This is a genomic window from Devosia sp. XK-2, from assembly GCF_037113415.1.
GTDB lineage: Bacteria > Pseudomonadota > Alphaproteobacteria > Rhizobiales > Devosiaceae > Devosia.
The window spans coordinates 57,672-111,900 of sequence record NZ_CP146608.1 but is presented as its reverse complement, the minus strand read 5'-3'; the positions used below and the strand labels follow the sequence as shown (position 1 = coordinate 111,900).

Below are 54,229 nucleotides of genomic sequence, written 5' to 3'. Positions count from 1 at the left end.
GCGCAGGATGTAGGTCAGCATATTGGGTCTTTCGCCCTGAGGATGGCGATCCGCCGCCAGACGCGGCGGATCGGCCGGTCCCATTTCCTGATTTGGCCGTTCCTTACGGGCATTGCGATGCCTCGCGGAATGGCTCTTCGTTTGAAAAGCGAGCCCCGTTCCGTCGAAGCGGATCGGGGCTCCTGTTTGAGGGACGAGGTCCGGATTATTCCTGGATGTCCACGCCCTTGAAGATGTGGGTGCCAAGCGGGCTCATCTTGTAGTTGATGACCTTGTTGTTCATGGGCATGAACACGCGGCTATGGGCCAGGGTGATGGCAGGTTCTTCGGCCTTGAAGATTTCCTGGGCCTTGGTGTAGAGCGCGGCGCGCTCGGCCTGGTCCGAAGTCTGCTTGGCTGCCTGGATGGCCGCCTCGAACTCTTCATTGCACCAGCTCGAATAATTGCTGACACCAATGGCCGAGCAGGAGAACAGGGTGGCAAAGAAGTTGTCCGGATCGCCATTGTCGCCGGTCCAACCGATCATGAACGGGCCCATGCGGTCCTCGAGCTTGCCGCGGGTACGGTACTCGGTCCATTCATAGGTCACGATATTGGCGGTGACGCCAACCTTGGCCCAGTCGGACTGGATCAGTTCGGCAACGCGCTGGCCATTCGGGTTGTAGGGACGGGAAACCGGAATGGCCCAGAGGTCGGTGGTCAGGTCGGTGACACCGGCCGCCTCGAGCATTTCCTTGGCCTTTTCCGGATCGTAGACGTCGGCGGCGATGGAATCGTCATAGGACCACATGGTGGGCGGGATCAGGTTCTTGGCGTCCTGGCCGGCACCCTGATAGACGGCGTCGATAATGGCCTGCTTGTCGATGGCCATGGTCAGCGCCTTGCGCACATCGGCATTGTCGAAGGGCGCTTCGGTGGTGTTGTAGGAGATATAGCCGATATTGAGGCCTTCCTGCTCCATCACCGTGATGTTTTCGTCGGCCTTGAGCACCTCGATATCGGCGGGCGCGGGATAGGGCATGATATCGCATTCGCCGGCCATGAGGCGCTGGGCGCGCACCGATGCGTCGGTGGTGATGGCGAAGATCAGGTCGTCGATCGGCTGCTTGCCATCCCAATAGTCGGCAAAGGCCTGGTAGCGGATGACGGTATCGAGCTGGTAGTCGACCAGCTGGAACGGACCGGTGCCGACCGGCTGGGTCGAGAAGGCCGCCATATCGCCCGAAGCTTCGAGCTGATCGGCATATTCCTTGGAGACGATCGAGGCAAAGTCCATGGCCAGGTTGGCGATCATGGGCGAATTGGGCTCGGTCAGGGTGAACTTGACGGTCAGATCGTCAATCTTTTCGATCGAAGCGATATATTTGGGCATGTCCATGCCCTGGAAATAGTCCCAGCTCATGCCTTCGAGATAGTTGAACCAGGGATTGTCTTCCTTGTACTGGCGCTCGAAGGAGAAGATCACGTCATCGGCGTTGAGATCGCGCGTCGGGGTGAAATAGGAGGTGGTGTGGAATTTGACGCCGGGACGCAGGTGGAACGTATATTCCAGACCGTCCTCGGAGATTTCCCAGCTTTCGGCCAGGGCGGGAGCGACTTCGGTCGTGCCGGTGACGAATTCGACAAGGCGGTTATAGAGCGGCTGCGAGGAGGCATCGAAATCATTGCCACCGGTCAGCGGGCCGGGATCGAAGTGGGCGGGCGAGGCTTCCGAGCAATAGACCAGCTGCTTTGCCTGCGCTGCACCAGCAGCCAAAGCCAGCATGGCGGTCGCCGCCATCAAGGTTTTCATCAATTTCATGATTGTTGTCTCCCGAGACATTTTATTGCGCACCCGGCGTTCCTTCCGAGGCTTGGATGCTACAAAAGCCCAGAAATTGCGGGAGCGCAATGGGCAGAGTTGACCAATTGGTCAAGACAAATATCGCCAATGGGCATTTCAACAGAAATGGACGGTTCCCCATCGATCCGTTCGGCTGGATCGGGGCGCCCTTGACGCCCGCCCCCCTGGCGTCGTCAGCTTTGCCCATGAATCAGTTAATTGCCACCATCGCCCTTGTCGTTGCCGATTATGACGAGGCCATCGCCTTTTACCGCGACGCGCTTGGCTTTTCGCTGCTGGAGGACACACAATTGGCGCCCGGCAAACGCTGGGTGCTGGTGTCGCCGCCCGGGCGCGTGGGCGGCGCGCGGCTTTTGCTGGCAAAGGCGGATGGCCCCGAACAGCAGGCGGTGATTGGCCGACAGGCCGGCGGGCGGGTCATGCTGTTTCTTGAAACGGACAATTTTGTCCGCGATCATAGGCAGATGCGTGACAGGGGCGTGCGGTTTCTCGAGGAACCGCGGCACGAGCCCTATGGCATTGTGGCGGTCTTCGCCGACCTTTACGGGAATAAATGGGACCTTATCGAGCCGCAGCGCTGATTGCCCTTGCCCTGAACGGGACATTGCCGGCAGCGGGCCAGCAGCCGGGCTGGCACTATTCGCCGCTGCCGGGTGAGGGCGACCGGGCCAGCATGGGCTGCGCCCGCGGCTCGGACCTTGACGACTTCACCTGTCTTGCGGTGCGCTGCGAGCAGGACTTTACCACCGGCATTCACGTCTATTCGAGCCGCCCGCAGGGCGATCGCGGCAGCTGGGAGATGACGCTGGATCGGGAGACCCGCACCCTCAGCGCCACGCCTGACGAAACGCCTTATGGCGCGCGGCTCGACGATGTGGACGGCTGGCTTCTGGATGGATTGCGTCACGGCACATTTGTTTATCTGCGCCACAGTGACGATATGGAAGGGGCATTCGCCTTTATCGATCTTTCCGGGTCCTTCCGATCCATAGCCGAAGCCCTGCAATGGTGCGCCCCGCGCGTGCCGCGAAGCGATAAGGCCGGTGCGGAACCGGCAAGCAACAATGGAGACATACAATGAACCGTCGGCCCCTTGGACGCAGTGAACTGGTGATCGAGCCCCTGGTGCTGGGCGGCAATGTCTTTGGCTGGACTGTGGACGAAACGAATGGTTTTGCCATTCTCGATGCCTATGCAGCCGCCGGTTTTACCGCCATCGACACGGCCGAGGGCTATCCCAATTGGGTGCCGGGCAATCCTGCGGGCATGAGCGAGACCATTATCGGCAAATGGCTCAAGGCCCGCGGCAATCGCGACCGGATGCATATTTTCACCAAGGTCAATTCCGGCAAGAAGCCGGGGGGCCTCAAACCGGACGCCATCAAGGCCGGTATCGAAGCCTCGCTCAAGCGGCTGCAGACTGACTATGTCGATCTCTATTTCAGCCATTGGCCGGACCCGGAGGCGAGCCATGAGGAAACGCTCGAGGCCTATGACGGGCTGATCCGGGCGGGCAAGGTGCGCGCCATCGGCGCTTCCAATTATAGCGCGCAGATGATGGCCGATGCCCAACAGACCGCGGTGGTCAAATCGCTGCAGCGCTATGAGGTGACCCAGCCGCGCTACAATCTTTATGACCGGGCCGAATTCGATGCGCTCAGGCCCTATTTGCTCGAAAATGAGGTGGGCGCCATCGTCTATTATAGCCTCGCCTCAGGCTTCCTGACCGGCAAATATCGCAGCCAGGACGATCTGGGGCAGTCGCCGCGCGGGGGCGGTGTGGGGCAATATCTCAATGCCAAAGGGCTGAGCATTCTGGGCGCCTTGGATCAGGTTGCGGCCGAGCTGGGCGCGACACCGGCCGAGGTGGCGCTGGCCTGGCTCGTGGCGCAGACCAGGGTCAGCGCCCCCATCGCCTCGGCCAGCTCGGTCGAACAGGTCGGGAGCCTGGCCCGCGGCGTTCGGCTGACCCTGAGTGCAGAGGCGCTGGACCTGCTGACGGATAGCGGCAAATAGGCGCATTATCCGCCGGCCCCGCGAGGGCGGGCCTGACAAAATGTCAACCTTGACATATGTTTCATCGACAAGGCCCCTATCCCTTTGGCCCGTCGGGCCGCGGGGCGGGAGTGCCGGAAAAAAAATGAGACGAGTCCGTCACTTGACGACAGATCGCACTTGCTGGCATTGCGCTGCGGCGTGATCGCTATGGCACCGACCGCCTTCTGGCCGGTGTCCTTACATCCATGAACCAAAACCCTTGTCGCCGGCCCGTTCTGACCGGCAGGAGATGATTGCCATGCTCAGTGGCCGGGAGCCGACGGGCAATGTGTTCGAGTCCGGGCGACGCGGCGTCCGCCATGCCGGTGTCCGCCACACCAATAAAAAAACCGTGCTGACGGTGGTGGCCTTCAATGCCGGGGCATCGAATGCAGAGATTTCGCGCCTGACGGGGCTGGCGCCGCAAACTGTGTCGGCCATTCTGGTCGATCTGGAGCAGGAAGGACTGATCGTACGCGGGCCGGTTTTGCGCGGCCGGCGAGGACAACCGGCAACGCCGATCCTGCTGAACCAGAACGGCGGCTTTGCCATTGGTATCGAGATCGGCTGGCGACACCTGGATATCGTGCTGATCGACATGCATGTTCAGGTGCTGCGCCACCACCATGAGAGCCACGACTATCCCGATGCCGAAACCCTGTTCGACCGCATCGGTGCGATTATCGACCAGTTTTCAGCCACGCTGACACCCGAACAGCGCTTGCGGCTGCTCGATGTGGGCATTGCCATGCCCGGGTCGCTGGCCGCCGATCTGGACCTGATCGGGGCGCCGCCGGCGCAGGTCGCGGCCTGGCGCCAGCTCGACATCATGGCCGAACTGGCCAAGCGCACCTGCCTCAACCCGGTGCTGATCAATGATGGCAATGCCGGCTGCTGGGCCGAATTGATCGCCTTGGAAGCGCCGCGCCCGGCCAATGTGATTGTGCTTTTGGTGTCGCATCTGCTGCTTGCCGGCATTGTGGGCGACGGCGCGCTTTGGGAAGGTTCGACCGGTCATGCCGTGGATCTGGGGTCCACCCTGGTCAGCGTAGGGCCGGAAGGACCGCAATTGGTCCACCAGATTGCCTCGCTTTTTGCGCTGCGGGCGCGCCTGGCCGCGGCCGGCCATCCCAGTGCCGACCAGCCGATCGAAAGCTGGGACCTGGAGGCCATGGCCGAGCCGATCGAGAGCTGGCTCGGCGACGCCGCCAAGGCGCTGGCCCAGATGGTGCACAATACGAGCATGATCGTCGAGCACCCGCTGATCGTTCTGGATACGGCCCTGGATGGGACGATCAGCGCGCGGTTGCTGGCGCGCCTTGAAGCCGAGATGGCGTGTCTGGCTACGCGGGGCTTTGTCATGCCGCGGGTTATCGGCGGCCGGTTGGGCCGGCTGGCACCCGCAATCGGGGCCGCCGAAATGCCGCTTTACCGCCGCTACTTCTGAGCCTTCGGCTTCCCGGCGGGCAGCAATTCGAGCGCCTCACGCAGACGGGCGCTGGGGATCAGCACAACCGTGTGATGGGGCGCGATGCGATGCTCCTGGCCGGTCCGGGGATTGCGTCCGACACGCTCGGCCCTGGAGCGCACATCGAGCGTACCAAAGCCGCTGAGCTTGACCGATTCGCCGCGCTTGAGCGCGTCGCCGATCAGTTCGAACATGCGTTCGCCAATCTGGGTGGTGTCGTGACGCGACAGGCCGGTCGCATCGGCGGCACCTTCTCCTAACATGGCGCGAGTAACCGTTTTCTCCACACCAAATCTCCTCCTGCCCCCATTAAATTCATAGGTAGAAGTTAAGACCCTGTCCAGTCCTGCGCGCAATCACAAATTAACATGACCATACCCATCAAGATTAATTGACATTTTTTAGAATGGTTATAAGCTAGCGGTCACGTTAATAAGGGTAGCGACCGCGCAAAAGCGCTCGCGCGACGCAGCAGAAAGGCTTCCTGTGAGACTGACCCGCCAATCCAATTATGCCATCCGCACACTGGTCTATTGCGCGGTCAACGAGCCGGGTCTGAGCCGGGTTGCAGAAATTGCCCGCGCCTATGGCATTTCGGAATTGTTCCTGTTCAAGCTGATCAAGCCGCTGGTGGAAAATGGCCTGCTGCAGACCGTGCGTGGACGCCATGGCGGGATCAAGCTGGGCAAGCCGGCCCAAGAGATCACGCTGCTCGAGACCATCCGCCTGACCGAAGAGAATTTCGCCCTGGCCGAATGTTTCGAGGACGGCGCCGATTGTCCCCTGATCGGGGAATGCGATCTCAATGGGGCGCTGCGCGAGGCCCTGGGTGCCTTTTTCGAAGTGTTGAACGGCTATACGATTGCGGACCTTGCCAGCAAGAAACGCTCGATCCGCGAGCGCCTGGGCCTGACCGCAGACGAAGCGGTCAATGCCGCCTAAAAAAACTGACTGGCAAACTCAAATATGAGTTTGACAATCATGTTTAGGAATGCTTGATTGCGCTCATGGCGCTGCGACCCCTTGGGGCCTGTGGGTCAGAGCGTCCATATGCGACGGGGCCTGCTGCTGCCGTCTCCCCGGGCCGGCCAGGATCCTCAACGTCCTGACCGGCCTCTTTCATTTCTCCTATGATTGCCATCGGCACGACCCCATGCTCTATGCGGGCCGATAGCTCCCGGACGTGATATGGCCCAGCCTCCTCTTCTTTCCCTGCAGGACATTCAACTGACCTTTGGCGGCACGCAATTGCTCGAGGCGGCCGAACTCATCGTGTCGCCGGGGCAGCGCATTGCGCTGGTCGGACGCAATGGCTCGGGCAAATCGACCCTGCTCAAAATTGCCGCCGGCCTGGTCCAGCACGATGGCGGCAAGCGCTTTGCCGAGCCCAGCGCCACCATCCGCTATCTGCCGCAGGAGCCGGACCTGTCGGGATTTGCGACGACCTTGGCCTATGTCGAGGCCGGCCTGGCGCCTGGCGACGATCCCTACCGGGCGCAATATCTGCTTGAGGCGCTGGGTCTGACGGGCACGGAAAATCCGACCACGCTTTCGGGCGGCGAGGGCCGGCGCGCCGCCCTGGCGCGGGTCCTGGCGCCGCAGCCCGATGTGCTGCTGCTCGACGAGCCCACCAACCATCTCGACCTGCCGGTGATCGAATGGCTGCAGGACGAGCTCAGCCAGATGCGGTCTGCCATGGTGCTGATCAGCCATGATCGGCGTTTCCTGTCCGACCTCAGCCGCTCGACCGTCTGGCTCGACCGCGGCGTCACCCGGCGCATCGAAAAGGGCTTTGCCGCCTTCGAGGGGTGGCGCGACGAGGTGCTGGAGCTTGAGGAGAAGGAGCGGCATAAGCTTGATCGGCAGATCGTGCGCGAGGAACATTGGCTGCGCTATGGCGTCACCGCCCGGCGTAAGCGCAATGTGGGCCGCCTCGAACGCTTGGCCAATCTCCGACAGGAACGCCGCGAGCAGCGCAAGGTTACCGGCGCGGTGACCTTGGCGGTGAGCGAAGGGCGGACCTCCGGCGCGCTGGTCGCCGAGGCCGAAAACATTTCCAAGAGTTTTGGGTCACGCGCCATTGTTCGGGATTTTTCGACCCGCGTGCTGCGGGGCGACCGTGTGGGCATTGTCGGCCCCAATGGCGCGGGCAAGACGACTTTGATCAAGATGCTGACCGGGCTGCTGGAGCCTGATGGCGGCACGATCAAACTCGGCGCCGCGCTGGAACTGGCCATGCTCGACCAGGGACGGGCGCGGCTCGACCCGGATACGCGGCTGAAAGATGCGCTGACTGGCGGCGGCAGCGACACCATCCACATCAATGGCGAACCCAAGCATGTCGTGGGCTATATGAAGGACTTTCTGTTCACCCCCGAACAGGCCAATACGCCGATCGGCAAGCTGTCCGGTGGCGAGCGCGCCCGCGTGGCGCTGGCCCGCGCCCTGGCCCTGCCGAGCAATTTTCTGGTGCTGGACGAACCGACAAACGATCTGGATCTTGAGACGCTTGATCTGCTCGAGGAAATGGTTTCGGACTACGCTGGCACCGTGGTCGTGGTCAGCCATGACCGCGACTTCCTTGATCGCGTCGCGACATCGGTGATCATGGCCGAGGGCGATGGGCGCTGGACCGAATATGCCGGGGGATATTCGGATATGGTGGCCCAGCGCGGATCTGGTGTGTCGGCGCGTGTGGTGGAAAAGGCCGCCAAAGCCGAAAAACCCAAGGCGCAGCCCGCTTCGCCTCCGCCTGCTACCAAGCGCAAGCTGAGCTTTAAGGAAAAGCACGCGCTCGAAACCCTGCCCAGGGAAATCGGCAAGCTCGAAAGCGAGATTTCAGCGCTCAATGCGGCTCTGGCGGCGCCGGATTTCTACAATCGCGACCCCAATGGCTTTGCCGCAAAGTCCAAAGCGCTTGAGGCGGCTGCCGCGAAAAAGGCTGCCGCCGAGGAGCAATGGCTGGAGCTTGAAATGTTACGCGAGGAGCTCGAAGGCTCCGACCCGTCCCGCTAGGGCCATTCGCGCCAGTGGCGCGAATGGAGGCGAGGAGGCCATGAGAGCTGCGCTCGAATGGCGGGCATGACCTGAATACTGGAGCGATTCAATATGAGCTGGATTGCCGGCCCCTTCGCTTCCCTCCCCCCTGTGGGGCGGGGGCGATAGGTCGGGCATCTGCCTATCGCCCTCACGTCTCCCAGTCGAAGACCGGTTGGGCGATGAATTGCAGGCCCTCGGTTTCCCCGGCAATGCGGCGCAGGAGCAGGCTGCCCAGATTGCGGCCGGCGGCCACGAAGTCCTCCTCGACGGTTTCCGCCCCCGGCTGGAACTGGGCAAACATGGACGAGGATTGCTTGGTCACCACATGGGCCGTCTCGCCGACCACCAGGCCCGCATCGCTGAGGCCGCCGGTCACCGCGAGGGCAGAAATTTCCGAGGCGCAGACATAGCCATCGGGCCGGTCGGGGCGCTTGGCGCGCTTGATGACATAATTGCGGATGGCGTCGGTGGGGCTGCCCAGATTCACGTCGGCGGCGAATTCGAAGTCGATGCCGGCTTCGCGCGCCGCTCGCTCCATGCCGGCTTTGAGATGGCCGGTATAGGTCAGGGCGCTATCGGGCAGGATGATCGAGACGCGCTTGCAGCCCTTGGCCGCCAGCCGCATGGTGGCGCCATAGGCATAGGCCTCGTTGTCGAAATCGACAAATGGATGCCCTTCGGGCCAGCGGCTGCGCCCATGGCTGACAAAGGGAAATTCATTGTCGAGCAGGAAGCGGATGCGCTCGTCGAAGGCCTCGGCCTTTGAAAAGATCACGCCATCGGCCATGCGGTTGCGCACGATATGCTGGATGGGTTCGATCGGCTCGACATTGCGAAAGAGCGGCGTAATGACCAGGTGATAGCTGGTATCGCGCAGGGCCTCGGAAATGCCGGTCACCAGATTGGTGCCGAAACCATAGATCTGCTCGTCAGGCTCGAGAATGAGCGAAATGACATTGGTCCGGCCCGTCTTGAGGCGCAGCGCTGCGCGATCGGGCATATAGCCGATCTCGGCCGCGATCTTTTGCACGCGATCGCGGGTTTCCTGGGCCAGTTCGGGTGCATTGTTGAGCGCGCGCGAAATGGTGGTGACCGCCAGCCCTGTCATTTGTGCGATGGTCTTGAGCGTGGGCTTGCCCGATGGCTTGACACCCCGCTTGCCGCGCGAGGCGGGCGGTACTTCTTCCTGCGACACCGATGTTCCCCTCAGACCCGCCCGTCACGGCGGGAACGCCTATTGGCGCAGAGAACACCAGATTGCGGGGCCCGAAGCAAGCCGAAGGTGCTTGCCTTTTAATATGAACTATCTTATCAGATTTTTTGTGCCCGCGGTTTTCGAGCAGGCTTTTTCGAGATTATTCGAAAATACGCATAAAGGTGCACTGGCAAAACCTGATCGGGTTGCCTATCTTGCCATTGCGCCGCCGCATTGGCGTGCCAGACAAGCGTCCAACACTCGCAAGGAGAGGAATGACGATGACGACATCGACGACCTTCACGATCCATGCAGCGTGTTCGACCGTAGTAACCTGCATGCGAAATACCAAACGCTGGCAAGGGTCCTGTCGCTCAAAACGAATGTGATCTCAACCGTCACATCCCCGTCTCACAAAACCGATAGACCCCGCGCTGCCAGCCCCCGGATCGCCTTCCCAAAGGAAGGGGTCTGTGTTGGACCGACGCGCAAGTGGAGACTCCACCCATGCAGGAAGAGAATTTAAACAGGGCCGAGAAGCTCAGGCCCATCGTGATTGAAGTTGCCGGAGAGCCACAGGGCGTGGTTGTGCCGGATGCCGACGGCTACAGATTCGTGGCCGTCAAGCTGCCGGCCTTTGCCATGGACGGCCAGCGCTTTCCCAATATCGAAACCGCCCATCTGGCGGTCAGCCGCGCCATCGAAAGCGGCGAGGCTGCATAGAAAAGCCGGTGGTCATTCCACCGGCTTATTTCATCGCCCTTGTGGTCGGGCTCTCAATCATCATTGGTGGCGTTGAGTTCGGACGGATGCCTGCCCTCGGCCATTGGCGGGAGCGGGTCGAGCGCGGTTTCCACCGCCGCGGCCAGCGCATCCACGTCGATGCGCGAGGCGCCCGAGGCGGCCTGCCGCTCCAGTTCGGAGGCCAGGGCCGTGACGATGGCCTGATGCCGAAGCTGGGCGCTATCCTTAGCCGTTTCCATCGATCGATATCCCCTGTTCGTCCACCCGCACCTCGATGCCCGGCCGGGCCTGTTGCTGCTGATAGGTATAGAGAGCAAATGCGATCAGCGCGATGACCAGAATGGCGATCACACCGTAAAGACTATTGCGGGACAAAGGTATCTCCTGACGCTTGATGATGACAGGATCAACGCGCGGAGACCGCCAAGAGTTCAATCCTCGGCGATACGGCGCAGCGCCATGACAAAGGCGGTGACGCCAATGCCCACGCTGCTCGAATTGTCGATCACCACCGGCGTGACATCGGCCGGCAGGGTCGCCCCTTCGCGGGCCAGGCGGGCCACGATCTGGTCGCGGCTTTCACGACCGCGCCCGGCCAGGCGCGCCGCCCGCAGGGATATTTCCGCCGATATCTGGATGACCCGGCACAGGGGATATCTGGCCACCGCCTCGGGCACGGCGTGCCGGGAAATATTGGCAATGACCACCCGCCCCAGCGCCAGATCGGTATCCACCCCGATCGGCAAGGCATAGTCGAGCCCGTGAGCCTGCCAGGTCATGGCAAAGCGGCCGGCCTGGCGGGCGCGTTCGAATTCAGTGGCATCCAGGCTGATATGGTCTTCGAGGTCGATATCGGCCGGCCGGGTCACCAGGCGCCGCACAAAGCTGAAGCGTTTGTCCCCTTCCAGGGCCTGGCGGGCACCGCTGATCAGCGTGTCCTTGCCGACCCCGGAAGGACCGACCACAAGAACCAGCACTCCGGGGGGCCGTTCGCTCAACTCACACGCTGCCCTTCACGCCAGACACCCCGCACGACCGGCAATGGCGCCTGCGCCGCCACCCGCACCAGATCACCCCGCTTGCCCGGCACAATCTCCCCGCGATCATCGAGCCCGGCAGCCCGTGCGGGATTGGCCGTCACGGTAGCAAGGGCCGCCGGCAGGTCAAGGCCCTCAATGCGGCGGGGCAGCAGGAAGACCGCCTGCAGCGGCGCGAAGGGAATATAGTCCGAGCTCAGAATATCGAGCAGGCCCGCCGCCACCAGGTCGGTCGCCGAGATATTGCCCGAATGGGATTTGCCACGCACCACATTGGGCGCGCCCATCAGAATGGCCAGGCCGGCTTCATGTGCGGCCGCGGCGGCTTCGAGCGTGGTGGGAAATTCGGCAATGGCCACCCCGTCGGCCTCGGCCTCCTCGACATGGGCCAGGGTGGCGTCGTCATGGCTGGCCAGGGCAATGCCCATGGCGCGAGCCCGCGCCACAATGGCTCGCCGATTGGCGGCGGAATAGCGCTCGTGCTCGGCCAGGCGCGCATCGAGATAGGCCTGCAATTCTTCCGGATTGCGCCCCATCTGCTTGGCGTAGAAGCGCTTATAGGCATCGAGCGAGCTGAATTGGCGCTGGCCCGGCGTGTGATCCATCACCGAGGCCAGACGCGTGGAGGGATGGTCGGCCAAGGCATCGAAATGCTCGACCACGTCATGGCTGGGCAATTCGCAGCGCAAATGGATGAAGTGATCGGCGCGCAGCCAGCCGCCATCGCGCCCAGCACGCACGGCGCCAACCAGTTCACGGGCATGGGCGAGCATATCGGGCAGGTCATTGTCAGACCCGATGCGCACCGCGTCAAAGACCGTGGTAATGCCCGATCCGGCGATCTGGGCATCATGGGCATGCAATGCGGCCAGCGGATCCCAGAATACGCCGGGGCGCGGGCGATAGTGATTTTCGAGATGGTCGGTATGCAATTCGACCAGGCCCGGGATCAGAAAATCCCCGTCCATATCCTCGCCCGCACGGCTGGTGCCTGCAGAGATCTCGGCAATCTTGCCGTCGCGCAGGACCAGACTGCCGCTCACCACCTCGTTGGGCAAGACGATCTGGGCATTGGAGAAAACCGTCTCGGTCACTGTTGGTGCCCCCCAAGCGCGAATTCGGCCACGCGCGTGAAGGGCAGCTTGTTCTCGGTCTCGTGGAACAGCGCGAGCCGGTCCAGAACGACCTCCTGGTCCAGGATCGGACCGAACCAGGTTCTGGCGGCTTCCAGAACTTCGTCATGATCCTTTGCGGCGAGGCGGTCGGTCAGGGTCATGTGAAAGCGGAACTCGTCAAAGACAAAAGGATAGCCGTAGGCATCGAGCAATTCCTCCTGCCGCGGCGTCAGGCCATGGGTCGCCCGGGCATGGCGCTCGCGCGGCTTGAGTGGGGCGCGGAAGGGCTCGAACATTTCCACCACATTGGCCGCCAGGTCCTGCAGGTCGGGATTGGCCGAGGCTTCGGGCACCAGTGCCAGAAACCCATCGAGATCGGCAATTGTGAGTTTACCCAGGGATATGGGCTGCAATTCGGCTGCGGCCTCCTGCATTGCGGCGCGCAAATCCGCCTCGGTGAGGCCCGGAGCCAGCGCCATTGGCGGCTTGAGCGTGGCGTGAAAACCATAGCGCCCCGCCGATTGGGTGAGGTTGAGCAGGCGCGATCGCTCCAGCCCTGCCACGGCGCCGTCATAGGTCAGGCCGGTCGCCGGATCGCGGCCAAGCCAGACGGATGCGCGGTCCCACAGCAGGTCCGTAACGGCGGGGGCGTAGTAAATTGCGAATCTCTGCGACATGAAATCTCCTCACCGCGGCGCTAGTGGACCTATGTGGCGGGCATTTGACAAGCCGCGGGGCTGGACAAAAACGCACATGCTGGCGACAAGGTGCCAACCGGCAATCCAGAAAACGAAGTCACATGGACCGCACCCTGCTCGAAGGCCTTTTCCGCCACGCTGTCGCACAGGCCCAGCCGGCCCTGGCGATCGAGCGCCATCTGCCTGCTCCACCCAAAGGCCGCACAGTGGTCATCGGGGCGGGCAAGGCTTCGGCGCAAATGGCGCAGGCCTTTGAAAAGGCCTGGCCCGGCGAGATTTCCGGTCTTGTGGTCACGCGCTATGGCTATCGGGCCGAGTGTGAGCGCATCGACATTGTCGAAGCGGCCCATCCGGTGCCTGACGCTGCCGGGGAAGTGGCTGCGCAAAGGCTGCTCGAACTGGTCTCGGGCCTGAGTGAGGACGATCTCGTCGTGGCGCTGATTTCGGGTGGCGGCTCCTCGCTTCTACCCGCGCCCGCCCAAGGGCTGACGCTTGCAGACGAACAGGCGATCAACCGGGCGCTTCTGGCCTCGGGCGCGCCGATCGGGGTGATGAATCTCATTCGCAATCAGTTCTCCACCATCAAGGGCGGACGGTTGGCGGCAGCGGCAGCTCCGGCGCGGGTCGCGACGCTGGTCGTGTCCGACGTGCCGGGCGATGATCCGGCCCTTGTCGCCTCCGGCCCCACGCTGCCATTGCGCGGCGGGCGCGCTGAGGCACGGCGCCTGGCCGCGCTTTATCGGCTCGATCTGCCTGAGGCCGCGCAACGTCTCCTGGCCAGCGAGGATAATCTGCCGCCGGAGGAAACCGACGCGGTCTTTGCCAATAATAGCGTTGCCACCATTGCTTCGGCGGCCCTGTCGCTCGAGGCGGCGGCGGAAATGGCACGTGGCGCAGGACTCGAAGCGGCAATCCTTTCCGATTCCATTGAGGGTGAAGCGCGCGACGTGGCCCAGGTCCATGCCGCGCTCGCCCGGGAAATCGCCACCCGCAATCGACCCTTCCCCAAGCCGGTGGTGCTGCTCTCGGGCGGAGAAACCACAGTGACCCTGCGCGGCACGGGCCGCGGCGGCCGCAATGGCGAATTCCTGCTCTCCCTGGCCATCGCACTTGACGGCGTCGACGGCGTTTCCGCCCTGGCTGGGGACACGGACGGGATCGATGGGTCCGAGGATAATGCCGGCGCCTTTGTCGATGGCACGACGGCCCGGCGGATGCGCGAGGCAGGGATCGACCCGCAGGCGGCCCTCGCCAATAATGACGCCTATGGCGCTTTCGAAGCGATTGGCGAATTGTTCAAAACCGGGCCAACCGGCACCAATGTCAATGACTTCCGGGCCATTGTCATTCGCTGACCCGCCATCGGACATAAAATCATACTTTTCTTGTTTTGAGGTCTTGGCAGAGGCCGGCGAGTCCTGCTCTATAGCCGCGCATTTCGGGAGTGGAGCAGGCAGATGGCCAAGCGCAAGATCGCCATTATCGGCGTGGGCAAGATCGCGATAGATCAGCATATACCGGTGATCGAGGCGTCGGACGATTTCGAGCTTGCCGCCACTGTCTCCTCGCGCGGTGTCCAACATGGCGATCTGCCGGTTTTCCGCACCGCCGCCGAGCTTTATGCCGCCATGCCCGAAATCGGGCTCGTTTCCATCTGCACCCCGCCCGGCGTGCGTCACACTCTGGTGCGCGAAGCGCTCGATGCGGGCAAAGACGTGATGATGGAAAAGCCACCCACCACCACGATTTCCGAACTGGACGATCTCATCGCCCATGCCGCGCGGCTCGACCGGGTGCTGTTTCAAACCTGGCACAGCCAATATAATGCCGCCGTGGACCGGGCCAAGGCGATCCTGTTTGACCAGGGCGTTCGCTCGGTGCGGATCGACTGGCGCGAAAGCGTGCGCAAATGGCATCCGGGCCAGGACTGGGTCTGGGAGCCGGGCGGGTTCGGCGTCTGCGATCCGGGCATCAATGCCTATTCGATCTTCACCAAGATTATGCCCTTCCCGGTCTTTGTCGAAAGCGCGAAACTGACATTCCCAGCCAACCGGCAGACGCCCGTCGATGTGGAAGTCAAATTCAAATCGGGTCAGGCCCACCAGCCCGATATCTCGTCGGGCTTCAACTGGCTCGAAGAGAGCGGCGAGATCTGGACCATTCATGTGGTCACCGGCACCGGCGACGATCTCAAGCTCGAACGTGGCGGCCGCACTTTGCGCATCAATGGCGAGGTGGTTCTGGAGCATGGCGATGAAGAATATGCCGGTATCTACCAGCGTTTCGCCGACCTGCTCGACGCCCATCAGAGCGATGTCGACGCTGCCCCATTGCGGCTGATGAGCGATGTGTTCCTGATGGGAGCCCGCGAAAACGGACCCGATTTCGAATGGTAGGGCTCGACTAGGGCGGTTCAAGTTTAGACTGGTACCGCTCTATCGCCCCTCCCCTTGAAGTGGAGGAACGCGAAGGCATTGCCAGCCCCGCGAATCATAGACGACTTTAGTCCTGCGGCTCGGCAATCCGGGTCGCGCGCTCGTGGCGCCTGGGCTTGCGGTCGGTATACCAGCGTATGCGTATACCCTTGGCAATCAGGCACAGGGCTTCCCAATGGATGCCTGCCGTGACCTTGAGCGTCATCAATGGATGGCTGAAGAACAGCCCCAGCAAGGTCTTGTCCGAAAAGGGCCGCGCCGCGCCAGTAAAGGCTGCATAGAGCAAAGGCTCACCGTCCTGGGTTTCATTGATGGCAATGCGTACCTTGTCGGCAGGTGGGGTCAGGCGAAACTGGTAGCGGCAATCCATGTCGATAAAGGGCGAGACATAAAAGGCCTTGTCCGCCGCCTGCTCGGTTGCGACCGGCAGCACATAGGTGTGCCGCTCGCCGAATGTGTTGTGCACTTCGTATATCGTGGCCAGAGGCTGGCCCGAGGCGTCGTCGCAGAACCAGACCGTCAGCGGGTTGAAGACATAACCGAGAATGCGTGGATAGCAGAGCAGCCGCACCCGCCCGGCCGGCCCAAGCCCGGCGCCTGCCAATTGCTGGTCGACCCAGCCCCGCAAGGGGCTCCCGTCGCCATGATCGCTGTCGCGGAACGAGAACAGCGCCCCCCGATTATGTCCGAACCATCTGAGCTGGTTCAGCACGGGCAATTCATCGAGATCGATGAGCAGTGAAAACACCCGATAGCGCAGGGCGTGTTTTTTGGGCCGGTGCCGCTGATGCACCACATGCCCGATATAAATGGCTGAATGGCCGCTCATGCCACTGCGGCAATTGCCGCTGCAGACGGCGGCGCCAGGGTAATGCGGCCCGACGGGTTGGGTACGATCCAGGGCCGTGGCACCGAGCCCATGGCTTCGGCAGCGGCCAAACCGGCCTGTAGACCGTCTTCATGAAACCCCCGGCCAAAATGGGCGCCGGCAAAGAAGGTGCGGTTCTGCCCCTGGATGCGCCAGAGATTTTCCTGGGCATGGATGGCGGCGCTATCAAAAAGCGGATGGGTATATTCAAAACGCGCGATCTCATCTTTGGGATCGCTCGGTGGGTTCAGCGTCACGAAGAGATCGCGCCCGGAGAGGCTCTGCAACCGGTTCATCCAATAGCTGACGCAAAGCTGGTGCTCGCCATCGATGTGGTCGGTGGCAATATAGTTCCAACAGCACCAGACGCGGCGGCGGCGCGGCATGTAGCTCGGATCGGCATGCAGCACTGCCGTATTGGTGGTGTAGCCGAATGCGCCGAGCAAGGCGTGCTCATCGGCGCTGGGGGCATCGAGCATGCCAAGCGCCTGATCGGCATGGGTGGCAATCAGGATGGCGTCGAACCGGTCTGCCGCCCCGGTGCGGTCAATGACCGTTACCCCTGCTGCATCACGTTCGACCCTGGCCACTGGCGTTGCCAGTCGCAATTGCCCGCCAAAGTCACGCAGGAGCGCCCCGACATAGGCCCGGCTGCCGCCACGAACCGTGCGCCAATTGGGGCGTTCACGCAGTTGCAGCAGGCCGTGACTCTCAAAGAAGCGCACAAAGGCAAAGAGCGGATAGGCCCGGATATCCTCGGCCTTTGACGACCAGATCGCGGCGGCCATAGGCAGAAGGTGGCCTTCCACGAAGGATTGGGAATAGCGCTGGCTGCGCAGATATTCGTCCAGTGTCAGCCCGCGCATATCGGGCCGGTCCAGCGCCTTGGGCGCTTCGCGATAAAAGCGTAGCAGGTCGCGAAACAGGCTCCAGAACCGCGGCCTCAGGGCATTGCGCGGTTGCGCCAGCATGCCCGAAAGGCCTTCACCGCAATATTCAAAGGTGCCGCGGTCAAGCGAAGCGGCGAACGACATTTCGGTGGGGATGCTGGCAATGCCCAGATGGGCCAGCATGGCCTGGAAATTGGGATAGTTCTTGTCGTTGTAGACGATAAAGCCGGTATCGACCGGGCCGGTGCCGGGCACGTCGATGGTATTGGCGTGGCCGCCGGGACGTCCCTCGGCCTCGTAGAGCACCACATCGTGGGATTTGGACAATAGCCAGGCCGCCGAAAGGCCGGAGACGCCGCTGCCCACCACCGCGATACGCTGCCGGGCCGGGTGCGAACTGGAAAAGCCTGATGCGGCGTGGAACATGGTCTGTCGTCCTGAACTCTTTCAGGAAGATACGCGCCCGCGCGGAAATCGGATCAGCCCATGGCGCGACAATTTTGCGGCCATGCGTTTTTGCCGAAATTTATGCGGCCGACTGATCCGGCCACGACCCGGCGGCGTATCTGGGGCATGTCAGTTGCGATTTACCCACTTGCCGGACCATGCGAGGATGCCCTGAGACCGCAGCGTCGGCGCCTTGCCGCGGCCGCGCCAGAGAAGGGCAAGTTTCGCATGACGGACCGGATTGAGGCCGCCACCGCGCCGACCGAGACCAGCGCCCAGATCGTGGCCATTGCCAGACGTGCCGATATGGCGGCGTTCGAGGCGCTGTTCCGCGAATTCGGCCCGCGTATCCGCGCCTATCTTCTAAAGCTCACCCGCGACGGACAGGCTGCCGAGGACCTGATGCAGGAGACCATGCTGGCCATCTGGCGCAAGGCGGGCCAGTTCGATCCCGAGCGCGGCCAGGCCTCGGCCTGGATGTTCACCATTGCCCGCAATATCTGGATCGATGCCTGGCGCAAGCAGAAGCGGCCCGCTTTCGACCCCGACGACCCCGCCCTTGTGCCGGCGCCCGAGCCGGCGGCCGGCGAGATGCTCGAACAGAAGCAAAGCGGGGCGGCCCTGCATGAAGCGCTCAAGACCCTGCCGGCCGAACAGGTGGAACTGATCCGCCTCTCCTTTTTCGACGAAGACTCGCATAGCACCATCGCGGCCCGCCTGGGGCTGCCGATCGGCACCGTGAAATCGCGCATCAGACTGGCCTTCGGACGCCTTCGCGCGGCGCTGGAGGAAATGAAATGACCATTCGCCATCACCTCAATGACGATCTCCTGCTCGACTATGCCGCCGGACGCATCTCCGAAGGCTGGTCGCTGGCCATCGCCTGCCATTTGGCCATGTGCCCGGATTGCCGCGCGCAACTCGCCCTGGCCGAAGCCACGGCCGGTATCATGCTCGAAGAGCTGGCTCCCGTGGAAGGCCCCGCCGATAGCTGGGAAATGCTGAAATCCCGCCTCGCGGTCACGCCCGAGCCGGCGCCGCAACCCATCTCCCGCCCCGCTTCGGCCACCCTGCCCGAGCCTTTGCGCTCTTATCTTGGTGGCGATCTCGACACCATCAAATGGCGCAATCTGGGCAATGCCAGGCAGGTGCTGATCAAGACCGGTGACCGCACCACCCAGGCGCGCCTGCTCTGCATTGCCGCCGGCAAGCCGGTGCCCGAGCATAGCCATGGCGGGCGCGAATTGACCCTGGTGCTCAAGGGCAGTTTCCACGACGAGGTCGACCGCTTCGGCCCCGGCGATATCGAGGACGCCGATGGCACGCTGACCCATCAGCCGGTGGCCGATGAACATGAAGATTGCATTTGCCTGGCCATCACCGATGCGCCGCTGAAATTCTCCAGCCGCCTCCTGCGCCTGGTCCAACCCCTGCTGGGAATTTGAGGAGACAGACCCATGTTCGGCTTGCCCTTATTGACCCCGCTGGCCGCCTATGGCGGCACGGCGCTGGTGTTTTTCACCCTCGACATGCTGTGGTTGACCGTGCTCGGCATCGGCTTTTACCGCGCCGAGATCGGCGCTTTGCTGCTCGAGCGACCCAATCTGGTGCCAGCGGTGCTTTTCTACCTGTTTTATGTGGCGGGGCTGGTGGGCTTTGCCGTGCTGCCGGCGCTCAATGCGGGCAGCTGGGTCTGGGCGCTGGTCGCCGGGGTGGCGCTGGGCCTGATTGCCTATGGCACCTATGACATGACAAATCTCGCCACCCTCCGGGGCTGGAGCCTCAATATCAGCCTTATCGACCTCTGCTGGGGCGGCCTGCTTTCCGGCGTCTCGGCGCTGGCGGGCTATTGGGTGGCCCGGCTCACCAGCTAGCCCCTGAGCCTTGCCGTCAGGGCAAAGGCCAGCCTGTGCGGCAGCACGCCCAACAGCTTCAGCGGCCAGATCAGCCGGCGCGGAAAGGCGATTTCGAAGCGCGTGCCATCGAGCCCGCGCAGAATACGCGCCGCCGCTGCTTCGGGCTCCATCAGCCCCGGCATGGCAAAAGTGTTCTTGTCGGTCAGCGGCGTGCGCACGAAACCGGGCGTCACCAGCCGCACGTCAATCTGGGGCCAAAGCTCGGCGCGCAGTGATTGCGCCAGATTGACGATCCCCGCCTTGGTGGCCGAATAGACCTGACCATTGGGCAGGCCGAAAATCGCCGCCGCCGAACCGAACAGCACCAATTGCCCGCCCGGCTTGATATGGCTTGCGCCGATCTGGGCGACATTGAATGTGCCGGTGAGATTGACCTCGAAAATCCCCGCAGCCTTGTCCGGATCAGCCTTGCTGACCGCGCCGGGATCATATGTCGCCGCCGTCATGATGATGCGGTCAAACGGACCATGCAGGCGCGCGGCATCTTCAATGCTGCCCCGATCCACCACATCGGCCTTGGCCGCATGATGGCCCGGCCCGATCCGTTTCAGCGCCGCATCGAGCGCATCGCGGTTCCGCCCGGAAATGACCACCAGCGCCCCCCGCGCCGCAAATTTTTGGGCCAGCGCCTCCCCAATGCCGCCCGATCCGCCAATGATCCAGATTTTTTCGTCTTTTATGGACACGTATGGGGTTCCTTCGGATGCAAATGCTCGGAGGCATTACGCAGAGAAGGGGAGATTGGATGCGTTGGGGGCCCTTGTCGGGAGGGGGTGGAAGGGGGCGAGGGGAGCAGTCTTGTCGCAGTCTAGTCCGACATGGACCCAGCACTTTGTTACTCCAGACCAAACCTAGTTGATATTGCACGCGACTCCACGAACAATTTGCTCCCAAAGCACTAAGGGAGCGCCTAGATTGAGATTTTTAGCGCATGGGCCTTCAATACCTGATGAGCTTCTTCTCGCCCGGGACCAGGGACGCGTAATCTTCTTCTGCGGGGCGGGAGTATCAAGAGCGCGCGCGAACCTCCCTGATTTCTTTGGCTTGGCGCGTAAGGTCGTTTCTAAGCTTGGAGTCAATCAAGACAGCCCAGCCTATAAGCTTATCCAAGAAGCCCAAGAAATAGACCGACGCGTTGGTATTTCTGGTGTCATATCGGCCGACCGCGTTTTCGGACTTCTGGAAAGAGACTTTGCATCGCGCGACATTGAGGAGGCTGTTGCCTCCGCAATAAAGCCGCTTCCCAAATGCGATTTGAGCGCGCATCGGATTTTGCTCGACTTGGCAACCACGCCCGAAGGCGCAGTTCAATTGGTTACAACGAACTTCGACAGATTGTTCGACGACTGCGAAAGCAGCCTTCCAACATGGCAACCACCAAGACTACCAGACCCTCTTCGCCCAAATGATATCAATGGGATAGTATACCTGCATGGCCGAGCGACGCCGAATTACACCGGCGCTGAGGGCGACGGGTTTGTTCTCTCAAGTTCCGAATTTGGTCGCGCGTATCTATCGGACGGATGGGCCACAACGTTCATTCGAGAGATACTTGGCAAGTACGTGGTCGTATTCGTGGGTTATACGGCTGACGATCCGCCTGTTCAATATCTCCTTGAAGCTCTGCGTAGGGCGTCGGGTAAGCTTGAAAACGCCTATGCTTTTCAATCTGGAGACCACAACGACGCTGCTGCACGTTGGCGACACAAAGGGGTAGAAGCCATCCCATATAGTCCGGAGAACGCGCACGCTGCCTTATGGCAATCTCTTGCGGCGTGGGCGGAGCGTGCACGTGATCCTGACGCTTGGTATGCAAAGGTCATTGACGCATCCAAGAAGGGGCCGGCAGCAATTCAGCCGCATGAGCGGGGTCAAGTAGCACATGTCGTTTCTACCTATGAAGGCGTGAAGAGGTTCTGCGTCGGAGAAGTTCTTCCATCCGCTGAATGGCTTTGTGTGTTCGACAAATATCGTCGATTTGCCAAGCCGGGCAACTCAGGCTCGTTTAGTCGCAAAGGGCCCTATGTTGATCCATTCGATCTATACGGCCTCGATTCAGATATCCCGCCAGCCAAACCTGACCCTGAGGATCACTATGCCAAACGCGAGGCGCCATCCGATGCCTGGGACGCCTTCGAACTTAATCGCCTGGATCGATCACCGATCCGCGATGAAAACCTTTCGGCCCTTCGGGGACACTGGGCAAGCCACTCCCCCCGCCTTGTCCCGCGAATAGGTCAGCTGGGAATATGGCTCGGAAAGGTCTGCGACCAGCCTGCCGCTGTGTGGTGGGCTGCTCATCAGTTCTCACTTCATCAGAGCATTCAAGAACACATCTCTTGGGAGCTTGAGAGAGGCAATCGACCGATTCCTCTCGGCATTCGCAACGCTTGGCGATCACTTTTTGAAGCATGGAACTACGTCGAAGACTTCCACAGAGATTGGTACGTTCTGCAAGCTGTCATCAAGTCAGAGGGGTGGAGCAGCGCTGTCGTTCGGCGGCTTGGAGAGGTGCTTCGACCTCGCTTTTCTGCGGAACCGGATTTCTGGGGCGGCCCAAAGCCGCCAGAACTCGGGGCGGACAATGGTGACGGTGGTCGATTGCTGCGGATAGATGTCAAGTATCCTGAAACGCACGAAGCAATCACGGTTCCGGACGAGTGGTGTGCGGCCGTCGCTAGAGTCCTGCGGCAAAATCTTGAGCTGGCTCTTGCACTTGAGCGCGAAATTGGAGGCTATGGCCTTGGCAACATAAGCCCAATAGTTCAGGACAATATCGAAGGAGCCGATTATCATCGAACACATGGGCTTTCCGCAGCGGTTATCCGATTTTCGGAACTTTTTTCGCAACTGGTCCAGACCAACAAGTCTGCCGCCAAGCAAGAATTTTTGTCATGGCCTACCGATGATAACACCATCTTTGCGCGACTGAGAATATGGGCATCCGGAAATCGGAGTGTCATTTCCGATGATGATTTCGGACAATTTGTGGCGTCTCTGAACGATGTTGCATTCTGGGATAGCTATCATCAGCGAGACCTATTGTTGGTCGTAGCGGCTCGATGGAAAAAGCTCGGCGGTAAGTCGCGCAAATTAATCGAACAAAAGCTTCTCAGGGGCCCGAAGCGATGGCGGCGGGAGAAAGTTGCGGCCTTTGAAAACAGGCGAGCCTGGTCGATTTTGAATCGCGTTGAATGGCTTCGAAAATCGGGATGCAAGCTTTCAGCTTACACCAGTGGGCAAGCGAAGCTGCTCCGCAGTGCTGTGCCCGACTGGAATGAGAATTATGGTGCGAAGGCTGCTGAATCGTTGGAAGGGCGGTCAGGATGGGTGAGGACCAACACCAGCTATGATGGACTGGTAGAAGCGCCCCTTTCACTAGTGCTGCTGCAAGCCAAGAAGCAGAGCGGTCGATCAGACGACTATCTCGTCGAGAATGATCCTTTCGGCGGTCTCGCCGATCAACGCCCTGCGCGCGCTTTTGCTGCACTCACCTATGCAGCTAAACGAGGTGATTTCCCCGAGTGGGCATGGCGACGGTTCCTCAATTCACAGGCGCGGAAGACTGATACGACTAGGTTGACCGCGTTGATCGCCGAACGGCTAGCTCGTTACCCTAATGAGCAGCTTGCAACGATCCTGCACCCTGCGGCCGATTGGCTACAGAATGCCAGTGCGAACCTGAGCATAGGATGTCTTCCTGTTTTCGACCGCATTTTGACGAAGCTTGTTGGCGTCCTTCGTGAATCGCCGAACGAGGGACGTTCAGGTATCGTGCGCGGGCCCCAAGAGCCAGACTGGACCATGGAGGCCATCAATTCTCCCGCGGGTAAGCTCGCGGAGGCGCTTTTTCACGACCCTCGTAAGGATAATTTGGACCGAAACCAAGGCTTTCCTTCCGCCTGGCTTGCTCAGGTCGAGGCCCTGTTAGCTCTTCGAAACGACTTGCGCAGACACGTGATGGTGATCCTGTTTCACAACCTCAACTGGTTCTTCGCTATCGATCCGGAATGGACCGAGCAACACTTGTTGCCCGCGCTTCATAGCAACGACACGGATGACCGCGATGCAGCATGGTCGGGCTTCTTGTGGGGAGCGAGAACTCCAAATCGAGAACTCTATATGCGTTTGAAGAACGACATGTTGGAGTTTGCCGCTAATCCTCTCCCCTCGTGCCGCTCATATGGTGAAATCATCGCAGGTATGATTCTGGCCGGGTGGGGAACTGTGGACGACGCCACCGGCGAACGCTGCATCTCTAGTGACGAGATGCGCAGTTTGCTCTTGTCGGTCGATGACGAATTTCGATCACGGGTGCTATGGCAGGCTCAACGATGGTCCAGCGAGCAGAACGAAAACTCACATGAACGATGGGAAGGTCAGCTTTCCAAACTGCTTCAGGTTTGGCCACGCCAACTGTCAGCCAGATCGCCCAACACGTCAGCTCGTCTTTGCGAACTGGCTTTCTCCAGTGGAGATCAATTTCCTGCCATAGTTGCATTGGTTATGCCGCTCTTGGGCAGAATAGAGCGTGACCATTTGGTGCTGCCAGAGCTTCGTCGATCCGGAGACAACATTGTGGATCGGTACCCGGAAGAGGCACTGGCGCTTCTTGATGCCGTCCTGCCAGACAATGCATTGGCATGGCCCTATGGTATCGAGGCGATCTTGCAGCGGATTGGTGAAGCCGACAGTAGGCTATATAGGGATGAGCGTCTGGTTTCATTGAAGCGTCGATGGGATGCTAGATGATCGCATTCCACCCAAATGCCTCTAGTCATCACCCATCTTCAGCGCCTTGATAAACGCCTCTTGCGGAATCTCCACGCTACCAAACTGCCGCATCCGCTTCTTGCCGGCTTTCTGCTTCTCCAGCAGCTTGCGTTTGCGCGTGGCGTCGCCGCCATAGCACTTCGCCGTCACGTCCTTGCGCATGGCGCGGACGGTTTCGCGGGCGATGATCTTGCCGCCGATGGCGGCCTGAATGGGGATGACGAACAGATGCGGGGGGATCAGCTCCTTGAGCTTTTCGCACATGACGCGGCCACGGCTTTCGGCCACCGTGCGGTGCACCAGCATGGAAAGGGCGTCCACCGGCTCGGCATTGACCAGAATGGAAAGCTTCACCAGGTCGCCGGCGCGGTGTTCGATCAGTTGATAGTCAAAGCTGGCATAGCCTTTTGAGATCGACTTCAGCCGATCGTAGAAATCGAACACCACTTCATTGAGCGGCAATTCATATTCCACCATGGCGCGCTGGCCGACATAGCTCAGGTTCTTCTGGATGCCGCGCCGGTCCTGGCAGAGCTTCAATATCGCGCCGAGATAATCATCGGGCGTCAAAATCGTCGCCTTGATCCAGGGTTCGCGGATCTCGTCGATCTTCATCACATCGGGCAGGTCGGCGGGATTATGCAGATGCATGGTCTCGCCACTGGTCAATTCCACCTCGTAAACCACCGAGGGGGCGGTGGCGATGAGATCGAGATCGAACTCTCTCGAGAGCCGCTCCTGAATGATTTCGAGGTGTAAAAGGCCCAAAAAGCCGCAGCGGAAGCCGAAGCCGAGCGCGGCAGAGGTTTCCATCTCGAACGAGAAGCTGGCGTCATTGAGCCTGAGCTTGCCCATGGCGGCGCGCAATTCATCGAAATCGCTGGCATCGACAGGGAAGAGGCCACAGAACACCACAGGCTGGGCCGGACGGAAGCCGGGCAGCGCCTTTTCGGTAGGTTTCTTGTCCTCGGTGATGGTGTCGCCGACATTGGTATCGGCCACTTCCTTGATCGAGGCGGTAAAGACGCCCAATTCGCCCGGGGTCAATTCCTTGACCTCGACCAGTTTGGGGGTGGAGACGGCAACCCGATCCAGCTCGTAAACGGCGCCCGAGGCCATCATGCGGATCTTCTGGCCTTTCTTCATCACCCCATCGATGATGCGGACCAGCACCACGACGCCGAGATAGGTATCGTACCAGCTATCGACCAGCAGCGCCTTCAAAGGCGCGTCGATCTCGCCCTTGGGGGCGGGCAGGCGCGTGACGATGGCTTCGAGCACATTGTCGACGCCCATGCCGGTCTTGGCCGAGATTTCCACCGCGTCCGAGGCATCGATGCCGATCACGTCTTCGATCTGGGTTTTGACGCGCGGAATGTCGGCTGCGGGCAGATCGACCTTGTTCAGCACCGGGACGATTTCGTGATTGGCGTCGATGGCGTGATAGACATTGGCCAGGGTCTGCGCCTCGACGCCCTGGCTGGCATCGACCACCAGCAGCGAGCCTTCCACGGCGGCCATGGAGCGGCTGACCTCATAGGCAAAGTCGACATGTCCGGGCGTGTCGATCAGGTTGAGGACGTAAGTCTCGCCATCCTTGGCCTTGTAGTTCAGCCGGACGGTCTGCGCCTTGATGGTGATGCCGCGCTCGCGCTCGATTTCCATCGAGTCCAGCACCTGGGCTTTCATCTCGCGCGCATCGAGCCCGCCTGTCATCTGGATCAGGCGGTCGGCTAGGGTCGATTTGCCATGGTCGATATGGGCGACGATGGAGAAATTGCGGATGTTCTTGAGCGGCGTGGTCATAGGCGCGCTGATAGCAGAAGCGCGGGGGCCGAGAAAGATGGTTTCCGCCACGTTAACCCCGGCTTTTGCGCCGGGGCATACAGCTATCGTTCATCAACGGGGTCCAGGAGGGCGTCCGGGCCCCTCAGCAGGTCTTGCATTGGGGGTGGTGGGGCGGCAGATCGGCCCAATCATGGAGGCTCATATTGTCCGGATTTCGGGCAGTTCGGGGCGCGGACAGGGCCTTGCCGAGCCGTGCCAGAAGGCGGGTCAGGATGTACATTTTCTCTTCTCCAGACGTGTTGAGTAACGTGTTATGGCCCCATAATGCGCAGTGTATCCGGGGGTTTTCAATGGACAAGGTCTGCACGTTGATATAGATAATCTATATGGCCAATCCCTTCCCCATTCCGCTCAATGCCCTGCGCGCAATCGAGATCGTCGCCCGCCACGGCGCCCTGGCGCCAGCCGCCGAAGAATTGGGCGTCACCATTGGCGCGGTCAGCCAACATCTCCGCCGCGCCGAAGACCGGCTCGGAATTGAGCTGTTCGCCCGCACGCCGCATGGTCTTAAACCACTGCCAGCATTGGCAAATATTCTGCCGCAACTGACGGGAGGGTTCACCCAGTTGCAGGACGGGTTGGCAAATCTGACCGGCGCACATGACAATGTGCTCAATGTGACGGTGGGCAGCATTTTCGCCTCGCGTTGGCTGATCTGGCGGGTACACAAATTCTCCACCCTGCATCCGGGCCTGGAGGTGCGGCTGACCGTGACCGCGGCCATGCTCGACCTCAACCGCCCCGATATCGATTGCGGCATCCGCTATGGCGATGGGGATTGGCCGGGGGTCGATGTCAGCCGCATTGGCGGGCAGGATTACCAGCCGGTCTGCTCACCACTGATCCGGGATATGGTGCGCCGTCCGGCCGATCTGGCCAATGTCCCGGTCATTGCCGACCAGACCAGCATGCTCGATTGGCCGGCCTGGCTGGCCAGGGCCGGGCTCGATCCGAAAATGCCGCTCAATGGGCCGGTCTATTCGGACGCGTCGCTGGCCTTCGATGCCGCCATATCGGGCCAAGGGGTATTGCTGGCGGCCGATATGATGACCGCCGATGCCGTCAGCGACGGCCGCCTGATCCGCCCCTTCGACCTGCCGGTGACTGGGCATCGCGGCTATTTCCTGGCGACCGCCAAGGGACGGCGGGAGCCAAAGAAGCTGCGTTATTTTCGTGAATGGCTGACCGAAGAGGTGCCGGCCAGCGTGCGCGGCTATGTGCACCAGAATATGGGCCTGACCACCTCCTAAAGCGCCCCGGCCAGAAGGGGGCGCAGATGCTCGGCGAGATGGCCGGCAATGGCCTGCACCTTGCCATCGGCATGGCGTGCGCCGGAGGTAACGATTTGCACCGGGATCGGGGCCGGTTCGAAGGAGGGCATGACCCGGACGAGACGACCTTCGCGAATATCCTGGGCAATCTGATAGTTAAGAAAGCGCGCCAGGCCATGGCCGGCGCGCGCCGCCTGACGCTGCATTTCGATATCATTGCTCATCCAGCCCGGCTGCAGGATCAGCGGGGCGCAATTGCGGAACGTCCAGGTGGGGGCGCCGCTGTGGCTGGATTCGGCAATGACCCGATGCTGGGCAATATCCTGCGGATGTTGGGGGCGACCATGCGAGAGCAGATAGGCGGGGCTGGCCACAATGGTCCAGCGCACCTCGCCAATTCTGCGCGCGCGCAGACCTGAATCGGGCAGATCGCCCAGCCTTATGGCGGCATCCAGGCCATGTTCGATAAAATCGAGATAGCGATCCTCAAGCAGGATTTCGGCCTGTGCTTCGGGCCAGCGCGCCAGAAAACTGTCCACTACCGTGCTCAGATAGAGCTGGCCGAATACCGGTGGCGCGGTGATGCGCACAATGCCGCGCACCCGGGCCGACAAGGGCGGCGCGGCGAGGTCCTGCCATTGGCGGGTCAGCGACAAGGCCTGCTCATAGGCGGCGCGCCCGGCATCGGTGATCGAGAGTTTGCGCGTGGTGCGCTCCACCAATTGCCGGGACAGGCGATCCTCGAGCTGGGCCAGCGCACGGGTGATTGCCGGCGGGGACCGCCGCAAGCGCAGCGACGCCTGACGCAGGCTGCCGGTTTCAACCACGGCGATCAGGACCTGAAGCTCATCGAGGCGATCCATAATTATTCCTATTGGTGGAATTATGCCTTGCAAAATTGGCGTCTATTTTGCGGACGCAGAAACAATATCTTCTGCCTTGTCGAAGCGCAAACGCAAGGAGATGTTCGATGAGCGCAAAGATTGTCGTATCGCAATATGTGTCGCTGGATGGGGTGATCGAAGACCCGGTGGGCATGGAGAATTCGGGCCTGGGCGATTGGATCGGCGAGTATAGCCGCGGCCCGCGCGGCGATGCCTTCAAGGAGCAGGAATTGCTCAAGGCCGATGCCCTGATTCTGGGCCGGAAAACCTATGATGGCTTTGCCGCGGTGTGGCCGAAGGTGGATTCAGACTATGGCCGGCATATCAATGCGATGCCGAAATATCTGGCCTCGCGCACGGTGACGGCGCCAGACTGGCAGGGCACGAACTGCCTGGGGCCGGACCTGGCCGCCTCGGTGGGGCAACTCAAAGCCGCGCGCAATGGCCAGATCGTCATTTTCGGCAGTGCCAGTGTCTGCCATGAACTGTTCAAGGCCGACCTTGTCGATGAGATGAACCTGCTGCTCTATCCACGCATTCTGGGGCGGGGCAAACGGCTGTTTCCCGATGGTGTGTCGGCCAGGTTTACACTGGCCGAAACCATCCAGTTCAATGATGGGCTGCTGATGCTGCGCTATGCCCGTCGTGCCGACTAGCATATGGCAGCCACATTTGTGACGAGCAAGCGCGATGATAGCAATATTGTCGCGCTATTTTATCTGATTGCACAATATTTTCCGGCCAACGTGCAAGAACGAACGGGATATGGACGGCTTGTTGCGCAAATGCTCTGATAAGCTGATCCCGTCCGGATCAAAGGGGGATCGGCATGGACGACGTGATCATTCTGGGGGCCGGCATTGTCGGTATTGCCACCGGCATCCATCTGTTGCGGCGCGGTCGCAGCGTAACGCTGGTGGACAGAAGCGAACCCGGCCACGAAACCAGTTTCGGCAATGCCGGGATCATCCAGCGCGAGGGTGTGCGGCCGCATCCCTTTCCACGCGACCTGCAGACATTGTTGCAAGTGGGACTGCATCTTTCGACGGCCGCGCGCTATGAGCCGCTGGCTCTGCCGCGCCTGGCACCACCTTTGCTGCGCTATTGGTGGGAGAGTTCGCCCGACCATTATCGCAAGGTGGTGGAAAGCTATGCGCCGCTGATCGGCCGGTCGATCATTACCCATTCCGACCTGATTGCCGCCGCTGGCAAAGAGGCCGAAAGCCTTATCTCGCGCTATGGTTGGCATCTGGCCTTTCGCAGTGCGGAACGGCTGGAGAAGGAGGCGAGCAAGGCGCAGGGCGATCATGACCAATTCGGCATCGGCTTTAAGGTGCTGGACTGGCCGGCGCTGAAGCAAGCCGAACCCAATTTGCTCGGCGGATTGGCGGGCGCCATCCACTGGACCGACCCATGGACGGTGCGCGACCCCGGCGCCCTGGTGACCGCCTATTTCAAACTGTTTGAAAAGCTTGGGGGCAGATTTCTGCGCGGCGCCGCCAAAGGGCTGAGCCCGGCCGATGGCGGCTGGAGCGCCAGGATCGAGGGCAAAACTGTTGCGGCCCGGCAAGCGGTGATCGCCTTGGGACCCTGGGCGCCCGACGTGCTGGAACCACTGGGCTACCGGCTGCCGCTTTTCGTCAAGCGCGGTTATCACATGCATTATGGGGCCGGCGACGGCGCCCGGCTCAACCATCTGCTGCTCGACCCCGAAGTGGGCTATGCCATGGCGCCGATGGCGCGCGGCATCCGCATCACCACCGGCGCCGAATTTGCCGAGCGCGACGCAGCGCCGACGCCGATCCAACTGGGTAAGGCCGAAAAGGCTGCGCGCGAACTGTTTCCGCTCGGCGAGCGGCTCGATCCGCAGCCCTGGAAGGGCGCGCGCCCCTGTACGCCCGATATGATGCCGATCATTTCCAAGGCGCCCAGGCATGAGGGCCTTTATGTGGGGATCGGGCATGCGCATCATGGCTTTACGCTGGGGCCGGCCACGGGTGAATTGCTGGCCCAGGCGATGACGGGAGAGGATACCGCCATCGACATCCATCCGTTCCGCATGGAACGGTTCATGGGCGGCTGAGGGAGACAGCATCGCGACACGACACAGCGCCGCACTCCTCACCCCACCCGACCAGCCATTCGCGCATAGCGCTCAGGGGCGAGGGGGCGCAGGAACCGATACGTCTGTGCGATTAAGGCTGGTGACAGACAGCGCTGCTTGCGAGGGAGCGACACACAGACCGGGACGGTGGCCATGCTGGATTATACATTCGAGGCCGAAGTGATCTATTGGCGGGGGCCGGCGCCGTTCCTGTTTGCCCGCATTCCGGCAGAGGTCAGCGAGGAGATATTCCGGATTGCCGACCAGGTCAGCTATGGCTGGGGCTGCATTCCGGTCCGCGCGCAAATCGCAGGGCACGATTTTACCACGGCGCTGTTTCCCAAGGATGGCCGCTATCTGCTGCCGCTCAAACTGGCGGTTCGCAACAAGCTGCCGCCGATCGAGATCGGCGACAGTATGGACGTGCGTATGCAGGTCGAGGCGCGGGAGCCCGGATTATGACGCCAGCAATCGCCGGAGCTTGGCCACGGCCGTATCGGCGGATTCACGATAGGCGATGGTGCCTTCGAATTCGCCCTCGGCATTGACCAGGAAGACCGAGGCGGTGTGGTCCATGGTGTAGTCCTCGCCCTCGATGGGCACCTTTTCGTAGTAAACGCCCCAGGCCCTGGCAGCTTTTGCCACCTCTTCGATGGAGCCGGTGACACCGGTGACGCGACCGGTCCAATTGACATAGTCGCCAATGACTTCGGCCGTGTCGCGTTCGGGATCGACGGAGATGAAAAAGGCGTTGAGATCCTTTGCGTCCTCACCCAGCGTCTCATACCAGGCGGCCATTTCGGCCAGCGAGGTGGGGCAGACTTCGGGGCAGTGGGTGAAACCGAAGAACAGCATGGAGGGCTTGCCCAAAAGGCTGTCATGGCTGAAGGGCTCGCCCGAGGCCGTTACCAATTGATAGTCGCCCTGCCCCAGGGCGACGGCCTGGGCCGGCCGGGCGATGGTCGTATAGACATAGAGCCCGGTGGCCCCCAGGGCCGCGACAGCTACCAGGGTCCAGAGCACGGTGCGGATCTGGGAAAGGGACATGGCTTAGTGCCCCATATGGCCAGCGGGTGCATCGGCGGAGGCGGCGGCAATATGCAGATCGACCACCACCGAACCGGCCTTTTCGAAGGTCAGCGTGACGGGCACGGTTTCGCCCTCGACCAGGGCCTGGGTGAGGCCCATGAACATAAGGTGATTGCCGCCTGGCTGGAGAATGACGGTTTCGCCGGCCGGAATGACGAGACCATCGGTGAGAGGGCGCATTTTCATGACATCGCCTTCCATGGCCATTTCGTGGATCTGGGCCTGTTTGGCGAAATCGGCCGCGACACTGACCAGCCGGTCATCGGTGTCGCCGGTATTGACGATGGTCAGGAAGCCGCCGCCGACGGGAGCATTGGGCAGGGTGGCACGGGCGAAGGGCGCATTGAGCTCGAGCGCGCCAAAGGTGATGTCGTGGGCAAAAGCGGTGGACGCCGAGGCAAAAAGGGCAAGGGCGGCAAAGGCGGACCGCGCGAAAGAACGGATCATGAGTGATCTCCAGTCAAAGAAAGGTCTGATGGCAGTTTGCTGCCGGTGGCAGATCAGACCGGGACGGGAGGCGCACGGGATTGCCCGATATGGTCGGGGAGTAATGGCTGGTTTGCGCCCGCAATGGCCGGATAGGCGACGGGCTCTACATCAGTCTGCAGCGCCATGGTGAGTGGCGCGGGACCGGGCGTGGCGAATTGATGCTTGGCGATGCCCATGGCCGGACAATTGAGCGCGGCCGCTTCATGCGGCTCGCCTTGTTCGTCCTGCGCCAGAGGCTGGCAGATGGACCAGCTATCGAGCGTCGAATAGCCGATGGCGTTGAGGTCGCGCTGCTGGGCGGCGGCCAGGTGCAGAGGCAATAAGAGCGTGAGCACATAAAGGGCCAGGACCGCGAAGGCGATGCCGGTTTCGCGGAACAGGGAACGCGCAGTGCTGGGCATTTTAGTGTTCACAAGGTCCTCGTAGCCCGGCCCCGGGCCGGCCTCAAGCGTTTTGCATGAATGCGGGCCATCCACTTTGTCGCAGATCAAAGGCGCGGCTTGCCGATAGTTTAGAATAGTTCTAGTATTTGTTTGGAATCATTCTAATCTGTGGAGAGTGCCATGCTGCGGTTCTGGCCCGACAATCGGCGCGAATTCTCATCTCTGTCGGAGCGCGAAATTCTCTCGCTGGCGGTGGCCGCAGAGGAGGAAGACGGACGCATCTATTCCGAATTTGCCGCCAGGCTGGGCGAGACCTATCCCGGCAGCGCCGCCCTTTTCGAAGGCATGGCCGCCGAAGAGGATGAGCACAGGCGCCGGCTGCTCGACATCTATGTGGCCCGTTTCGGCAACCGGCTGGTGCCAATAAGGCGCGAGCATGTGCGCGGCTTTCTCACCCGCAAGCCATTGTGGCTGCAAAAGACGCTGACATTGGACCAGGCCAGACAGCAGGTGTGGGAGATGGAAGAAGGGGCCTATCGCTTCTATCTGGCTGCCGCAGATCAAGTAACCGATGTGGGCATCCGCAAGTTGCTGGGTGACCTGGCTGCGGCCGAAAAAGGGCATGCGGCGCGCGCCGACCAGATCGACGCGGCCGTGCTGGGCGAAGGCGGCCGCGCCGAGGAGAGCCGGGAAGCGCATCGGCAATTCGTCCTGACCTATGTGCAGCCGGGCCTGGCCGGCCTGATGGATGGGTCGGTCTCGACGCTGGCGCCGGTTTTTGCCGCCGCCTTCGCCACCGGGGACACCCACCAGACTTTTCTGGTGGGCCTGGCCGCCGCAGTTGGCGCGGGCATTTCCATGGGCTTTACAGAGGCGGCCTCGGACGATGGCAAGCTGACCGGGCGCGGTTCGCCGATCAAGCGCGGGCTTGCCGCCGGGATCATGACGGCGGTAGGCGGGCTGGGCCACGCCCTGCCCTATCTGATCCACGATTTCTGGATCGCCACGAGCGTCGCCGCCTTCGTGGTGCTGGTCGAACTCTGGGCCATCGCCTTTATCCAGCAGCGCTATATGCAGACCCCGTTCTGGCGGGCGGCGCTGCAGGTGGTGGTAGGCGGCGCGCTGGTCTTTGCCGCCGGCATTCTGATCGGCAGCGCCTAAGACATCATGACCGGATGCCGGCACGCGGCGGCGCTTTGGTTCCGAGCAGATGCAGCCGGTCATCGATGATCTCGCCGACCCGGGCGCATTCCTGGGCGATTTCGCGCACGAAATCGGCCAGCATGGAACGCTCGAGCAGAGCCGGATCGCGCACCACCATGGCGGTATCGCGATAGAGCGGCTCGAACTCGACCGGCGCGATCTCAACAAGCCGGCCGGCGCGAATGTCCTCGTCTACCGCCGAATTGACAAAGAAACCCAGCCCCTCCCCCTTGAGAGCCAGGCGCCGCCCCGGCCCGGTCGGCAATTCGACGCTGGTCTGGGCCAGGCGCACCAGGGCGGCGGCGCGCTCGGGATCGACCTGCCACCAGCGCAGGGCAATGACGCGTGGCACCAGGGCCAGCACCTCGTCGATCGTGGGGTGGCTGGAGAGTTTGGCCGCGATGTCGGGCGAAACGACAAGGGGCACGCGCTCGCGCATGATGATGAGCGGCTCGAGATCGACCACCAATGGATCGATATTGGGCCAGCACAGAATGCCCATCTCGACCTCACGCTCATGCAGCATGGCCGCGATCTGCGCCTGACGGCCCTCGCGCACCACCACGTCGACGGAAGGATAGCTCTGCTGGAAGCGAATGAGGCTTTCGGTGATCAGCGGCGAGACCAGGGTGCGCAGGGAACCGATGGAAACCCGGCCGCGCTCGACCCGGCGCAGCGCTTCTCGCCCCTCCTGTGCCGTGCCGATGATGCGGCGGGCAAAGGGCAGGAAGGTCATGCCCTGATCGGTGAGCGAAACGGTGCGGCCACGCACGAAGAGCGGCACGCCGAGCAGGTTTTCCAGAGCGCGGATGCGCATGGAAGCCGTCGCCTGGGTAATATTGAGATAGGCCGCGGCGCGCGTGAAGGATTGCTCGCGAACGATGCGGTCGAAAGTGCGAAGCTGGTCGAGGTCCATTGAATTGGCTTATGCAAACAGATCAATTTGACCGATCTATCGCGCGCACCATTGGCAATGTCTATACGTCGAGTGACGCAGCTAGCCCTTATTGGCCTGGCGGGATTGTTCGGCCAGCGTCTGCTTTAGCTGGCGGCGTTTTTCGGCCGCGCTGACGGCCTCGTCACCCATATGGGCAAGGCCGCGCGAACTGGCGATATCCATCTGCTTTTGCCGTTCCGCGGCAGCGGCGTGTTTGGCTGTGTCGCCGGCGCAATAGGGACAGGCTACGCCCTCATGGTAATCGGCGTGCTGGCGATCGGTCTCGGTCAGCGGGTGGCGACAGGCGCGGCAGAGCGTGGCAGTGCCCAGTTCCAGCCCATGGCCGACCGAAACGCGCTCATCGAAGACGAAGCATTCGCCCTTGAAACGGCTCTGTTCGGGCGGCGTCACCTCGAGATATTTGAGGATACCGCCCTTCAAATGAAACACTTCCTCAAAGCCCTGGCTCAGAAGGTAGGAAGAGGCCTTTTCGCAGCGGATGCCGCCCGTGCAGAACATGGCGACCTTCTTGTCGCGTTTGGGGTCGAGATGCTTTTCGACATAGTCCTTGAACTCGACAAAGCTCGATGTGTGCGGATCGAGCGCGCGCTGGAACGTGCCCAGCCCCACTTCATAATCGTTGCGGGTATCGACCAGGACAACATCATTGCGCTCGATCAACCCATTCCAGTCCTCCGGCTCGACATAGGTGCCGACCTGGCGGTTGGGATCGACCTGGGGCGCGCGCAGGGTGACGATTTCGGGCTTCAAACGCACTTTCATGCGCAGGAAGGGCGCCGTATCGGCGAAGGAATATTTGACTTCGGCGCCGGCGAGACGCGCGTCGAAAGGCCCCGACGCAAACAAGAAATCGGCCAGCGCGTCGATGGCTTCGGGTGCTCCTGCCACGGTCCCGTTTATGCCCTCTGGCGCAAGTATGAGAGTGCCCTTGATCCCGCTGGCGCAGCAGAATTCGGCCAGCGGAGCCTTGAGCGCCTCGGCATCGGGAAGAGCGGCGAATTTATAGATGGCCATCACCTTGTATGGATGATGGGACTGGGGCAAACTGGTCATGGATTTGCTTGTCGGCGCGTTCATTGCGCCGCTCATATCAAAGGTCGGCCCCGGCGTCACGGGCGACCGCAGCCACAAAATTGGGAGAGACACCATGACCTATCGGGCCGATCCGGCGCGCTATGACAGCATGCAATACCGTCGTTCGGGCAAATCGGGGCTGAAACTGCCGGTGGTGAGCCTGGGGCTATGGCAGAATTTCGGGGGCACGCGGGACTATCCCAGCGCCATGGAAATTCTGGGCTATGCCTTCGACCAGGGTGTCACCCATTTTGACCTGGCGAACAATTACGGTCCGCCAGCCGGCTCATCGGAAGAATTGTTCGGGCAGGTGATGGCCCGCGATTTCCGGCCCTATCGTGACGAAATGATCATCTCGACCAAGGCGGGCTATAATATGTGGCCGGGCCCCTATGGCGAATGGGGAAGCCGGAAATATCTCTTGGCGAGCCTTGACCAGAGCCTCAAGCGCATGGGTCTCGACTATGTCGACATCTTCTACTCGCACCGTTTCGATCCCGATACGCCGCTCGAAGAAACCATGGGCGCGCTGGCCCATGCGGTCAAATCGGGCAAGGCGCTCTACGTTGGCATTTCGTCCTATCCCGAGGCCCAGACGCGCGAGGCGCATCGGCTCTTGAAGGAAATGGGGGTTGCCTGCACCATCCATCAACCGAGCTATTCGATGATCAATCGCTGGATCGAAAACGATCATACGATCGAAGCCTGTGGGGAGTTGGGCATTGGGGTCATCGCCTTTTCGCCACTGGCGCAGGGCGTGCTCTCGGGCAAGTATAATTCGGGCAATGTCGAGGGCACGCGTGGCGGCAATCCCCAGGGCACTTTGCGCGCCAGCCATATCGAGCCGCGCGTGCTCGAAGCGGTCGACAAGGTTGGTGAAATCGCACGGGCGCGGGGGCAGTCCATGGTGCAATTAGCCCTGAGCTGGGTCCTGCGGCGCAAGGAAATGACCTCGGCGCTAATCGGCGTCAGGACGCTCGAACAGCTCAAGGACAATCTGGGCGTGCTCAACAATCTCGATCTTTCCGACGAAGAGATTGCGGCGATTGATGAAGCCACTGCGGGTGGGCAGATGGAGCTGCATCCCCGACCGCAGGGTTGGTTGCGGTAGGCGAGTTAGCTCGTGGCGTCTGGCGTGTAACGTCACCCCACCCTCATTCCCCCTCAAGGGGAGGGAATGAGGGGGGTGGCCTTTTGTGGAACTCGCAGGAGCGCCTTCACACCAACATCGACTGCAGCGCCCCCATGGCGGCGAGCGAGCCGGTATTGGATGCGAAGGTGACCGAGTGCATGCCGGTGGCGAGGTCACCGGCGACATAGATGCCGGGGCGGGAGGTGGCCTGCATGTCACCGGCCTTGATCATGGTGCCGGTTGGCGTATCGCCCATGTCGAGCTCGAGCTGTTCGTGCAGGTCGGCCGAAGGCCGATTGCGCGGATGGGCATAGAGCGCCTCGAGAGCGATTTCGGTGCCGTCGTCCATGGTCACGCTGGCGATGCGGCCAGCATCATGGCTGATGGTCCGCAATTTGCCGTCGACAAGCCTGACGCCGCGCTTTTCGAGTTTGTGGCGCTCTTCGTCGATGATCGCATGGCCATCGAGAAAGAGCGTGATGTCATCGGTCCAATTGGCATAGAGCACCGCGCCGTGCAGCGACATGGGTGAGGAATAGACCAGGCCCCAGCGCGTGCCGGCCACTTCATAGCCGTGGCAGAACGGACAATGAATGACCGTCTTGCCCCAGCATTGGGCAAAGCCGGGAATGGCCGGAAAATCATCGACAATGCCATAGCTCAGGATTAGGCGACGGCCCGAAACGGTCTCGCCATCGGTGGTGGTGACGCGGAAGTCGTCGGGCCCGCCTGAAACCAATTGCGCCTTCGCCGGCACCAGCTGGACGGTGGGATAGGCCTGCACCTGCTGGCGTGCTGCGGCCAGCAACTCGCCCGGCGGGGTGCCGTCATGGCCGAATATGTTATGGGCGTGATCGGCATAGCGATTGCGATTGAGCCCGGTGTCGAAAACGGTGACCTTGCGGCGGGCGCGGCCCAATTGCATGGCGGCGGTGAGGCCGGCAAAACTGCCGCCCACAATGATAACGTCCTGCATATCTTGTCCTTTCAAAAGGGTGAGCGGCACCGGTCGCTGCCAGGACATGGCAGCGGCAAGGGCCCGCTCGGGGATGAAAATGTCAGTCCAGGCGGGGGAACCCCGCATGGATGGCGTCGCTGGCAATGTCGCTGAGGCGCACCCGCTGCAGGCGTGCTGCCAGGAGTGTTTCGGCATCGTCGAGAAAATCGTGCATGACCCGATCGACCGAACGCACAATAGCGCAGGTGACGTCGCCCGGATCACTGTCGGTGCGAACCAGAAGCCGCTCGCCCATGGCCTCATAGACCTGGCGCAGGGTGATCTCCTGGGCCGGGCGATTGAGGCTCCAGCCCCCATTGGGGCCCTTGCTGGCATCGACAATGCCGGCCTGGCGCAATTCCCCCAGAATGCGGCGGACCACGACCGGATTGGTCATCAGGCAGGTGGCCAGGGATGCGGAGGTCAATTGCTTGCCCGGTTGGGCATGCAGATGCACCAGGGCGTGCAGGGCGATGGACAGACGGCTCGATCGTTTCATGTAACTTTTATTGTTACCTATTGAGCCTGTGTCAAGGGGGCTTATCCTGCGATCCGCGCCGGGCTAGGGTGGCTGGTGTCGGTCGCGGGAGGATCAACATGCGTTATTTGGTTTTCATATTGGCGCTTTGGGCCGTCACCACGGCATCGGTTATTGCGCAGGACGCGCAGAGCCAGGCGGTCATTGACCGCATGAAGGCGGGCAAGTTGATGCCGATCAGCGATGTGGCCGTGTTGATGATAGGCTCGGAACGCTGGTGCTATCGCGAACAGGAGGGCAATTGCGCCTGGTCGGACATCTATCTCGAGGTCACCGGGACCGGAGCCACCTATGAAATTTCCAATCCCTGGAGCGAGGAGGTGGATATTTCCTTTGTCGACCGGGGCATTTTCAAGGACGGGCGCTATATTTGCGAGACCGGCCATGACTGGGTACCGACCGTGCGCGCCTATGGCCGTGAGGATGGCACCGCCATAGAGGGGCGCGATCTGGCAGCGTTGAAACAGGAAATCGCCGAACAGGTCAATACAAGCGACGATGACGACTGTTTTGACTATCTCTACCAGCATCAGGACAAGGACGCTGAAACGGTGACGCTGCTGCAGCGGCACTATATCGACGGGGAAACCGACGCCGCCAATGATGCGCTGGTGACGCTTTATTTCAACAAGGACGCGGCGGCCGATCTGGGATGGTATTGGTAGGCAAGTCTTGCCCGCCGCCCCGGGCCACCCGGCCAGACCGGGCGGTGGGGATGTGCGAACAGAAAGGTCTTATCCCAGTTTGCCGTCCACAAGGCTTTCCGCCAAAGGCGCTGGCCGTTCGACCGGCGTCTTGATGTCCACGACCCTGCCTTCGCGGGCGGCGGTCTCAAAGGCTTCCATGACCTCAAGCACATGCAGGGCCAGATCGCCATTGGCGCGGTGCGGACGGTTTTCCAGGATCGCGGCAGCCATATCGGCGACGCCGAGCGAGCGATAATTGCCGTCGGCATAGGCGGTTTCGAGCGGCACCGGGCGCCATTCCGCATCGCGACCACGACCGCGCAATTCCACCGCGCCGCCGAAGAAATTGGGATCAGGCACGATCAGGGTCTGCTCGGTGCCATAGAGCTCGAGCGGCACATGTTTATGCGCGGCGACGTCGAAGCTCATGGCGATCTGGACGATGGCGCCATTGGCAAAGCCGAGCATGCCGGTGACATGGGTGTCGATATGGACCGGCATGGTCTGGCCCTTTTTGGGCTCAGAGGTAATGGTCCGTTCGGTCCGCAGCCGCGAGGACATGGCCGAAACCCTGGCGACGGGGCCAAGCAGGTTGACCAGGTCGGTGATGTAATAGGGTCCCATATCGAGCATGGGGCCACCGCCAATGTCGTAATAGAAGGCCGGATCGGGGTGCCAGCTTTCGTGACCCGGGCATTGCATGAAGGCGGTGCCGCCGACCAACTGCCCCAGCACCCCGCTATCGACCACGGCGCGGGCCTGCTGATGCGCGCCACCGAGGAACGTGTCGGGTGCCGAACCGATGCGCAGACCTTTTGCCTTGGCCGCATCGAGCAGTTTCTTGCCGTCGGCAAAATTGATGCCGAGCGGCTTTTCGGAATAGACATGCTTGCCGGCGGCCAGGCATTTGAGCCCGACATCGACATGGGCGCGGGGAATGGTGAGATTGACCACCAGGTCGATTGCCGGGTCGGCCAGCATGTCGTCAACGCTCATGGCCTTGAGTCCGAATTCATCGGCGCGGGCCTGCGCTGCTTCCGGACGCATATCGGAGAGCGCCTTGACGTCGAGCACGCCGAAACCCGGCAAGCCGTCCTTGCCCAGAATGGCCTTCAGATAGGCCGAAGAAATATTGCCAGTACCGATAAAGCCGATACCGAGACGCTTGGCGCTCATATGCGCATTCCTCCCAGATGTACGTGCATCAGATTAGTCCGGTGAGGCCGGAGTCGGGAAGTGGGGCGGGTTCAAATTCTGCGATTTTCTACGCCCTGCCGCTTTAGCCGACCAGGACAGACCGGTCGCAGCGCACGCCATAGGCACGGATATCGGCCTCGCCCACACCCAGGCCCAGCGCGGTGAAACTGCCGGCAATGGTCATGTCGAGCGTGGGCGCGAGCGGTACCAGCAGATCGCGCACGGCCTGGGCGATCAGATGGGGCGGCGAAAGGCCAAGGCCGAGAATGTTGACGCTGAGATCGAGCTGGCCGAGGAGCGAATTGACCAGGGACGCGACAAGGGTCTGGGTGCGCGCCGTCTTGAGGGTGCCGGCGGCAATCTCGGCCGAAGAGAAATCGAGAAGAATGGGATCGGTCTGCGCCAGTTCGACCATGGCCGCGCCGGTGACCCGCAACAGGAGAATATCGATCAACCGCACCGGCGCGGCCGATGGGGCCACGCCGAAGTTGGCCAGGGCTGGATCGCTCATATCGCCCAGAGCCAGGCGCAGCACACCGGGACGCACCGCAATGGTAGCGCTGCCGCGCGGTGCGGCGATGGAGGGACAGGTGGCCGCCTCCACCCGCGCCTCGGCAGGGGCCAGTTCCAGCCAGAGTGGAAATTTGACCCCGGCACCGAGCAATATGGGTCCGCCGAGCAATTCGGCGCGCAGACGCAGGCGCGCCTGAGCTGTGCGCAGAACGGTGCCGGACGGTCCGAGCGCGAACCAGCCGCCGCCCTGGGGTGGCTCGCCCATGCCCAGATCGAGCCGCAAGCTTGCCAGCCCGGGCACACCGGCGCCCAGATTGAGCGAGACCTGGTGGGAACCATCGCCGAGCGCGGCGGCAGCGGAGAGCAGGTCAAGCGCGGAAAGGGACAGATCGATTTGCCCGGCGCTGCCCAGGGCCAGGCCGCCCAGCCGGCCCAGATCAATCAGCTTGCCCAGGGCGACGCCATGGCCATTGCCCGCCGTGGCCAGCGTCAGCAGAGCGGTCTTCGCGGTCCCCTCGGTCAGCCCGGCCAGCGCGCCGGCAATCTGGCCGGCGCCCGCCTGCGTGGTCAGAAGGTCGCCATAGGTGCCTGCTGTTACGCCAAGCTGCACGGCCAAGGCATCGAGAAAGGCCAGCGCGTCGATCCGGGCGGCGGCCAGCGCGGTATAGTCGAGCACCGAGAGCGAGACCGTGGTGCCTAGAAGGCTTGAGAGCAGGGCATTGGCGAGGCCATTATTGAGGCTGGCAAGGCGCGAGCCGACCGAAAAGGACACTTCGGGGGTCACCGCGGCAAGGCCGGCAGCGCTGATGGTGGGGTCTGGCGCAAAGCCGGCGGCGAAAAACAACCGGCCCGGCCGCTGCAGGGTGACCGAGACCGCATTGACGGGGGTGGCGCCGGGGGCGAAACGATCGGCAATGACCGGCTGGGCGGCATCATAATGGCCGGCAATGACAGTGAGCCCATCCGTGCTGGCCGGAGCAAGGAGCTGCGCCCCGGCCAGCACGGATTGGGCGATCTCGGCAGCGCGGGAGGGATCGGTCGCCGCCGAGATGGCCGCCAGGTCGACTCCGGCCTGCAGGATACGGCGCTCATGATAGAGAGAGGCCGCATCCACCGCCACGGCCGACACCATGGCAGACACTGCAAAACCAAAGGCGAAGAGCACGCTCATATTGCCGCGCTCGTCCCGGCGGAAAATGGTCCCCATTACAGCCCGCCCCGCCTGATCGTGGCCCCAAAGGCAATGGTGCGCCCGGGCATGGGCAGGGGCGGATAAAGGTTCCAGATCGGCAGATCCGTGGCGTCATAGCTCAGGCGGACCTCATATTGGCTGGGGTCGGCGGCGCTGTCGCCTATCGTGTGGCTCAACCGGGCCGGATTGATCAGGATATAGGCCGCCGCATTCTGTTCGAGATAGGCCGTGACCAGCCCATCGCGCTCGGCCTGGCTGAGCCCGGCAATGGCGGTCCGTGCCGCATCGGCGGCAAGCTGCTGGATCGAATGGGCGGCACCGAAATAGATGCCATAGGCCAGCATGCCGGTGAGCATGAGCCGGAAGACCGGGGTGAGAATGGCAAATTCAATGACGGCTGTACCGTGCCGGTCTTGCCACAGCCGATCGCAGAGCCTTAACATTCCGGCCTCCCGGGACGAATGATCTGGACGCGGCCAGCATGGGGCGCAGCTGCCCTATCGAGAGTAAAGCACGGTATCGGTAGTAATGCGGGGTCCAGTCCGGCACGATTGTGAAAAGGTGACTTTTCTCCTCCTGTTAAACCGGGTAGGAGTGTGCGCAGTCTCAGGAAGCCAAGTTTGACCACCCGCAACTACCTCTTCGCCCAGACGGCCGACGACATGGCGCTGACGCGGTTCATCGCGCTTGCCGCGTCTGCCACCGGTTTTCTATCTGGTGCGCCGGGTGGACCCTTGCCGGGCTGGTATGTGCCGGGGGCAGATAATCGCGCCTTTCTGACCGATCTCTACGCGCGGCTCGAAGCAAGCTATCCAGAGGCCGGGCAGCCTTTCTATGCCGTGCGCCTATGGACCAATCTGATGTGGCAACCGGCTTATCTGGCGGTTATTGCCGCGCATTTGCATGGCGCCCTGCCCCGGCTGACGAGGCTGTCGCAGTCGCGGCAGAATGTCGATGTGAACGGCTATCGCCTGCGTGCCGGTCCGGAAATCAGCGGCAGCACCGAGGCGCTGACTGCCCAGGCCGGCCGCGATCTGCGGGCCATGGGCGATGCGCTCCTGAACGAAATCAATGCGGTGACCCGGCTCAAGCGGCTTCCGGCGTTGCGGCTTCTGGCCGACCGGATGCTGGGGCTGATGGTGCGCCTCAAGCATTTCCGGCCCGAGATCGGCATTGACGAGCAATATCGCTATTGCGACCTCTGGCTCGATGCCATGGGGCTGAGCGGACATGGGGGGCTCGAAACACTCGACCTGCCCAATGGGCAGCAGGTGGCGATCATGGCGCGCAAGGGATGCTGCCTGGACTATCTGGCCTTTCCGGGTCGCCGCTGCGCGTCCTGTCCCGAACTCAGCAACGACGAGCGCCGCGAGCGCGAGCGGGTCGCGATCATGGCCGAGATGGACGCCGCGGCTCAGTCAAACTCTTCGTCGGGATAAACGCCCCAGAGCTCGGCCTGCGGCACCCAGCCGCTATAGGATTGTTTCTCGCCCGGCTGGCCGGCCGCTACATTGCACCAGGTGCCGTCGCATTCGCTGATCGACACCCGGACACCGGGCGCCAGGCGGGCGCGAATGGCGGCATCGTCGGATTTGCCCGTACGCATGATCACTTCGCCATTGGCGATGAGCGGGGTGGCAAAGCCGGCGCGACCGCCCGAGAGCAGGCTTTGATGCACCCAGCCCTCGTCGCCATCAACATCGCGAATTTTGCGCCAGGTATCGAATTCCTGCACGATCTCCACCGGCAGGCCGGAAACAGTATAGTTCCAGGCGATCTCGTAACGCGTGCCGGGGCCAACGCGGACATTGATGGGGTGAGAGCGCGTGGTGACGAAGCGCGGCAGCGGCAGGCCACTCGGATTGTCCTGGGCCAAGACCGCCGGAACCGGAAGGACACAGGCGGACAGGGCCAGCAGAAGGGCGATGGCGGCGCGAAAACGGCCCAGTATCCGGGGCAAAAACAACATCACTTTGCAGACGGGTTTGATTTGCCCTATCACTATCGGCATATCCTTAATGGTCGCTGAAGGCGACGATGGCGCTGGCGACAGGCCGGCTTCTCATTGGTGCGCATGACATCGAACAAACCCAAAATCCTGGTGACCAGGCGCCTGCCAGCGAGCATTGAGGCGCGCATGGCAACCCTGTTCGAGACCGATGTCAATGACGCCGATCTGGCCCTGAGAGGTGCGGACATCCTATCGGGCCTTGAAGGCAAGGATGTACTGGTTTCCACCATAACCGACCATATCGATGCCGATCTGATCGCCCGATTGCCGCAGAGCGTGCGGCTGATCGCCCAGTTTGGCAATGGGGTGGACAATATCGATCTCGATGCCGCCTGGGCGGCGGGCCTGACCGTGACCAATACCCCGTCGGTTCTGACCGATGACACCGCTGACATGGCCACCGCGCTCATGCTGGCTTTGCCCCGGCGGCTGGTCGAGGGGACGCAGATGTTGTTGCGCGACCGGGCTTGGGCCGGCTGGTCGCCCACCTCCATGCTGGGGCACAGGCTGCGCGGCAAGGCCCTGGGCATTGTGGGCATGGGGCGGATCGGCACGGCGGTGGCCAGCCGCGCCCGCGCCTTCGGGCTCACTATCCATTACTATTCGCGCAACCGGCGCCCCCCCGCCGTCGAGACGCCGCTCGAGGCGCGCTATTGGGATGATCTGGATGCCATGCTGGCCGAGGTCGACATCGTCTCGCTCCACACACCTTTGACCCGGGACACCCATAATATCCTCTCGGCCGACCGGCTCGATGCGATGCGGCACGGCGCCTATGTGGTCAATGTCAGCCGGCCCGAATTGCTCGATGAAGCGGCTTTGATCGAGCGGCTCGAAAACGGGCATCTGGCCGGGGCGGCGCTGGACGTGTTCGAGAACCGCCATGGCATAAATCCGCGGCTTCTGGCCCTGGCCGCGGCCAACAAAGTGGTTCTAACCGCGCATATGGCTTCGGCCACGCTCGAAGCGCGGGTGGAAATGGGCGAGGCGGTGATCGTCAATATCAGGGCCTTCATGGACGGCCACCAGCCGCCGCACCGGCTCCTGCCCGATAGCCCCCTGCCACGCTCGGCCAGAGGCTGAGTGTTGCAGCAATTCCGCAACTCCAAGCTCTTCTGATGGCGCCGCTTCCTGGACGCTTGCGCCGCCCAGCCTGCGCCCCTAATCGTCACCGTGTCGAGCCTGTGGGGCGCGCGGGCGGCGGCGTGCGTAATGTCCGGGTGTCAGGAGAAGCCCTTGCTTGGGACGAATAGAGCGGCATTTGTGATTATGGGCCTATTGCTGGCCCCTGCCCCGGTCCTGGCGCAGGCAGGCGGCACCCTGCCCTTTACCAGCGAAAACGGGCAATTGACGCTTGAGGTACTGGGACAACGCCTGAGCCTGCCGGTACCGGACTGGGTGGAGGCAGATGCCGACCTGCCGGCCATTGCGGAGGTGGTTTCGACCCGGTTTCTCGAAGATAGCGGGCAAGCGCATCTGGAAATTTACAAGCGCGGCGAAGGCGAGGCCTTCTGGTCGACCATCTACGGTGCGCGCCTCAATAATCAGCCCGATATGGACCTGAGCGCCTTCCGCTCGGTGGTGATCAATGTCTATGCGCGATCCTGCGATCCGGACACGGTCGCGTTGTTCCAGCTCGAGCCCGATAATGGCGACGACCTGCCGCCACTGGGCTATGTCTGCGGGGCCTATCTCGACGCATTTTCGGCCTTCGCCGGGCAGGGCGAGGTGATGGTCATGGGCTTTTACAAGTCCGAGACCGGGCTCGCCATGGTCTATCAGGAATGGCGCGGCGACGCCTTTGACGCGACCCGGCCGGAGACCTGGCCGATCGATGCCGAGACCATTGAGGCCCGGATTGCCCAGTTCAAGTCCGATGTATCGCTTGAGCGGGTGGATTGACGGCGGACCCGGGAGAGCCTAAGCCGCTTGCCCATGAAAAAAGACCATAAGCCCGCTGGCCCGAGCCAGCGCATGCTGCGCGTCGGGGAACTGGTGCGTCATGCCCTTTCGGCGCTGTTTGCCCGGGGCGACATCGAAGACGAGGCCCTTGCAGGCGCGGTCGTGACCGTGCCCGAAGTGCGCATGACGCCGGACCTGAAGATTGCCAATGCCTATGTGATGCCGCTGGGCGGCGCGCATGCCGAGGAAATCGTGGCGGCGCTCAACCGGCATCGCAAATTCATCCGCGGCCGGGTGGCCCCGCAGATCGACCTTAAATTCGCCCCCGAAATCCGCTTCTTCGTGGATGAGACTTTCGAGGAGGCGGGCCGGATCGACGCCTTACTGCGCTCGGACCGGGTCCGGCGCGATCTCGACAACGACAGCGACGAAACCAGCGAAGACTGACCTTGAGCCAGCCAAAATCCAAAAAGCGCGCCATCTCGGGATGGGTCGTGCTCAACAAGCCATATGATTTCACCTCGACCCAGGCGGTGGGCAAGGTGCGCTGGTTGCTCTCGGCCGCCAAGGCGGGCCATGCCGGTACGCTTGATCCGCTAGCCACCGGCATTCTGCCCATTGCCCTGGGCGAAGCTACCAAGGCTGTGCCACAGGTGCAGGATGGCACCAAGATCTACCGGTTTTCCATCGGCTGGGGCAAAGCCACAACGACCGACGACACCGAAGGCGCGGTGATTGCCACCTCCGATGTCCGGCCCGAGCAGGTAGCGCTCGAGGCGGTGCTGCCGCGCTTTACGGGCACCATTTTGCAGCGCCCCCCTGCCTTTTCGGCCATCAAGGTGGATGGCGAGCGCGCCTATGATCTGGCGCGGGCCGGCGAAACCGTCGAACTGGCCGCACGGCCGGTGGATATCGAGGCCATCGACCTGGTGTCGCATGGCAGCGATGAAAGCGTCCTGGAAGTGACCTGCGGCAAGGGCACCTATGTGCGGGCGCTGGCGCGCGACATTGCCGAGGCGCTGGGCACGGTGGGGCATGTCACCAAATTGCATCGTGCGGCCGTCGGTCCGTTCACCGATGCGGATGCGATAACCATTGAAGAGCTGGAGGCGGCCGAGGCCGGCGTGGCGCGCGACGCCCTGCTCAGGCCGGTTGCTGCCGGTCTCAGCGATATTGCCGAAATCCGGCTCGATGCCGGCCAGGCCAATGCGGTCAGCCACGGCAATCCAGTGCTGCTGACCGGCGCCCATGCCCCGGTCTCGCTGGATGAATGCTGGGTGAGCTTCAAGGGCAAGGTGCTGGCCACCGGCCATGTGGCATTCGGCCAGTTCAAGCCGGGCCGGGTGTTCAATCTTTAGCGTGTAGCCGCCCGGCCATGGCAAAGGTCATGAGCAGGAGCGGGATCAACATGGCAAAAGCCATGCGCACGCCAAGCCCTTGGGCGACCGCGCCGATGAGACCTGGGGCACCGAGATTGACGAGTTGGAAAATAAGCGTGGTGGCGGCCACGTTCTGACTGGCGGGTCGGTCGCCGAGGCGGGCGGCGGCCGAGAGCATGAGCGGATAGAGCACGCAAATGCCCACGCCCACCGCAAGAAAGCCGGCCAAAGCCGTGATGGCCGATGGGGCCGTGACAATGACCAGCATGCCCAAAATGGCGAGGCCCGAAAGGCTGCGGGCGACACGCACTGGCCCGAACCGGTCGATGAAACGATCGGCCACCAGGCGGCCGCCGGCCATGGCGAATAGCAGCGCCGGCAAAGCCAGGGATTCGATAAACGGGGCCACATCGAAACTGTCGCGCAGATAGATGATCGACCAGGCGCGGGAGGCGCCTTCGGTCAGGCCTGCCCCCAAGCCAAAAGCCACGAGGCCTATTGTGGCCCAGGTCGGCCAGGCCAGCTTGCGGACCGTGCCACCGGCATGCGGGCGCGGCGGCATGTTTGGCATGGGCAGAACCACCAGGAAGACCATCGCGATCAGCAGCGGCGCCAAGCCCCAAAGGTGAATGGATGGGGCGACGTCGAGACCGCGCAGACCAGCACCAAGCAAGGACGTAATGAGGAAACCCGCGCTCCAGGCGCCGTGGCAGGTATTCATGACGCGAGCCGATGTGGCCGCCTCGATGCGGTCGGCCTCGACATTCATGGCGATATTGGTGAGCGAAAAGCCAATACCGTTGAGCGCGAGCAGGGCAAACAGAGCAAAGGGGCTGAGCAATATGGTGGCCAGGGCCGCGGTAATGACCACGCCGGGCAAGAGCCAGAGGATCATACGTCGCGGCCCGAAGCGCTCGATGATAGCGCTGGAGAACAGGAACATGGACAGGGCGCCCAGCGGCTGCCCCATCAGCACCAGACCCAATTGGCCTTCGGACAGGCCGATGAGCAATTGCAGATCGGGGATGCGGGTGTGAATGGTACCGGCGGCCAGGGCATGGGTGAAGAAGAGCGCAATGATGCGCCAATGGGCGGATGGCATGGTCAGGGTCTAAGCTACTGTCGCGCCTGAGGGAAGACCGTCACGCCCTCGGGCCCGGATCCATCAACACATGGATGCGGTCGGCGCCCATGCGGGCAAGCTTGAGCATGAGCGCCTTGCGGCGGGCGGGGGCGAGTGGGGTGTCGGGGCTGTCGCGCAGGATGGCGCCGTCATGCCCGTCGGCCACGATCAGCCCCTCGCTCTCGGGAAAGATTTCGGCATCCAGTTCGGGCGGCTTGGCGAAAAAGAACTTGTCGGAAAATTCGCGATATTCGGGCCATTTCCGGTCGACCTGGAAATCAATGAGGCTCGATTTGATCTCGACGATCCAGATTTCGCCCTTGGGACCGACCGCCAGCACATCGGCCCGGCGGCCATTGGCCAGGGGCACTTCGGCATAGCAGGCCATGTCGTGCCGTTCGCGCAGCATGCGCATGACCCCGCGCTGAACACGCAGCGCGGTGGCCGATTGGCGAAGGTCGACGATTGGCGGCAGATCAGCCATTGGGTCCGAGTGGTTCTGCGGGCATGCCGGGAGGAGTATCGAGCTTTTTGCTCCCCAGTGCAAAGCTCGATGCCCACAGGCCGGCCAGCAGCAGGGGCAGACAAACCAGATAGGAGGCGCGGATATCGATAAATTCGGCAACGAAGCCGAGCAATGGCGGCGCCAGGAAAAAAACCACGAAGCTGACCTGGCCGATGGCCGCCACATTGACTGCCGAGGGGCGGTCGGTGCGTTGGGCCGCGGCGGAAACGGCCAGCGGATAGACCGCCGAACAGCCTGCCCCCATCAGCGCAAAACCGATCAGGGCGAGGGTGGGCGTCGGGGCGATGCCGACCAGGAGGGCGCCAAGGCTGGCAAAGCTGAGCATGACCATGGCGACCTGACGCGGCCCATAGCGGGCAACGATGGGATCGGCCGAGAGGCGCATCACCGCCATGCAGAAGGCAAAAAGCGTCAGCCCCATGCCGCCCACAATCGGCTCAACGGCGAAAACGTCACGCATATAGATCGAAGACCAGTCGATGCCAGCGCCTTCCACCAGGAAAGCGGCAAAACCAATCAGGCAAAGCGGCAGGAGACCAATGGTGGGGAAGGCGAAGCTGTGGCTCCCTTCGCCCTGATGTTCGCCCGGCCGCCTGGGTGCATTGGTGGCGCCTAGCGTCAGCCATCCGCCGATCAAGACGATCAGCACGGCGATGATGGCCAGGTGCCAGCTTGCCGGCAGACCGGATTGGCGGATCATGGCGCCGAAAAGCGCGGTGAAGAAAAAGCCGACGCTCCAGAAGCCATGCGCCCGGTTCATATAGCGCTTGCCGGACTGGGCCTCGAGCCGGTCGATCTCGACATTGAGATTGATCTCGAAAGCGCCGGAGAGAAGACCGGTGGCAAAAAGCACGGCAAAGACCGCCGGGGCGGTGTCCAGCCAGGGGATGACCGCGAGCAGAATGGCCGGGCCAAGCGTGGTGACAAAGGCCGTGATGCGGAAACCGAAGCGTTCGATGACCGGCGCACCAACGGTGAGCGAGATCAGCGAGCCGATGGACATGCCGATCATGGTGAGGCCAAGCTGGCCCTCGGAGACCCCAAGATGCGTCTGGATATCGGGCAGGCGCGCCATCAATGCGCCCGTGGTGACGGCAAAGAAGAAGAAACACGCATAGATGCGGTGTTGAGGCGCAATGGTCATGGTGTCACCGTCTTGATAATGGGGCGCGGGGCCAGCACATGCGCCGTTGCCAAGCCTAGCAGGACCAGCGGGAAGCCGACGCCAAAGGTCCACTGAATGCCGAAATGCTCGGCAATGAAGCCCAGAAGGGGCGGGCCGAGCAGGAAGGCGGTGAAGGAGAATTGCGCCAGGGCCGCAACATTGATGGCCGCCGGGCGATCGGTCTGCTGGGCGGCCGCCGACATGGCCAGCGGGAACAGGGCACTCGAGCCGATGCCGATCATGGCGAAGCCGCAATAGGCCAGAAAAGCCGACGGCGCGAAAAAGGCCAGCAGCACCCCGCCGCCCAGAATGGTGAGCAGAATGCGCGCCACCAGAACCGGCCCTAAGCGGTCGACAAAGCCATCGGCAAAGAAGCGCGCAAAGGCCTGGGACCCGGCAACGACGGCCACGGCAAAGCCGGCCCAGAAGGGCTCTGCCGAAAAAATGTTGCGCATATAAATGGCCGACCAGTCGATGCCCGCACCCTCCATCAACATGGCCGAGAGGCACACGGCAACCAGCGCCATAATGGCCGGGGTGGGCTTGGCGAGGCGCGGCGTTTCATCGGTGCTGGAGCCGGCGCGATGGGCCGCCGGCTGGAACTGGCCGAGAACGGTCAGTGTTGCGAGCAGCACCACGGGGATCATGATCATCAGGTGCAATTGCGGGCTGAGGCCGGTCTGGGCGATGAAGGCACCGACCATGCCGGACGAGAAGAAACCCAGGCTCCAGAAGGCGTGGGCACGGCTCATGATGCGCCGACCAATGGCATGCTCGACCCGGTCGGCCTCGATATTGATGATGATCTCGATGCAGCCGATGGTCAGCCCCACCGGAACCAGAGCCACGAAAAAGGCCAGCGGGCCATTGGCCCACACAGCGGCCGCGTAGAGCACGGCGAGCAAGGGTATGGCCGCCAGAAGGACGCGGCGATAGCCGAAAGCCTCAATGAAGCGCCCGGCAAAGGTCAGGGAAATCAGAGTGCCCAGGGCGGAGCCGATCAGGGCCAGACCCAATTGCCCCTCGCCCACGCCCATGGCCTGCTGAATATCGGGCAGGCGGGGGAACATGGAGCCCATGCAGAACGAATAAACAAAGAAGGCCCCGAAGACCTTGATCTGGGGCGGCAGCGCAAGGCCGAATCGCATTTTGGTAAAGTGCTCAAGGAGAGATCAATGGGCGCGAAGCTAGGCCATTTTCTGCTTATTGAGAATAGGCCCGGACGCAGCAAAAATCTGATAATTGCAACGTTGTATTCCGGTCACACCGGGCTTGCCGCCAGATGATCGTCGCGCAGGACATTGATGCCGTTGATCAGGCTGCGCACGATTTCCAGCCGCCGGACCTGACCGGGACCGCGATTGTCGTCCCGATGGTTCTCCGGGCCGGTGCGTCCGCCCCGGTCGGGCCCGAAATAGCTGGGCGTTTCGTAATAGATCAGGCTTTGCCCCACCTGCCGCGACACGCGCTCCAGCACGCGCCGCCGCGTGAAGGGCATGGTGATGATATCGTCAAAGCCCATATCCAGGCAGGCCCTGATGGCCTCGACCGAAGGGCTCTCGGCAAAATAGATCAGCGGCGAGAAACGCAGCCGCCGCGCCGTGCTGAACCGTACGGCATCGGCAATGCCGCGCAGATTCTCGGGGCTTTCGGTGGCGGCAAACAGAAAGAAACAAACCGGGGTAATCTGGATTTGCTGTTCGGCCTGGGCGATAGTCGAAAATGGCGCCACGCCGGCAAAGCCCAGACCATGGGCCATGTCGATCAAGGCAGCACCGGGACCGCCTTCGGCCCCGACCACATAGGCGTATGCGCGCATGGCACCGCTTTCAAATATTTCCTGCATCCGGCGCGAATATTGAAGGAAACCTGCTAACATACTTCTAATGCGGGATATTTTCTCGATACCTTAGTCAATAACAGTTTCGCCGCGGAACAATGGGCCGAATTCGCGCATCAAGGTGGCGATTCGCTCGGTGACGGCGCGCACGGCCGGCGCATGACGCTCCTCATGGTGGCAGACCAGCCATTGCTCGGTCTCCAGCTCGGGGATGGTACCCGCCATACGGTCGATCCGCGGATCGCTATCGCCGACGAAACAAGGGAAGATCGAGATACCCGCGCCGGCGGCCACCAGCTCGAGCACGCTCATGGCATCATTGCCGCGGGTGGCGATGCGGTCGCCATGGCGGGCATGCAGCCAGCGGGCGGATTGCGTCTGGCTGCTTTCCCCGGCCACACCGACAAAATAGCCAGCGGCCACGCCGCTGATCAGTTCGGGGCGGGCATAGAGCCCATAGGCCACCTTGCCCACCAGGCGCCCCGCCAGCCATTGCTCTGTGGGGCGGGCATTGCGGATGCCGATATCGGCATGGCGGCGTCCGATATCGACCTTGTGGCTGGCGGTCACCAATTCGAGCCCGAAACGATCCGAGGCGGTCCATATCTGGCCGATATGGCGCGCGAGAAAGGCCGAGGTCCAGGGCCCCGCCGAGACGCGCACCACCCGCTCGCCGATTGCGCCATCCTTCCAGCGCCGGAGCGAAAGCATGGCCGCTTCGACCTCCTCGGCGCGCATCAGCAATTCTTCCCCCGACGGGGTCAGGGTGTAGCCGGTCTGGCTGCGCACAAAAAGCGGTTCGCCCAATTGGCGCTCCAGCGCGGTGACCCGTCGGCCCAGAGTGGCGGCCGACAGGCCGGTCACCTGTGTCGCCGCGCTCAGACCGCCGAGCCGCGCCACGTCGAGAAAGAGCCGCAAATCGTCCCAGGAGAAATCCATTTTTCATTCCTGCAAAGCGCATTTCGATCCTGACTATAGCGTGACCATCTGAATTTGCGCAATTGTTTGGGCAGCAGGTCGTGGACGCGATCTGCCGACGCAATCAGACATTCAAATATGCAACGCGCATTTCCATAGTGCCGTGGCCGGTCTGGCTGCGCCTCAGACAGAGGAGAAGACCGATGTTCGAACCCATTACCCGCCGGCTCTATGCCTGGCACATGCGCAATTTCACCCGTCGCAAGCTGTCCATGCTCGATGACCGGCTACTGACCGATCTGGGGATCGAGCGCGATTGCATCAAAGATTATGTCGCCCGCATTGAGATGGAAGGACCAGGCAAATGATCACACAACGCCCATTTGGACGCACCAATCGCAAAGCCAGTGCCATTGGCCTGGGCGGCTGGGCCATTGGTGGCCATTTTACCCTCGATGGCCGCAATGACGGCTGGGGCGATGTCGATGACGCCCAGTCGATCCGGGCCTTGCAGATTGCCCTGGACCTGGGCGCCAATCTCTTTGACAGCGCCGACGCCTATGGCACCGGCCACAGCGAACGCGTCCTGGGCGCGGCGCTCAAGGGGAGGCGTGATGAGGCCATCATCGCCACCAAGTTCGGCTTTACCTATGACGAGGCCAAACGGGCCCTGCTCGGCATCGATGTCAGCCCCGATTATATCGACTGGGCCAATGCCCAGTCGCTCAAGCGCCTGGGGGTCGAGCATATCGACCTTTACCAGATCCATCCGGGCGATTTGACCGAGGCCGAGGCGGACGCCGCGGCAGGGGCCCTGGAAAAGCTGGCCGAGGCCGGCCGCATCGGCGCCTGGGGCTGGAGCACGGACAACGCCGAGGCCGCGCGGCGCATGCTGGTCTATCCCCATTTCGCGGCCGTCCAACAGGAGCTCAGCGTGCTCCATGATGGGCCGGACATGCTGGCGCTTTGCGCGGAAGCAGGCTTGGCGAGCCTTAATCGCTCGCCGCTGGCCATGGGCCTGCTCTCGGGCAAGTTCAATGCCTCCACGCGCCTGCCGGGCAGCGATGTGCGCGGGGCGGGGCATGCCTGGGTCCGGCACTTCAAGGACGGCGTGCCGACGCCCGAGGTCCTGGCGCGGCTGGCGGCCCTGAGAGACCTATTGACCAGCGGCGGCCGCACCCCGGCGCAAGGGGCGCTGGGCTGGATATTGGCTAGGTCCTCCCACACCTTCCCCATTCCCGGCTTCAAGACCGAGGCGCAGGTACGTGACAATCTGGGCGCGCTGGAAAAAGGCCCGCTGCC

The 54,229-nt window shown here is 62.2% G+C and carries 60 protein-coding genes (2 of these 60 only partly in view); 27 read left to right on the top strand and 33 right to left on the bottom strand.

The annotated features are described in order from the left end of the window. Together V8Z65_RS00605 and V8Z65_RS00600 are read right to left on the bottom strand one after the other, a co-directional pair. Nucleotides 1-21: the beginning of an ABC transporter permease subunit gene (locus tag V8Z65_RS00605; protein ID WP_338724088.1), read on the bottom strand. 987 nt of this gene lie to the left of the window's left edge; 21 of the gene's 1,008 nt are visible here — the first part of the coding sequence; its start codon is at nt 19-21; its stop codon lies beyond the left edge, outside the window. 184 nt (nt 22-205) lie between these two features. Further along, nucleotides 206-1,801 carry an ABC transporter substrate-binding protein gene (locus tag V8Z65_RS00600; protein WP_338721857.1) on the bottom strand — a complete coding sequence of 532 codons (1,596 nt, stop codon included), beginning with the start codon at nt 1,799-1,801 and terminating at the stop codon, nt 206-208. Nucleotides 1,802-2,028: 227 nt separating this feature from the next. Between V8Z65_RS00600 and V8Z65_RS00595 the strand changes: the two genes are divergently transcribed. The 4 genes from V8Z65_RS00595 to V8Z65_RS00580 all read left to right on the top strand — a co-directional run bounded on the left by V8Z65_RS00595 (nt 2,029) and on the right by V8Z65_RS00580 (nt 5,327). Beyond that, complete coding sequence (locus V8Z65_RS00595) at nt 2,029-2,424, top strand: VOC family protein (protein WP_338724087.1); 396 nt, start codon at nt 2,029-2,031, stop codon at nt 2,422-2,424. After that, nucleotides 2,397-2,924 carry a hypothetical protein gene (locus tag V8Z65_RS00590; protein ID WP_338721855.1) on the top strand — a complete coding sequence of 176 codons (528 nt, stop codon included), beginning with the start codon at nt 2,397-2,399 and terminating at the stop codon, nt 2,922-2,924. Before V8Z65_RS00595 ends, V8Z65_RS00590 begins: the two co-directional genes overlap by 28 nt. Further along, nucleotides 2,921-3,859 (top strand): aldo/keto reductase, encoded by a 939-nt coding sequence (locus V8Z65_RS00585; RefSeq protein WP_338721854.1) that lies wholly within the window; start codon nt 2,921-2,923, stop codon nt 3,857-3,859. Before V8Z65_RS00590 ends, V8Z65_RS00585 begins: the two co-directional genes overlap by 4 nt. Nucleotides 3,860-4,139: 280 nt before the next feature. Next, on the top strand, nt 4,140-5,327 hold the full coding sequence (locus tag V8Z65_RS00580) for an ROK family transcriptional regulator (protein ID WP_338721852.1): 1,188 nt from the start codon (nt 4,140-4,142) through the stop codon (nt 5,325-5,327). Here the strand turns inward: V8Z65_RS00580 and V8Z65_RS00575 are convergent. Further along, nucleotides 5,318-5,611 carry an HU family DNA-binding protein gene (locus V8Z65_RS00575; protein ID WP_338721851.1) on the bottom strand — a complete coding sequence of 98 codons (294 nt, stop codon included), beginning with the start codon at nt 5,609-5,611 and terminating at the stop codon, nt 5,318-5,320. The genes V8Z65_RS00580 and V8Z65_RS00575 overlap by 10 nt on opposite strands. Nucleotides 5,612-5,834: 223 nt before the next feature. On the opposite strand from V8Z65_RS00575, the gene rirA reads away from it, so the two are divergent. After that, nucleotides 5,835-6,290, top strand: coding sequence for an iron-responsive transcriptional regulator RirA (gene rirA / locus V8Z65_RS00570; RefSeq protein WP_338721850.1), 456 nt, complete (start codon nt 5,835-5,837; stop codon nt 6,288-6,290). A 246-nt stretch (nt 6,291-6,536) separates the two neighbouring features. Beyond that, a complete protein-coding gene (locus V8Z65_RS00565) occupies nt 6,537-8,363 on the top strand; it encodes an ATP-binding cassette domain-containing protein (protein WP_338721849.1) in 1,827 nt (608 codons plus the stop codon). Nucleotides 8,364-8,535: 172 nt separating this feature from the next. On the opposite strand, the gene V8Z65_RS00560 is transcribed toward V8Z65_RS00565, so the two are convergent. Then, nucleotides 8,536-9,582 (bottom strand): LacI family transcriptional regulator, encoded by a 1,047-nt coding sequence (locus tag V8Z65_RS00560; protein ID WP_338721848.1) that lies wholly within the window; start codon nt 9,580-9,582, stop codon nt 8,536-8,538. Nucleotides 9,583-9,742: 160 nt separating this feature from the next. Next, a complete protein-coding gene (locus tag V8Z65_RS00555; protein WP_338721847.1) occupies nt 9,743-9,922 on the bottom strand; it encodes a hypothetical protein in 180 nt (59 codons plus the stop codon). 167 nt (nt 9,923-10,089) lie between these two features. On the opposite strand from V8Z65_RS00555, the gene V8Z65_RS00550 reads away from it, so the two are divergent. Next, nucleotides 10,090-10,305 (top strand): hypothetical protein, encoded by a 216-nt coding sequence (locus V8Z65_RS00550; RefSeq protein ID WP_338721845.1) that lies wholly within the window; start codon nt 10,090-10,092, stop codon nt 10,303-10,305. Between the two features lie 53 nt (nt 10,306-10,358). On the opposite strand, the gene V8Z65_RS00545 is transcribed toward V8Z65_RS00550, so the two are convergent. From V8Z65_RS00545 to V8Z65_RS00525, 5 genes are read right to left on the bottom strand one after another with little or no spacing between them, the layout of a single operon-like run. Then, nucleotides 10,359-10,565 carry a hypothetical protein gene (locus V8Z65_RS00545; RefSeq protein ID WP_338721844.1) on the bottom strand — a complete coding sequence of 69 codons (207 nt, stop codon included), beginning with the start codon at nt 10,563-10,565 and terminating at the stop codon, nt 10,359-10,361. Further along, nucleotides 10,552-10,701: a hypothetical protein gene (locus V8Z65_RS00540; protein ID WP_338721842.1), complete on the bottom strand. Its 150-nt coding sequence runs from the start codon at nt 10,699-10,701 to the stop codon at nt 10,552-10,554. The genes V8Z65_RS00545 and V8Z65_RS00540 overlap by 14 nt, the downstream gene beginning before the upstream one ends. Before the next feature lie 56 nt (nt 10,702-10,757). Then, a complete protein-coding gene (gene phnN, locus V8Z65_RS00535) occupies nt 10,758-11,324 on the bottom strand; it encodes a phosphonate metabolism protein/1,5-bisphosphokinase (PRPP-forming) PhnN (RefSeq protein WP_338721840.1) in 567 nt (188 codons plus the stop codon). After that, nucleotides 11,321-12,457, bottom strand: a complete 1,137-nt coding sequence (locus V8Z65_RS00530; RefSeq protein WP_338721839.1) for an alpha-D-ribose 1-methylphosphonate 5-triphosphate diphosphatase — start codon at nt 12,455-12,457, stop codon at nt 11,321-11,323. The genes phnN and V8Z65_RS00530 overlap by 4 nt, the downstream gene beginning before the upstream one ends. Next, entirely contained in the window at nt 12,454-13,155 is a 702-nt protein-coding gene (locus V8Z65_RS00525; RefSeq protein WP_338721837.1) for a DUF1045 domain-containing protein, read from the bottom strand. Before V8Z65_RS00525 ends, V8Z65_RS00530 begins: the two co-directional genes overlap by 4 nt. Nucleotides 13,156-13,277: 122 nt before the next feature. Here V8Z65_RS00525 and V8Z65_RS00520 point away from each other — a divergent pair, with 122 nt between their 5' ends. Together V8Z65_RS00520 and V8Z65_RS00515 are read left to right on the top strand one after the other, a co-directional pair. Next, nucleotides 13,278-14,531, top strand: a complete 1,254-nt coding sequence (locus tag V8Z65_RS00520; RefSeq protein WP_338721836.1) for a glycerate kinase — start codon at nt 13,278-13,280, stop codon at nt 14,529-14,531. Between the two features lie 102 nt (nt 14,532-14,633). Next, entirely contained in the window at nt 14,634-15,572 is a 939-nt protein-coding gene (locus V8Z65_RS00515; protein WP_338721835.1) for a Gfo/Idh/MocA family oxidoreductase, read from the top strand. A gap of 106 nt (nt 15,573-15,678) precedes the next feature. On the opposite strand, the gene V8Z65_RS00510 is transcribed toward V8Z65_RS00515, so the two are convergent. Beyond that, nucleotides 15,679-16,440, bottom strand: a complete 762-nt coding sequence (locus V8Z65_RS00510) for a DUF1365 domain-containing protein (RefSeq protein WP_338721834.1) — start codon at nt 16,438-16,440, stop codon at nt 15,679-15,681. After that, nucleotides 16,437-17,795: an FAD-dependent oxidoreductase gene (locus tag V8Z65_RS00505; protein ID WP_338721833.1), complete on the bottom strand. Its 1,359-nt coding sequence runs from the start codon at nt 17,793-17,795 to the stop codon at nt 16,437-16,439. The genes V8Z65_RS00510 and V8Z65_RS00505 overlap by 4 nt, the downstream gene beginning before the upstream one ends. A 249-nt stretch (nt 17,796-18,044) precedes the next feature. Between V8Z65_RS00505 and V8Z65_RS00500 the strand changes: the two genes are divergently transcribed. Genes V8Z65_RS00500 through V8Z65_RS00490 form a run of 3 tightly spaced genes read left to right on the top strand, consistent with a single transcriptional unit; the run spans nt 18,045 to nt 19,690 of the window. Then, nucleotides 18,045-18,617, top strand: coding sequence for a sigma-70 family RNA polymerase sigma factor (locus V8Z65_RS00500; RefSeq protein WP_338721832.1), 573 nt, complete (start codon nt 18,045-18,047; stop codon nt 18,615-18,617). Continuing rightward, entirely contained in the window at nt 18,614-19,261 is a 648-nt protein-coding gene (locus V8Z65_RS00495; RefSeq protein ID WP_338721831.1) for a ChrR family anti-sigma-E factor, read from the top strand. The genes V8Z65_RS00500 and V8Z65_RS00495 overlap by 4 nt, the downstream gene beginning before the upstream one ends. 12 nt (nt 19,262-19,273) lie before the next feature. Continuing rightward, on the top strand, nt 19,274-19,690 hold the full coding sequence (locus V8Z65_RS00490) for a DUF2177 family protein (RefSeq protein WP_338721830.1): 417 nt from the start codon (nt 19,274-19,276) through the stop codon (nt 19,688-19,690). Here the strand turns inward: V8Z65_RS00490 and V8Z65_RS00485 are convergent. Then, on the bottom strand, nt 19,687-20,418 hold the full coding sequence (locus V8Z65_RS00485) for an SDR family NAD(P)-dependent oxidoreductase (RefSeq protein ID WP_338721829.1): 732 nt from the start codon (nt 20,416-20,418) through the stop codon (nt 19,687-19,689). The genes V8Z65_RS00490 and V8Z65_RS00485 overlap by 4 nt on opposite strands. Before the next feature lie 358 nt (nt 20,419-20,776). Between V8Z65_RS00485 and V8Z65_RS00480 the strand changes: the two genes are divergently transcribed. Next, nucleotides 20,777-24,484 carry an SIR2 family protein gene (locus V8Z65_RS00480; RefSeq protein ID WP_338721827.1) on the top strand — a complete coding sequence of 1,236 codons (3,708 nt, stop codon included), beginning with the start codon at nt 20,777-20,779 and terminating at the stop codon, nt 24,482-24,484. 21 nt (nt 24,485-24,505) lie between these two features. On the opposite strand, the gene lepA is transcribed toward V8Z65_RS00480, so the two are convergent. Further along, complete coding sequence (lepA, locus tag V8Z65_RS00475; RefSeq protein WP_338721825.1) at nt 24,506-26,311, bottom strand: translation elongation factor 4; 1,806 nt, start codon at nt 26,309-26,311, stop codon at nt 24,506-24,508. A gap of 124 nt (nt 26,312-26,435) precedes the next feature. Continuing rightward, on the bottom strand, nt 26,436-26,573 hold the full coding sequence (locus V8Z65_RS00470; protein ID WP_338721823.1) for a hypothetical protein: 138 nt from the start codon (nt 26,571-26,573) through the stop codon (nt 26,436-26,438). 106 nt (nt 26,574-26,679) lie between these two features. On the opposite strand from V8Z65_RS00470, the gene V8Z65_RS00465 reads away from it, so the two are divergent. Next, nucleotides 26,680-27,603: a LysR substrate-binding domain-containing protein gene (locus V8Z65_RS00465; protein WP_338721822.1), complete on the top strand. Its 924-nt coding sequence runs from the start codon at nt 26,680-26,682 to the stop codon at nt 27,601-27,603. Here V8Z65_RS00465 and V8Z65_RS00460 read toward each other — a convergent pair. Next, nucleotides 27,600-28,487 carry a LysR family transcriptional regulator gene (locus V8Z65_RS00460; RefSeq protein WP_338721821.1) on the bottom strand — a complete coding sequence of 296 codons (888 nt, stop codon included), beginning with the start codon at nt 28,485-28,487 and terminating at the stop codon, nt 27,600-27,602. The two genes, V8Z65_RS00465 and V8Z65_RS00460, sit on opposite strands and share 4 nt — an antisense overlap. Before the next feature lie 107 nt (nt 28,488-28,594). On the opposite strand from V8Z65_RS00460, the gene V8Z65_RS00455 reads away from it, so the two are divergent. The 3 genes from V8Z65_RS00455 (at nt 28,595) to V8Z65_RS00445 (ending at nt 31,074) form a co-directional block, all read left to right on the top strand. Continuing rightward, nucleotides 28,595-29,164 (top strand): dihydrofolate reductase family protein, encoded by a 570-nt coding sequence (locus tag V8Z65_RS00455; protein ID WP_338721820.1) that lies wholly within the window; start codon nt 28,595-28,597, stop codon nt 29,162-29,164. A 173-nt stretch (nt 29,165-29,337) separates the two neighbouring features. Then, nucleotides 29,338-30,591, top strand: coding sequence for an FAD-binding oxidoreductase (locus tag V8Z65_RS00450; protein ID WP_338721818.1), 1,254 nt, complete (start codon nt 29,338-29,340; stop codon nt 30,589-30,591). A gap of 174 nt (nt 30,592-30,765) precedes the next feature. After that, nucleotides 30,766-31,074: a DUF1905 domain-containing protein gene (locus V8Z65_RS00445; RefSeq protein WP_338721816.1), complete on the top strand. Its 309-nt coding sequence runs from the start codon at nt 30,766-30,768 to the stop codon at nt 31,072-31,074. On the opposite strand, the gene V8Z65_RS00440 is transcribed toward V8Z65_RS00445, so the two are convergent. The 3 genes from V8Z65_RS00440 to V8Z65_RS00430 are packed head-to-tail and all read right to left on the bottom strand — an operon-like array spanning nt 31,069 to nt 32,591. Then, nucleotides 31,069-31,659, bottom strand: coding sequence for an SCO family protein (locus V8Z65_RS00440; protein ID WP_338721815.1), 591 nt, complete (start codon nt 31,657-31,659; stop codon nt 31,069-31,071). The two genes, V8Z65_RS00445 and V8Z65_RS00440, sit on opposite strands and share 6 nt — an antisense overlap. A gap of 3 nt (nt 31,660-31,662) precedes the next feature. Then, nucleotides 31,663-32,148, bottom strand: coding sequence for a copper chaperone PCu(A)C (locus V8Z65_RS00435; RefSeq protein WP_338721814.1), 486 nt, complete (start codon nt 32,146-32,148; stop codon nt 31,663-31,665). A gap of 53 nt (nt 32,149-32,201) precedes the next feature. Continuing rightward, the gene (locus tag V8Z65_RS00430) at nt 32,202-32,591 is read right to left on the bottom strand and encodes a hypothetical protein (RefSeq protein ID WP_338721813.1); all 390 of its coding nucleotides are present in this window, start codon (nt 32,589-32,591) and stop codon (nt 32,202-32,204) included. Between the two features lie 162 nt (nt 32,592-32,753). Between V8Z65_RS00430 and mbfA the strand changes: the two genes are divergently transcribed. Beyond that, on the top strand, nt 32,754-33,734 hold the full coding sequence (mbfA, locus tag V8Z65_RS00425) for an iron exporter MbfA (protein ID WP_338721812.1): 981 nt from the start codon (nt 32,754-32,756) through the stop codon (nt 33,732-33,734). Between the two features lie 4 nt (nt 33,735-33,738). On the opposite strand, the gene V8Z65_RS00420 is transcribed toward mbfA, so the two are convergent. Both V8Z65_RS00420 and V8Z65_RS00415 read right to left on the bottom strand, forming a co-directional pair. Next, a complete protein-coding gene (locus V8Z65_RS00420) occupies nt 33,739-34,692 on the bottom strand; it encodes a LysR family transcriptional regulator (protein WP_338721811.1) in 954 nt (317 codons plus the stop codon). A gap of 81 nt (nt 34,693-34,773) precedes the next feature. After that, nucleotides 34,774-35,787, bottom strand: coding sequence for a rhodanese-related sulfurtransferase (locus V8Z65_RS00415; protein WP_338721810.1), 1,014 nt, complete (start codon nt 35,785-35,787; stop codon nt 34,774-34,776). 94 nt (nt 35,788-35,881) lie between these two features. On the opposite strand from V8Z65_RS00415, the gene V8Z65_RS00410 reads away from it, so the two are divergent. Continuing rightward, nucleotides 35,882-36,919 (top strand): aldo/keto reductase, encoded by a 1,038-nt coding sequence (locus V8Z65_RS00410; protein ID WP_338721808.1) that lies wholly within the window; start codon nt 35,882-35,884, stop codon nt 36,917-36,919. A gap of 106 nt (nt 36,920-37,025) precedes the next feature. Here V8Z65_RS00410 and V8Z65_RS00405 read toward each other — a convergent pair whose 3' ends face one another. Together V8Z65_RS00405 and V8Z65_RS00400 are read right to left on the bottom strand one after the other, a co-directional pair. After that, nucleotides 37,026-37,916 carry an NAD(P)/FAD-dependent oxidoreductase gene (locus V8Z65_RS00405; protein WP_338721807.1) on the bottom strand — a complete coding sequence of 297 codons (891 nt, stop codon included), beginning with the start codon at nt 37,914-37,916 and terminating at the stop codon, nt 37,026-37,028. Nucleotides 37,917-37,998: 82 nt separating this feature from the next. Beyond that, nucleotides 37,999-38,436 (bottom strand): Rrf2 family transcriptional regulator, encoded by a 438-nt coding sequence (locus V8Z65_RS00400; protein WP_338721806.1) that lies wholly within the window; start codon nt 38,434-38,436, stop codon nt 37,999-38,001. A gap of 98 nt (nt 38,437-38,534) precedes the next feature. On the opposite strand from V8Z65_RS00400, the gene V8Z65_RS00395 reads away from it, so the two are divergent. Continuing rightward, nucleotides 38,535-39,140 (top strand): hypothetical protein, encoded by a 606-nt coding sequence (locus tag V8Z65_RS00395; protein ID WP_338721804.1) that lies wholly within the window; start codon nt 38,535-38,537, stop codon nt 39,138-39,140. Nucleotides 39,141-39,209: 69 nt separating this feature from the next. Here V8Z65_RS00395 and V8Z65_RS00390 read toward each other — a convergent pair whose 3' ends face one another. From V8Z65_RS00390 to V8Z65_RS00380, 3 genes are all read right to left on the bottom strand, one after another. Next, the gene (locus V8Z65_RS00390; RefSeq protein ID WP_338721803.1) at nt 39,210-40,337 is read right to left on the bottom strand and encodes a Gfo/Idh/MocA family oxidoreductase; all 1,128 of its coding nucleotides are present in this window, start codon (nt 40,335-40,337) and stop codon (nt 39,210-39,212) included. 103 nt (nt 40,338-40,440) lie between these two features. Continuing rightward, nucleotides 40,441-42,078, bottom strand: a complete 1,638-nt coding sequence (locus V8Z65_RS00385) for a TadG family pilus assembly protein (protein ID WP_338721802.1) — start codon at nt 42,076-42,078, stop codon at nt 40,441-40,443. Further along, nucleotides 42,078-42,506 carry a TadE/TadG family type IV pilus assembly protein gene (locus V8Z65_RS00380; protein WP_338721801.1) on the bottom strand — a complete coding sequence of 143 codons (429 nt, stop codon included), beginning with the start codon at nt 42,504-42,506 and terminating at the stop codon, nt 42,078-42,080. Before V8Z65_RS00380 ends, V8Z65_RS00385 begins: the two co-directional genes overlap by 1 nt. Nucleotides 42,507-42,683: 177 nt before the next feature. Between V8Z65_RS00380 and V8Z65_RS00375 the strand changes: the two genes are divergently transcribed. Further along, entirely contained in the window at nt 42,684-43,502 is an 819-nt protein-coding gene (locus V8Z65_RS00375; protein WP_338721800.1) for a siderophore ferric iron reductase, read from the top strand. Here the strand turns inward: V8Z65_RS00375 and V8Z65_RS00370 are convergent. Beyond that, on the bottom strand, nt 43,478-44,032 hold the full coding sequence (locus tag V8Z65_RS00370; protein ID WP_338721798.1) for an SH3 domain-containing protein: 555 nt from the start codon (nt 44,030-44,032) through the stop codon (nt 43,478-43,480). The genes V8Z65_RS00375 and V8Z65_RS00370 overlap by 25 nt on opposite strands. 105 nt (nt 44,033-44,137) lie before the next feature. Between V8Z65_RS00370 and V8Z65_RS00365 the strand changes: the two genes are divergently transcribed. The 4 genes from V8Z65_RS00365 to truB all read left to right on the top strand — a co-directional run bounded on the left by V8Z65_RS00365 (nt 44,138) and on the right by truB (nt 47,334). Then, on the top strand, nt 44,138-45,157 hold the full coding sequence (locus V8Z65_RS00365; protein WP_338721797.1) for a D-glycerate dehydrogenase: 1,020 nt from the start codon (nt 44,138-44,140) through the stop codon (nt 45,155-45,157). A 153-nt stretch (nt 45,158-45,310) separates the two neighbouring features. Next, the gene (locus tag V8Z65_RS00360) at nt 45,311-45,976 is read left to right on the top strand and encodes a hypothetical protein (RefSeq protein ID WP_338721796.1); all 666 of its coding nucleotides are present in this window, start codon (nt 45,311-45,313) and stop codon (nt 45,974-45,976) included. 33 nt (nt 45,977-46,009) lie between these two features. Then, nucleotides 46,010-46,423, top strand: coding sequence for a 30S ribosome-binding factor RbfA (rbfA, locus tag V8Z65_RS00355; protein ID WP_338721794.1), 414 nt, complete (start codon nt 46,010-46,012; stop codon nt 46,421-46,423). 2 nt (nt 46,424-46,425) lie between these two features. Then, nucleotides 46,426-47,334, top strand: a complete 909-nt coding sequence (truB, locus tag V8Z65_RS00350; protein WP_338721793.1) for a tRNA pseudouridine(55) synthase TruB — start codon at nt 46,426-46,428, stop codon at nt 47,332-47,334. On the opposite strand, the gene V8Z65_RS00345 is transcribed toward truB, so the two are convergent. The 6 genes from V8Z65_RS00345 to V8Z65_RS00320 all read right to left on the bottom strand — a co-directional run bounded on the left by V8Z65_RS00345 (nt 47,324) and on the right by V8Z65_RS00320 (nt 52,948). Then, nucleotides 47,324-48,457 (bottom strand): MFS transporter, encoded by a 1,134-nt coding sequence (locus V8Z65_RS00345; protein WP_338721792.1) that lies wholly within the window; start codon nt 48,455-48,457, stop codon nt 47,324-47,326. The two genes, truB and V8Z65_RS00345, sit on opposite strands and share 11 nt — an antisense overlap. Nucleotides 48,458-48,497: 40 nt before the next feature. Continuing rightward, a complete protein-coding gene (locus tag V8Z65_RS00340) occupies nt 48,498-48,962 on the bottom strand; it encodes an MmcB family DNA repair protein (protein ID WP_338721791.1) in 465 nt (154 codons plus the stop codon). Continuing rightward, nucleotides 48,955-50,148: an MFS transporter gene (locus V8Z65_RS00335; RefSeq protein ID WP_338721789.1), complete on the bottom strand. Its 1,194-nt coding sequence runs from the start codon at nt 50,146-50,148 to the stop codon at nt 48,955-48,957. Before V8Z65_RS00335 ends, V8Z65_RS00340 begins: the two co-directional genes overlap by 8 nt. Next, entirely contained in the window at nt 50,145-51,317 is a 1,173-nt protein-coding gene (locus tag V8Z65_RS00330) for an MFS transporter (RefSeq protein WP_338721787.1), read from the bottom strand. Before V8Z65_RS00330 ends, V8Z65_RS00335 begins: the two co-directional genes overlap by 4 nt. A 113-nt stretch (nt 51,318-51,430) precedes the next feature. Continuing rightward, nucleotides 51,431-51,988, bottom strand: a complete 558-nt coding sequence (locus tag V8Z65_RS00325; protein WP_338721786.1) for a hypothetical protein — start codon at nt 51,986-51,988, stop codon at nt 51,431-51,433. Between the two features lie 90 nt (nt 51,989-52,078). Further along, complete coding sequence (locus V8Z65_RS00320; protein WP_338721785.1) at nt 52,079-52,948, bottom strand: LysR family transcriptional regulator; 870 nt, start codon at nt 52,946-52,948, stop codon at nt 52,079-52,081. Between the two features lie 182 nt (nt 52,949-53,130). On the opposite strand from V8Z65_RS00320, the gene V8Z65_RS00315 reads away from it, so the two are divergent. Further along, on the top strand, nt 53,131-53,295 hold the full coding sequence (locus V8Z65_RS00315) for a DUF1127 domain-containing protein (RefSeq protein ID WP_338721784.1): 165 nt from the start codon (nt 53,131-53,133) through the stop codon (nt 53,293-53,295). Then, nucleotides 53,292-54,229, top strand: the 5' portion of a protein-coding gene (locus V8Z65_RS00310; RefSeq protein WP_338721782.1) for an aldo/keto reductase. Its footprint extends 58 nt past the window's final position; only the first 938 of its 996 coding nucleotides appear in the window; it begins with the start codon at nt 53,292-53,294; the stop codon falls past the right edge of the window. The genes V8Z65_RS00315 and V8Z65_RS00310 overlap by 4 nt, the downstream gene beginning before the upstream one ends.

Coding starts and splice junctions, on each gene's coding strand:
- mbfA (WP_338721812.1), top strand. CDS start 32,754: ATGCTGCGGTTCTGGCCCGACAATCGGCGCGAATTCTCATCTCTGTCG.
- V8Z65_RS00465 (WP_338721822.1), top strand. CDS start 26,680: ATGGCCAATCCCTTCCCCATTCCGCTCAATGCCCTGCGCGCAATCGAG.
- V8Z65_RS00490 (WP_338721830.1), top strand. CDS start 19,274: ATGTTCGGCTTGCCCTTATTGACCCCGCTGGCCGCCTATGGCGGCACG.
- V8Z65_RS00525 (WP_338721837.1), bottom strand. CDS start 13,155: ATGTCGCAGAGATTCGCAATTTACTACGCCCCCGCCGTTACGGACCTG.
- V8Z65_RS00395 (WP_338721804.1), top strand. CDS start 38,535: ATGCGTTATTTGGTTTTCATATTGGCGCTTTGGGCCGTCACCACGGCA.
- V8Z65_RS00385 (WP_338721802.1), bottom strand. CDS start 42,078: ATGGGGACCATTTTCCGCCGGGACGAGCGCGGCAATATGAGCGTGCTC.
- V8Z65_RS00550 (WP_338721845.1), top strand. CDS start 10,090: ATGCAGGAAGAGAATTTAAACAGGGCCGAGAAGCTCAGGCCCATCGTG.
- V8Z65_RS00460 (WP_338721821.1), bottom strand. CDS start 28,487: ATGGATCGCCTCGATGAGCTTCAGGTCCTGATCGCCGTGGTTGAAACC.
- V8Z65_RS00315 (WP_338721784.1), top strand. CDS start 53,131: ATGTTCGAACCCATTACCCGCCGGCTCTATGCCTGGCACATGCGCAAT.
- V8Z65_RS00565 (WP_338721849.1), top strand. CDS start 6,537: ATGGCCCAGCCTCCTCTTCTTTCCCTGCAGGACATTCAACTGACCTTT.
- V8Z65_RS00455 (WP_338721820.1), top strand. CDS start 28,595: ATGAGCGCAAAGATTGTCGTATCGCAATATGTGTCGCTGGATGGGGTG.
- V8Z65_RS00495 (WP_338721831.1), top strand. CDS start 18,614: ATGACCATTCGCCATCACCTCAATGACGATCTCCTGCTCGACTATGCC.
- V8Z65_RS00400 (WP_338721806.1), bottom strand. CDS start 38,436: ATGAAACGATCGAGCCGTCTGTCCATCGCCCTGCACGCCCTGGTGCAT.
- V8Z65_RS00575 (WP_338721851.1), bottom strand. CDS start 5,611: ATGTTAGGAGAAGGTGCCGCCGATGCGACCGGCCTGTCGCGTCACGAC.
- V8Z65_RS00430 (WP_338721813.1), bottom strand. CDS start 32,591: ATGCCCAGCACTGCGCGTTCCCTGTTCCGCGAAACCGGCATCGCCTTC.
- V8Z65_RS00330 (WP_338721787.1), bottom strand. CDS start 51,317: ATGCGATTCGGCCTTGCGCTGCCGCCCCAGATCAAGGTCTTCGGGGCC.
- V8Z65_RS00340 (WP_338721791.1), bottom strand. CDS start 48,962: ATGGCTGATCTGCCGCCAATCGTCGACCTTCGCCAATCGGCCACCGCG.
- V8Z65_RS00445 (WP_338721816.1), top strand. CDS start 30,766: ATGCTGGATTATACATTCGAGGCCGAAGTGATCTATTGGCGGGGGCCG.
- rbfA (WP_338721794.1), top strand. CDS start 46,010: ATGAAAAAAGACCATAAGCCCGCTGGCCCGAGCCAGCGCATGCTGCGC.
- V8Z65_RS00335 (WP_338721789.1), bottom strand. CDS start 50,148: ATGACCATTGCGCCTCAACACCGCATCTATGCGTGTTTCTTCTTCTTT.
- V8Z65_RS00420 (WP_338721811.1), bottom strand. CDS start 34,692: ATGGACCTCGACCAGCTTCGCACTTTCGACCGCATCGTTCGCGAGCAA.
- V8Z65_RS00370 (WP_338721798.1), bottom strand. CDS start 44,032: ATGTTGTTTTTGCCCCGGATACTGGGCCGTTTTCGCGCCGCCATCGCC.
- V8Z65_RS00510 (WP_338721834.1), bottom strand. CDS start 16,440: ATGAGCGGCCATTCAGCCATTTATATCGGGCATGTGGTGCATCAGCGG.
- V8Z65_RS00520 (WP_338721836.1), top strand. CDS start 13,278: ATGGACCGCACCCTGCTCGAAGGCCTTTTCCGCCACGCTGTCGCACAG.
- V8Z65_RS00415 (WP_338721810.1), bottom strand. CDS start 35,787: ATGACCAGTTTGCCCCAGTCCCATCATCCATACAAGGTGATGGCCATC.
- V8Z65_RS00470 (WP_338721823.1), bottom strand. CDS start 26,573: ATGTACATCCTGACCCGCCTTCTGGCACGGCTCGGCAAGGCCCTGTCC.
- V8Z65_RS00585 (WP_338721854.1), top strand. CDS start 2,921: ATGAACCGTCGGCCCCTTGGACGCAGTGAACTGGTGATCGAGCCCCTG.
- V8Z65_RS00580 (WP_338721852.1), top strand. CDS start 4,140: ATGCTCAGTGGCCGGGAGCCGACGGGCAATGTGTTCGAGTCCGGGCGA.
- V8Z65_RS00500 (WP_338721832.1), top strand. CDS start 18,045: ATGACGGACCGGATTGAGGCCGCCACCGCGCCGACCGAGACCAGCGCC.
- V8Z65_RS00450 (WP_338721818.1), top strand. CDS start 29,338: ATGGACGACGTGATCATTCTGGGGGCCGGCATTGTCGGTATTGCCACC.
- V8Z65_RS00345 (WP_338721792.1), bottom strand. CDS start 48,457: ATGCCATCCGCCCATTGGCGCATCATTGCGCTCTTCTTCACCCATGCC.
- V8Z65_RS00595 (WP_338724087.1), top strand. CDS start 2,029: ATGAATCAGTTAATTGCCACCATCGCCCTTGTCGTTGCCGATTATGAC.
- V8Z65_RS00600 (WP_338721857.1), bottom strand. CDS start 1,801: ATGAAATTGATGAAAACCTTGATGGCGGCGACCGCCATGCTGGCTTTG.
- V8Z65_RS00505 (WP_338721833.1), bottom strand. CDS start 17,795: ATGTTCCACGCCGCATCAGGCTTTTCCAGTTCGCACCCGGCCCGGCAG.
- V8Z65_RS00590 (WP_338721855.1), top strand. CDS start 2,397: ATGGGACCTTATCGAGCCGCAGCGCTGATTGCCCTTGCCCTGAACGGG.
- V8Z65_RS00555 (WP_338721847.1), bottom strand. CDS start 9,922: ATGCAGGTTACTACGGTCGAACACGCTGCATGGATCGTGAAGGTCGTC.
- V8Z65_RS00440 (WP_338721815.1), bottom strand. CDS start 31,659: ATGTCCCTTTCCCAGATCCGCACCGTGCTCTGGACCCTGGTAGCTGTC.
- lepA (WP_338721825.1), bottom strand. CDS start 26,311: ATGACCACGCCGCTCAAGAACATCCGCAATTTCTCCATCGTCGCCCAT.
- V8Z65_RS00545 (WP_338721844.1), bottom strand. CDS start 10,565: ATGGAAACGGCTAAGGATAGCGCCCAGCTTCGGCATCAGGCCATCGTC.
- V8Z65_RS00325 (WP_338721786.1), bottom strand. CDS start 51,988: ATGCGCGCATACGCCTATGTGGTCGGGGCCGAAGGCGGTCCCGGTGCT.
- V8Z65_RS00380 (WP_338721801.1), bottom strand. CDS start 42,506: ATGTTAAGGCTCTGCGATCGGCTGTGGCAAGACCGGCACGGTACAGCC.
- V8Z65_RS00410 (WP_338721808.1), top strand. CDS start 35,882: ATGACCTATCGGGCCGATCCGGCGCGCTATGACAGCATGCAATACCGT.
- V8Z65_RS00365 (WP_338721797.1), top strand. CDS start 44,138: ATGACATCGAACAAACCCAAAATCCTGGTGACCAGGCGCCTGCCAGCG.
- V8Z65_RS00515 (WP_338721835.1), top strand. CDS start 14,634: ATGGCCAAGCGCAAGATCGCCATTATCGGCGTGGGCAAGATCGCGATA.
- V8Z65_RS00390 (WP_338721803.1), bottom strand. CDS start 40,337: ATGAGCGCCAAGCGTCTCGGTATCGGCTTTATCGGTACTGGCAATATT.
- V8Z65_RS00435 (WP_338721814.1), bottom strand. CDS start 32,148: ATGATCCGTTCTTTCGCGCGGTCCGCCTTTGCCGCCCTTGCCCTTTTT.
- V8Z65_RS00405 (WP_338721807.1), bottom strand. CDS start 37,916: ATGCAGGACGTTATCATTGTGGGCGGCAGTTTTGCCGGCCTCACCGCC.
- V8Z65_RS00320 (WP_338721785.1), bottom strand. CDS start 52,948: ATGGATTTCTCCTGGGACGATTTGCGGCTCTTTCTCGACGTGGCGCGG.